Annotated in this window: 47 protein-coding genes and 2 tRNA genes (2 of these 49 cut by a window edge); 20 read left to right on the top strand and 29 right to left on the bottom strand. The window is 57.1% G+C overall.

All coding sequences use genetic code 11. The features are described from left to right. The 9 genes from KR51_RS20965 to KR51_RS09180 form a co-directional block, all read right to left on the bottom strand. Window positions 1-109, bottom strand: partial view of a hypothetical protein gene (locus KR51_RS20965; RefSeq protein WP_269634905.1) — the 5' portion only. It extends 14 nt beyond the left edge of the window; 109 of the gene's 123 nt are visible here — the first part of the coding sequence; it begins with the start codon at window positions 107-109; its stop codon lies beyond the left edge, outside the window. A 39-nt stretch (window positions 110-148) separates the two neighbouring features. After that, complete coding sequence (ureA, locus tag KR51_RS09220) at window positions 149-451, bottom strand: urease subunit gamma (RefSeq protein WP_022607055.1); 303 nt, start codon at window positions 449-451, stop codon at window positions 149-151. 113 nt (window positions 452-564) lie between these two features. Further along, the gene (gene nuoK, locus KR51_RS09215) at window positions 565-891 is read right to left on the bottom strand and encodes an NADH-quinone oxidoreductase subunit NuoK (protein WP_022607053.1); all 327 of its coding nucleotides are present in this window, start codon (window positions 889-891) and stop codon (window positions 565-567) included. Window positions 892-968: 77 nt separating this feature from the next. Then, entirely contained in the window at window positions 969-1,586 is a 618-nt protein-coding gene (locus tag KR51_RS09210) for an NADH-quinone oxidoreductase subunit J (RefSeq protein WP_022607051.1), read from the bottom strand. Between the two features lie 124 nt (window positions 1,587-1,710). Next, a complete protein-coding gene (ndhI, locus tag KR51_RS09205; RefSeq protein WP_022607049.1) occupies window positions 1,711-2,352 on the bottom strand; it encodes an NAD(P)H-quinone oxidoreductase subunit I in 642 nt (213 codons plus the stop codon). A 73-nt stretch (window positions 2,353-2,425) separates the two neighbouring features. Beyond that, window positions 2,426-3,544, bottom strand: a complete 1,119-nt coding sequence (gene nuoH / locus KR51_RS09200; RefSeq protein WP_022607047.1) for an NADH-quinone oxidoreductase subunit NuoH — start codon at window positions 3,542-3,544, stop codon at window positions 2,426-2,428. A 257-nt stretch (window positions 3,545-3,801) separates the two neighbouring features. Beyond that, complete coding sequence (locus KR51_RS09190) at window positions 3,802-4,944, bottom strand: citrate synthase (protein WP_040655773.1); 1,143 nt, start codon at window positions 4,942-4,944, stop codon at window positions 3,802-3,804. Between the two features lie 146 nt (window positions 4,945-5,090). Then, entirely contained in the window at window positions 5,091-5,624 is a 534-nt protein-coding gene (sixA, locus tag KR51_RS09185) for a phosphohistidine phosphatase SixA (protein ID WP_022607044.1), read from the bottom strand. A gap of 230 nt (window positions 5,625-5,854) precedes the next feature. Beyond that, a complete protein-coding gene (locus KR51_RS09180) occupies window positions 5,855-6,124 on the bottom strand; it encodes a hypothetical protein (RefSeq protein WP_022607041.1) in 270 nt (89 codons plus the stop codon). A gap of 273 nt (window positions 6,125-6,397) precedes the next feature. Between KR51_RS09180 and KR51_RS09175 the strand changes: the two genes are divergently transcribed. Both KR51_RS09175 and KR51_RS09170 read left to right on the top strand, forming a co-directional pair. Further along, window positions 6,398-6,994 carry a PAP/fibrillin family protein gene (locus KR51_RS09175; protein WP_040655771.1) on the top strand — a complete coding sequence of 199 codons (597 nt, stop codon included), beginning with the start codon at window positions 6,398-6,400 and terminating at the stop codon, window positions 6,992-6,994. A gap of 96 nt (window positions 6,995-7,090) precedes the next feature. Then, the gene (locus KR51_RS09170) at window positions 7,091-7,891 is read left to right on the top strand and encodes a PD-(D/E)XK nuclease family protein (protein WP_022607039.1); all 801 of its coding nucleotides are present in this window, start codon (window positions 7,091-7,093) and stop codon (window positions 7,889-7,891) included. Between the two features lie 13 nt (window positions 7,892-7,904). On the opposite strand, the gene KR51_RS19610 is transcribed toward KR51_RS09170, so the two are convergent. From KR51_RS19610 to KR51_RS09155, 3 genes are all read right to left on the bottom strand, one after another. Next, window positions 7,905-8,174, bottom strand: coding sequence for a hypothetical protein (locus KR51_RS19610; RefSeq protein WP_156915054.1), 270 nt, complete (start codon window positions 8,172-8,174; stop codon window positions 7,905-7,907). Between the two features lie 175 nt (window positions 8,175-8,349). Further along, window positions 8,350-9,594 carry an energy transducer TonB gene (locus tag KR51_RS09160; RefSeq protein WP_040655704.1) on the bottom strand — a complete coding sequence of 415 codons (1,245 nt, stop codon included), beginning with the start codon at window positions 9,592-9,594 and terminating at the stop codon, window positions 8,350-8,352. 157 nt (window positions 9,595-9,751) lie between these two features. After that, entirely contained in the window at window positions 9,752-11,410 is a 1,659-nt protein-coding gene (locus KR51_RS09155) for a DUF2079 domain-containing protein (RefSeq protein ID WP_022607037.1), read from the bottom strand. Window positions 11,411-11,949: 539 nt separating this feature from the next. Between KR51_RS09155 and trxA the strand changes: the two genes are divergently transcribed. The 3 genes from trxA (at window position 11,950) to cax (ending at window position 14,940) form a co-directional block, all read left to right on the top strand. Further along, window positions 11,950-12,273 carry a thioredoxin gene (trxA, locus tag KR51_RS09150; RefSeq protein ID WP_022607036.1) on the top strand — a complete coding sequence of 108 codons (324 nt, stop codon included), beginning with the start codon at window positions 11,950-11,952 and terminating at the stop codon, window positions 12,271-12,273. A gap of 223 nt (window positions 12,274-12,496) precedes the next feature. After that, window positions 12,497-13,561 carry an LOG family protein gene (locus tag KR51_RS09145; protein WP_022607035.1) on the top strand — a complete coding sequence of 355 codons (1,065 nt, stop codon included), beginning with the start codon at window positions 12,497-12,499 and terminating at the stop codon, window positions 13,559-13,561. A 284-nt stretch (window positions 13,562-13,845) separates the two neighbouring features. Further along, window positions 13,846-14,940, top strand: coding sequence for a calcium/proton exchanger (gene cax / locus KR51_RS09140; RefSeq protein ID WP_022607034.1), 1,095 nt, complete (start codon window positions 13,846-13,848; stop codon window positions 14,938-14,940). A 47-nt stretch (window positions 14,941-14,987) separates the two neighbouring features. Here cax and uvrC read toward each other — a convergent pair whose 3' ends face one another. Further along, window positions 14,988-16,883, bottom strand: coding sequence for an excinuclease ABC subunit UvrC (gene uvrC, locus KR51_RS09135; RefSeq protein ID WP_022607033.1), 1,896 nt, complete (start codon window positions 16,881-16,883; stop codon window positions 14,988-14,990). Between the two features lie 376 nt (window positions 16,884-17,259). Continuing rightward, window positions 17,260-18,573 (bottom strand): ankyrin repeat domain-containing protein, encoded by a 1,314-nt coding sequence (locus KR51_RS09130; RefSeq protein ID WP_022607032.1) that lies wholly within the window; start codon window positions 18,571-18,573, stop codon window positions 17,260-17,262. A 441-nt stretch (window positions 18,574-19,014) separates the two neighbouring features. Here KR51_RS09130 and KR51_RS19605 point away from each other — a divergent pair, with 441 nt between their 5' ends. Further along, a complete protein-coding gene (locus KR51_RS19605) occupies window positions 19,015-19,308 on the top strand; it encodes a hypothetical protein (RefSeq protein WP_232214577.1) in 294 nt (97 codons plus the stop codon). Here KR51_RS19605 and KR51_RS09125 read toward each other — a convergent pair. The 4 genes from KR51_RS09125 to trmB form a co-directional block, all read right to left on the bottom strand. Then, complete coding sequence (locus KR51_RS09125) at window positions 19,245-20,852, bottom strand: bifunctional pantoate--beta-alanine ligase/(d)CMP kinase (protein ID WP_022607031.1); 1,608 nt, start codon at window positions 20,850-20,852, stop codon at window positions 19,245-19,247. The genes KR51_RS19605 and KR51_RS09125 overlap by 64 nt on opposite strands. Before the next feature lie 99 nt (window positions 20,853-20,951). Further along, complete coding sequence (gene crtB / locus KR51_RS09120) at window positions 20,952-21,875, bottom strand: 15-cis-phytoene synthase CrtB (protein ID WP_022607030.1); 924 nt, start codon at window positions 21,873-21,875, stop codon at window positions 20,952-20,954. 189 nt (window positions 21,876-22,064) lie between these two features. Next, window positions 22,065-23,492, bottom strand: a complete 1,428-nt coding sequence (gene pds, locus KR51_RS09115; protein ID WP_022607029.1) for a 15-cis-phytoene desaturase — start codon at window positions 23,490-23,492, stop codon at window positions 22,065-22,067. Window positions 23,493-23,623: 131 nt separating this feature from the next. Next, entirely contained in the window at window positions 23,624-24,295 is a 672-nt protein-coding gene (trmB, locus tag KR51_RS09110) for a tRNA (guanosine(46)-N7)-methyltransferase TrmB (protein WP_022607028.1), read from the bottom strand. A gap of 10 nt (window positions 24,296-24,305) precedes the next feature. Between trmB and KR51_RS20960 the strand changes: the two genes are divergently transcribed. After that, a complete protein-coding gene (locus tag KR51_RS20960; RefSeq protein WP_269634904.1) occupies window positions 24,306-24,437 on the top strand; it encodes a hypothetical protein in 132 nt (43 codons plus the stop codon). A gap of 71 nt (window positions 24,438-24,508) precedes the next feature. On the opposite strand, the gene KR51_RS09105 is transcribed toward KR51_RS20960, so the two are convergent. After that, window positions 24,509-27,130 (bottom strand): TIGR03960 family B12-binding radical SAM protein, encoded by a 2,622-nt coding sequence (locus KR51_RS09105; RefSeq protein WP_022607026.1) that lies wholly within the window; start codon window positions 27,128-27,130, stop codon window positions 24,509-24,511. Between the two features lie 462 nt (window positions 27,131-27,592). On the opposite strand from KR51_RS09105, the gene KR51_RS09100 reads away from it, so the two are divergent. Further along, window positions 27,593-27,787 carry a hypothetical protein gene (locus KR51_RS09100; RefSeq protein ID WP_022607024.1) on the top strand — a complete coding sequence of 65 codons (195 nt, stop codon included), beginning with the start codon at window positions 27,593-27,595 and terminating at the stop codon, window positions 27,785-27,787. A gap of 1,172 nt (window positions 27,788-28,959) precedes the next feature. Here the strand turns inward: KR51_RS09100 and KR51_RS09095 are convergent. Next, a tRNA-Leu gene (locus KR51_RS09095) sits at window positions 28,960-29,041 on the bottom strand. An 85-nt stretch (window positions 29,042-29,126) separates the two neighbouring features. Continuing rightward, on the bottom strand, window positions 29,127-29,870 hold the full coding sequence (locus tag KR51_RS09090) for a Crp/Fnr family transcriptional regulator (RefSeq protein WP_232214576.1): 744 nt from the start codon (window positions 29,868-29,870) through the stop codon (window positions 29,127-29,129). A gap of 241 nt (window positions 29,871-30,111) precedes the next feature. Between KR51_RS09090 and KR51_RS09085 the strand changes: the two genes are divergently transcribed. The 7 genes from KR51_RS09085 (at window position 30,112) to KR51_RS09055 (ending at window position 41,516) form a co-directional block, all read left to right on the top strand. Continuing rightward, window positions 30,112-30,954, top strand: coding sequence for a hypothetical protein (locus KR51_RS09085; RefSeq protein WP_022607018.1), 843 nt, complete (start codon window positions 30,112-30,114; stop codon window positions 30,952-30,954). 599 nt (window positions 30,955-31,553) lie between these two features. Next, entirely contained in the window at window positions 31,554-33,635 is a 2,082-nt protein-coding gene (locus tag KR51_RS09080; protein ID WP_022607016.1) for a thioredoxin domain-containing protein, read from the top strand. A 53-nt stretch (window positions 33,636-33,688) separates the two neighbouring features. After that, window positions 33,689-34,345, top strand: coding sequence for a DUF2301 domain-containing membrane protein (locus tag KR51_RS09075; protein WP_022607014.1), 657 nt, complete (start codon window positions 33,689-33,691; stop codon window positions 34,343-34,345). Window positions 34,346-34,425: 80 nt separating this feature from the next. After that, window positions 34,426-35,469, top strand: coding sequence for a hypothetical protein (locus KR51_RS09070; RefSeq protein WP_022607012.1), 1,044 nt, complete (start codon window positions 34,426-34,428; stop codon window positions 35,467-35,469). A 35-nt stretch (window positions 35,470-35,504) separates the two neighbouring features. Continuing rightward, window positions 35,505-37,256, top strand: coding sequence for an ATP-binding protein (locus KR51_RS09065; protein WP_022607010.1), 1,752 nt, complete (start codon window positions 35,505-35,507; stop codon window positions 37,254-37,256). 71 nt (window positions 37,257-37,327) lie between these two features. Continuing rightward, entirely contained in the window at window positions 37,328-38,515 is a 1,188-nt protein-coding gene (locus tag KR51_RS09060; RefSeq protein WP_022607008.1) for an exonuclease SbcCD subunit D, read from the top strand. Beyond that, window positions 38,502-41,516 (top strand): AAA family ATPase, encoded by a 3,015-nt coding sequence (locus KR51_RS09055; RefSeq protein WP_022607006.1) that lies wholly within the window; start codon window positions 38,502-38,504, stop codon window positions 41,514-41,516. The genes KR51_RS09060 and KR51_RS09055 overlap by 14 nt, the downstream gene beginning before the upstream one ends. A 48-nt stretch (window positions 41,517-41,564) precedes the next feature. Here KR51_RS09055 and KR51_RS09050 read toward each other — a convergent pair whose 3' ends face one another. Both KR51_RS09050 and KR51_RS09045 read right to left on the bottom strand, forming a co-directional pair. After that, a complete protein-coding gene (locus KR51_RS09050; RefSeq protein WP_022607004.1) occupies window positions 41,565-43,430 on the bottom strand; it encodes an alpha-amylase family glycosyl hydrolase in 1,866 nt (621 codons plus the stop codon). Between the two features lie 533 nt (window positions 43,431-43,963). Continuing rightward, window positions 43,964-44,887, bottom strand: a complete 924-nt coding sequence (locus KR51_RS09045) for an alpha/beta fold hydrolase (protein ID WP_022607003.1) — start codon at window positions 44,885-44,887, stop codon at window positions 43,964-43,966. Between the two features lie 152 nt (window positions 44,888-45,039). Between KR51_RS09045 and KR51_RS09040 the strand changes: the two genes are divergently transcribed. Together KR51_RS09040 and KR51_RS09035 are read left to right on the top strand one after the other, a co-directional pair. Then, on the top strand, window positions 45,040-45,156 hold the full coding sequence (locus KR51_RS09040) for a photosystem II reaction center protein I (RefSeq protein WP_022607001.1): 117 nt from the start codon (window positions 45,040-45,042) through the stop codon (window positions 45,154-45,156). A gap of 125 nt (window positions 45,157-45,281) precedes the next feature. After that, the gene (locus KR51_RS09035; RefSeq protein ID WP_022606999.1) at window positions 45,282-47,768 is read left to right on the top strand and encodes a DUF3769 domain-containing protein; all 2,487 of its coding nucleotides are present in this window, start codon (window positions 45,282-45,284) and stop codon (window positions 47,766-47,768) included. 339 nt (window positions 47,769-48,107) lie between these two features. On the opposite strand, the gene KR51_RS09030 is transcribed toward KR51_RS09035, so the two are convergent. The 6 genes from KR51_RS09030 to KR51_RS09005 all read right to left on the bottom strand — a co-directional run bounded on the left by KR51_RS09030 (window position 48,108) and on the right by KR51_RS09005 (window position 53,134). Then, window positions 48,108-48,725 (bottom strand): chorismate lyase, encoded by a 618-nt coding sequence (locus KR51_RS09030; protein ID WP_022606998.1) that lies wholly within the window; start codon window positions 48,723-48,725, stop codon window positions 48,108-48,110. Between the two features lie 207 nt (window positions 48,726-48,932). After that, window positions 48,933-49,014, bottom strand: a tRNA-Leu gene (locus KR51_RS09025). A 107-nt stretch (window positions 49,015-49,121) separates the two neighbouring features. Then, window positions 49,122-49,619 (bottom strand): YajQ family cyclic di-GMP-binding protein, encoded by a 498-nt coding sequence (locus KR51_RS09020; RefSeq protein ID WP_022606997.1) that lies wholly within the window; start codon window positions 49,617-49,619, stop codon window positions 49,122-49,124. Window positions 49,620-49,755: 136 nt separating this feature from the next. Beyond that, window positions 49,756-51,351 (bottom strand): alanine/glycine:cation symporter family protein, encoded by a 1,596-nt coding sequence (locus KR51_RS09015; RefSeq protein ID WP_232214575.1) that lies wholly within the window; start codon window positions 51,349-51,351, stop codon window positions 49,756-49,758. Window positions 51,352-51,453: 102 nt separating this feature from the next. After that, window positions 51,454-52,323: a fructosamine kinase family protein gene (locus KR51_RS09010; protein ID WP_022606995.1), complete on the bottom strand. Its 870-nt coding sequence runs from the start codon at window positions 52,321-52,323 to the stop codon at window positions 51,454-51,456. Between the two features lie 493 nt (window positions 52,324-52,816). Then, a complete protein-coding gene (locus KR51_RS09005; protein ID WP_232214579.1) occupies window positions 52,817-53,134 on the bottom strand; it encodes an ArsR/SmtB family transcription factor in 318 nt (105 codons plus the stop codon). Window positions 53,135-53,629: 495 nt separating this feature from the next. Between KR51_RS09005 and KR51_RS21265 the strand changes: the two genes are divergently transcribed. The 3 genes from KR51_RS21265 to KR51_RS08990 all read left to right on the top strand — a co-directional run. Continuing rightward, window positions 53,630-53,884, top strand: a complete 255-nt coding sequence (locus tag KR51_RS21265) for a DUF1830 domain-containing protein (protein ID WP_022606993.1) — start codon at window positions 53,630-53,632, stop codon at window positions 53,882-53,884. A gap of 222 nt (window positions 53,885-54,106) precedes the next feature. Beyond that, complete coding sequence (locus KR51_RS08995; RefSeq protein WP_022606992.1) at window positions 54,107-54,466, top strand: hypothetical protein; 360 nt, start codon at window positions 54,107-54,109, stop codon at window positions 54,464-54,466. A 2,276-nt stretch (window positions 54,467-56,742) separates the two neighbouring features. Continuing rightward, window positions 56,743-57,671 carry the 5' portion of an RnfABCDGE type electron transport complex subunit D gene (locus KR51_RS08990; protein WP_022606990.1) on the top strand. 58 nt of this gene lie beyond the right edge of the window, so 929 of the gene's 987 nt are visible here — the first part of the coding sequence; it begins with the start codon at window positions 56,743-56,745; its stop codon lies beyond the right edge, outside the window.

Here is a 57,671-nt window from a genome sequence, read left to right as displayed (position 1 = left end):
GTGCCTCCACGGCTGCGATCGCGTCTGGAGGTTCGGGTTGCCAACCGCAATCGCTCAGCAGCCGAGCGCCATGCGCTCGCGTCGACTCCAAGGGCTTCCAATCCGACACGATGTTTTCCGCGCCCCTGCTGGGTTGTTGGGAATCGAGCTACTGAATTGGATTGTGAACGGTTACAAGTTTCGTTCCGTCGGGAAATGTCGCCTCGACTTGCACGTCCTCGACCATCTCGGCAACGCCATCCATGACGTCTGCTCGCGTTAGTAGTGTCGTGCCATAGCTCATCAGCTCGGCAACCGTCTGTCCGTCGCGCGCGCCTTCTAAAATCGCTGCCGTTACGTACGCAACTGCTTCGGGGTGATTGAGCTTCAAGCCCCGCGCTTTTCGCCGCTCTGCCAATAACGCGGCGGTAAAAATCATCAACTTGTCCTTCTCTTGCGGGGAAAGTTGCATCGCGACCTCATGCTCCGAGCTGACCCGTTCAGTTTAGCCCCAGCCAGCGATCGCGCGAAATTGCGAAAGCTGCTTGGCTGGAGATGCAGCCAGCAACCGCTGACTAGGCGGCGCTACCACTTTAGTAAGTTGAACTGTTCCATATCAACCGTGTTGCGGTTGCGATATATTGCCAGCACGATCGCCAGCCCGACTGCTGCCTCTGCGGCTGCCACCGTAATCACGAACACGGCAAAGACCTGCCCCCTGATACCAACAGGATCGATGAAGTTCGAAAACCCCATCAAGTTGATGTTGACAGCATTGAGCAACAGTTCGACCGACATCAAAACCCGTACGACGTTTCGGCTGGTTACGAGTCCGTAGATGCCGATGCAGAACAGCGCTGCTGCCAGCAATAGGAAGTATTCCAGGTGAAGGATGCCTTCGATATTTTGCATGATGCTTGTGGAATGGTGCTTTCTATTGGCAAATTCAACGTAGCTGCTGCAGTTAGCGCGATCGGAATACGGAATAGTTATTCTTCGGGAACGGACGGCGTATTATTACCAACCCCGATCAACTCGCGCGGGCGTTCCTGTAGCGTGAAAGCTTTTGGCTGCATGCCCTCAGCCGGCACATCTGGGATCAAGTCGCGGCGAGCGAGAACGATCGCGCCAACCATTGCCATCAACAGCAACACCGACGCCAACTCAAAAGGCAGTAAGTAATCGCTGAAGAAGTGCTGCCCAATGGCGACGATCGAACCCTCGGCAGCAAAACCGCCTGCTGTCGACCACGGTGTCGTCAGGATCATCGCGCTCAGCAACGCAAACAGTCCAGCACAGACCAATGCGGTCGCTCCGCGTCGAACCCAGCTGCGCGTCGTAGCTGGAAATTCTTCGCGCTTGTTCACGAGCATGATCGCAAACAAAATTAGGACGTTCACTGCCCCGACGTAGATCAAAATCTGCGCTGCCGCAACGAAGTCTGCGTTCAAGAGCAGGTACAACCCGGAGATGCTGACGAATACGCCGCCGAGCAAAAATGCAGAATAGACAATGTTCTGCAGCAATACTACGCCCATAGCCGTGACGACCATCAGCACTGCCAAGATAAAGAACGTTACGAGTTGGACGCCTTCTGCTAAGTTCACTGCCTTGCCTTTTCCTCCGGATCGAGTTTGTCGGTAGTTGTCCCCACGCTCATCTGAGTTTAAGCGCTCGGAACGCGATCGGTACGACATCGCAAGCAAGAACGCTTGCAATGCCGCGTGGAGATTACTCCTTGTTGTTGGGTGCCTCTGGTGTTTCGGGTCCCGACGGTGAAGTAGCCGGCTGCGCCTTCAGTTCGGCAACGAGATCCTGTGGGTGCCGACCCGCTCGCTGGCTGCCAGCTGGCAAGTCGTGGGGGTCGACAACCCCAGCCGGCAGGTATGCAAATTCGCGCAGTGGCGTTACGGCAGGGTCTTGAGTGACCTTGTATGGGAGACGACTGAGCGCGACATTATCGTAGTTCAACTCGTGGCGATCGTACGCAGCCAGCTCGTACTCTTCAGTCATCGAGAGGCAGTTGGTCGGGCAGTACTCGACGCAGTTACCGCAGAAGATACAAACGCCAAAGTCAATGCTGTAGTGATCGAGCTTCTTCTTTTTAGATTGCTTATCGAAAACCCAATCGACGACGGGTAAGTTGATCGGGCAGACGCGAACGCAGACCTCGCAGGCAATGCACTTATCGAACTCGAAGTGAATGCGCCCGCGATAGCGCTCGGATGGAATTAACTTTTCGTACGGATACTGCACTGTTACCGGACGGCGGCTCATGTGGTCGAAGGTGACCGCAAGCCCCTGACCGATGTACTTGGCGGCTTGAAACGTGCCTTTAGCGTAGTCGCCGACTTGCTTGAGCAGGTTAAACATGATTGTCAGGTGTCCGTAAGCCGATGGTGTGGGCGCAGGTGAGTGCAGGTTGGTAGAGATGGCGAATGCGTCGCTAGCCGCCAAAATATGCTGGGAATGATAGCTTGAGCGCTGCCGTCAGCAGTAGGTTGACGAGCGAGACCGGCAAAAGGAATTTCCAACCCAAGTCCAGCAACTGGTCGATGCGGACGCGGGGTACGGTCCAACGCAGTAACACGGCCAGGAAAATCAGCAGGTAAGCCTTGAACAGCGTCATCAGGATGCCCAATGCTGCCGTTACAAACTGGATGAAGGAGGTCTCCGGGCTAACGCCAAACCAGTCGGCGAATCGGTCCAGCGGTAAAGGAAATTCCCAGCCACCCAGATAGAGAACCGCGAACAGCAGGGCAGAGAGGACCAGGTTTACGTAGGAGCCGAGATAGAACAGGGCGAAGCGAATGCCCGAATATTCGGTTTGATAACCGGCGACCAACTCTTCTTCAGCTTCTGGCAGGTCGAACGGCAAGCGTTCGCACTCGGCAAGGGCAGCGATCCAAAAAATGAGGAAGCCGATCGGCTGCCGCCAAATATTCCAACCGAGGATGCCGACACCGGCTTGCTGCTGGACGATATCAACAGTGCTGAGACTGTTGGACATCAGCGCGATCGCCAACACGGCTAGTGCCAGGGGAATCTCGTAGCTGATCGACTGCGCTGCTGCCCGCAATCCCCCAAGTAATGCGTACTTGTTGTTCGAGGCATAGCCTGACATCAGCAGGCCAATGGGTGCGAGGCTAGAGAGGGACACCCATACGAAGATACCGATGGTTAGGTTGGTGACAACCAAGTTCTGACCAAAGGGCACGATCGCATACACGAAGAAAACCGGTACGACCACCAAGACGGGCCCGAGGGTGAACAGCCATGGGTCGGCTTTCGCCGGAACGATGTCTTCTTTGAAGACGAGTTTGATGCCGTCGGCAACGGGTTGCAGAACTCCCAGCGGACCGGCGTACTCCGGACCGATACGCTGTTGCACGGCGGCAGAAATCTTGCGCTCCAGCCAAACCACCACCAGTACGCCCACGATCGCGATCACGATCGCCAAGGCCATTGGCAGTGGCATCCACAGAGCCTTAGCAGCCCCTGGTGGCAGTCCGACTGCCCGCAACGAGTCGATAAAGCTTCCTTGAAGGTCGATTCCAGAAGTCATAAACGTTCCGCTTGCTGTTCGCGCTCGCGATGGATACTCAAATTCGCGGTAGTCAATCAAACGGCGGCACCGATATCGCCGCAGCTGGCGCCGCGTCGGGTGCGCGCAGCAACCCGCTACAGTTAGGGCGCGTAATGTTTCTTTACCGACCGCACCAGGTTAAGTATATCGTCCTCTGTTCCCGCAGCGACGCGCCTGCCGGGGTTTCTGTTAATTGACAGAATAGAGTGACTTCAACAGTTGCGCCGCGCGATTGTCTAGCGTTCTGTGACGGGCACGTAGGGCAACCCGTGCTGGCCGATATACTGCTGGGTCGGGCGGAATATACGGTTAACGGCCAGTTGCTCTTTCCAGTGCGCCAACCAACCGGCGACGCGCGCGATCGCGAAGATCGGCGTGAAGAGATCGGTGGGGATGCCCAGCCGTCGATAAACCAGACCGGAGTAAAAATCAACGTTGGCGTAAATGCCCTTATGTCCGAGCTTCTCTTCGACGACATGCTCCATCTCGACGGCGATGTCATAAAGGCGATCGTGACCGATTTTATTGAAGAGTTGTTCGGCAAGACCTTGCAAAATACTAGCGCGTGGGTCTTTGACCTTGTAAACGCGGTGCCCGAAGCCCATAATGCGTTTCTTTTCTGCCAAGCAGCGATCGATGTAGGGGCGAATGTTTTCTGGCGAACCCATGTCTTCAAGCATGGCAATTACTTCTTCGTTGGCACCACCGTGCAGGGGACCAGCCAAGGTGCCGACGGCAGATGCAACAACAGCATAGGGATCGGTAAGGGTTGATGCAGTTACCATTGCCGAGAACGTAGAGGCGTTAATCGTATGTTCGGCGTGCAGAGTCAAGCAGATATCAAAGATGCGAGCGGCAAGCGGATCGGGGATGCGCTCGGTCAGCATGTAGAGAAAATTAGTGGAGTAATCGAGATCGTCGTTAGGCTGGATGGGGTCGTTGCCTTCGCGGATAAGTTGAAACGCCGCTACCATCGTTGGGATTTTAGCTAATAAGCGCACGACCGCCTGACGGATGTACTGCGGATCGTCAAGGGCACGGCGTGAATAGAACAATCCCAGGGCAGCCGCGGAAGCTTGCAATGCGTCCATCGGGTGTCCCGATTCCGGGAAGCATTTCATCATGTCCCGGATGCGGTATTTGACGCGGCGGTGGTAGCGAATGTCAGATTCGAATTCGTGGAGTTCGACGCGAGTGGGTAGCTTGCCCCAAATCAGTAAATAAGCGGTCTCGAGGAACGTCGTAGAAGGTGCTTTGGCAATTTCTTCGACAGGGATGCCGCGGTATTCCAAGATGCCTTGCTTGCCATCAACAAAGCTGATTTTAGATCGCGCGGCCGGAATGCCTTCCAAACCGGGCATGTACTCGCAGGCGTTGATGGAGCTGACAGTCATGGGCGCGTCCCAGATTGATGGCAGTGATGAAAATGTGGGTTTGAAGACAACTTACAGCATAACGTTGCGGCCGTTGTCGTTAAGACATACCGCGCGACGGGTAGTTGTGGACTTCAGAGTAGTTGCGCGCTTCAGAGCGGGCTGGGCAGTATCCACTTCGGACCAACTGCCAAGAGCAATTCACCGCGGCCACGCGGGTCGGCTGCCGCCGGAATGCGGATGCAAACGATGCCAGCTTTCTTAATCGGCAGCTTCCCGCACGCGGTACCCCAAACCATTGTCTCGGCCCACTCCCCGAGGTCCGGTTGGTGACCGACGAGAGCGATCGCCGGAGCAGCAGTATTCGAGCCAGACGGCCGCTGCTCCCACCAGGTCAGCCAGTCGGCGATCGCGCCGCCGGGAGCCAGGGCGGGATGGATTTCGACGGTCGTGCCCAACCCGAGGTCCTTTAAGATGTCGGCAGTTTGTCGGGCGCGGACGAGCGGGCTGGTCAGCAGGCGATCGAAGTGGATGTCAAGCTCCAAGAGGCGACTAGCAACGCGCGTCGTGCGCTCGCGACCGCGATTGGTTAAGGGGCGGTCGGCATCGCGAGTGTAGTCGGCACGATCGGCAGCGATTCCGTGGCGAATGAAATAAAGGTCGACGGGTTGGGCACGGTCGGGCATGGTTGGTTGGGACAAGCGAGTGCGGTCGGTGCGCGATCGCGGTCGGGCGAGACCGAGTGCGAGGCGATCGCGTTTGCTCCGGCAGTTGACTGCTACTACCTGCAGATAATACCTGCAGAGCTATTACCTGCGGATCGATGTGCGGTTCGTCAAGGGTGTGGGTCTTGCTGAGGTTGCAGTTCCTGCACAACAGCGTTCGTGTCCCCCAAGCACTCGCGCAACTGCTCCAGTTACCGTTGCACGTCTTCAAGATCTGCGCGCGTGACCCCCGCGTTGCTGGGTTGGCCGACCCGTTCTTCCAACCATTGCAGGCAAGCATCTAAGCCAGCAGCAAATTCGGCGCGTGTGAGGGCACGATCCTCGCGGACACTGCCGTCTGGATCGTCGACGAGGCAGTCGGGGCTGACCGCCTCGCTCGCTGCCGGGGTCGCGCGAGCGAACGTTTCGCTGGCCATGACAGCCCAAAGGATAAAGGCCGGGAGAACTTTGAAAGTTTGCATGCCAGTCTCTGCCAGACGTTGGTAGCACGTTCGATCCAATGCGATCGGCACGTCCGGGACTTTAGAAAACTTATCCCACAAGGTTCGGGCGAACGTGCCAACTTAGAAAAAGTTCGACTGCTTGTATCGACTGCTTGTTCAGTCCGAACTGCATTGGCCCGATCGCACTCAGAATCGATATCGATGTTGCAGAAAGTTGTTTCTTGCCGCATCGCTGTTATGGCTCAATTGTTCCCATTTCGTTGTTAATCCATGCCCGAATCTGCTCCAGCTATCTCGAAGAAAGCGGAATTGCTTGGCGCCCTTGCAGGGAAAAATCGCGGCTTGCTTGCGAATGAGCTTGAGAAAGTGGCGCTTCTTGCGTCGATCGCGCAGCTCGAAGATCTCAATCCGACGCCGCAACCACTGGCGCGGCCTGATTTGCTCGCAGGGAACTGGCGCTTGCTCTACACCACAAGTAAAGACTTGCTGGGGTTCGATCGCCTGCCGCTGCTGCAGCCGGGACAGATTTACCAATGCATTCATAGCAACAACGCGCGCATTTATAACATTGCAGAAATTGTCGGCGTACCGTTTTTAGAAAGTCTGGTGACCGTGGTAGCAACGTACTCGCCCTTATCAGAGCGACGCGTCAACGTGAAGTTTCAACGCTCGATAGTCGGACTGCAACGGCTCGTCAGCTACCGCAACCCACAGGAATTCGTCCGGCAGTTAGAGACAGGTAAGCACTTTCCGCCGTTCGACTTTCCGATCGAGGATCGCGATCGCCAAGGTTGGCTGGAAATTACCTACCTCGACGAGGACTTGCGGATCGGGCGCGGCAACAACGGCAGTCTCTTCGTGTTAACCAAAGAAAAGGAAAAGCGCTGAGTTGTTTGAGTTGGCGTCGCCAGCATCGCGCTCGCTCGGGATTGGCGCGGTTAGATGCGGCGATCGCTTATTTGCCCGCTCGCTGTGGTTTAGGTCGTGTCTGAAGTAGTGCTCCCGCGTTTGTCGCAAGGTCATTTGAACTTGCTGGCAGCTTGCCCGCGCAAGTTCCAACATGCCTACCTCGATCGTTTGCAAGCCCCGGCAAACTTAGTTCAGAGCGATCGCCTGGCCTGGGGCAAACGGTTTCACCTGCTGATGCAACAGCGCGAGTTGGGCTTGCCGATCGCGTCGGTGCTACCAGAGGACGACGAGTTCGGGGCAGCAATTGCAGCCTTGACCGAGTCCGCCTCGGAGCTGCTGTCGACCCAGTCGGGAACGTGGCGGGCAGCAGAGCACTTGCGAACGCTGGAGTTTGCCGGATATTTACTGACGGTCGTGTTTGACTTATTGCTTGCCAGCCGCGAGCGCGCGCGAATACTGGACTGGAAAACTTACTTGCAACCGCCGAGCAGTCGGCGGCAACAGCTCGTTGAAAGTTGGCAAACACGGCTATACCTGTTCGTGTTGGCGGAAACCTGCGAATATGCTCCGGAGCAAATCGAGTTTGTTTATTGGTTTGTCAAGCCACCAGCAACGCCGCAACAGTTCGCGATCGCCTACAACCGCGAGCAGCACGCCACCACCCAGCGGGAATTAACCGAGCTGTTAACCAATTTGACGCAATGGCAGCAAGCCTACGACAGCCACGGGACATTGTTTCCGCAGGTGCCGGAGTCGAGCAGCCTTTGTGCCACCTGCGCCTTCGCCAGCCGCTGCCAACGCCAGTCGCCCGCAGTGTCGGAGCTGGCGTCGGACTGGCGCGAGGCGCTCGCCCGGGTCGATGAAGTGGCGCTGTAGCGATCGCGCCCAGCTAGTTCTCTCTGGGTGGATCGGCAGCGATCGTCAGACTCACTCCGGGTAACTGACGCAACCAATCCATTGCTGCCCCCACGTAGTCGTGGATGGTCTCAGTATCAGCTTGCGCGATTGTCCCCTGCTGCATTGTCCGCAGCAATCGCCGCCCCAAGTTGGCTTGCAGGCTATCGCGGTCGAGGGTTGGAAATTGATAGCGACAATATTGCGCGCCATCGCTTGATGGCGCCGGCGATTCGCACCGAAAAGAGCGCGCGCTCGCAGACAAAATGCACGAGAGCTAAGCAGCTCAAGCACTGCCCACAGTGACCTTACCGCCGTTAGTTCACAATCTGTTCGGCGCGCCAATTGTCTTTAGGGACTATCCGTATTCGTTGCCTGTAGAGAGTTGCCATTACTTGCCGAGTCCGACTAAGGATCGCGCTCGCCCAACATCATGATTATTACGACGGTCCCAATCGTAAAGAGGGCCGGTCGTTTTCCGTGATGTGAATGTTGAAACTAAAGTTAACATTCAACGCTTCCTGGTGAAACCCGCTAGGTAGCGGTGGAAAGGGTGCCGCCCGCTCAATCGCTTCCAGGGTTTCGCGATCGACAATCGGCGATCCCGAGGTTTGAACGACCCGCAGGTTGCGGATCTGTCCGTTCCGAGCGATTTGAAATTGGATCAGCGTTTGGCGATCGCGTCGGGGACTGCTCGGCTGCCAATTCCGCCGCACGCGCCGCTGCAGTTCGCTTAGATAGGGGCCGAGGTCGATATCTTGGCGAGCGGCCGTGCTTTGAGGCGTCTCGGCGGCGCGATCGCTCCCGGCGGGCGGATTAAAAAACTCGCTAGTGCCCTCTTCGTCGAGGCTGCGTGCGATCGGTCCGCCCAGCAATCCATTCGAGCTCTCGGGAGTTTCAGCGAGAGGTGTAGCGGGCGACTCGGTCGCGGGTGATGTTGCTGCTGGCGCTTCCCTTACCAGCGGCTGAGGTGTGAGTGCCGCCGCTGGTAATTCGGTTGCGGGTGCTGTGGGTACGGGCGGGCGGGCGATCTGAGGTGCGGGTCGTTCCGGTGCGGGCTGCGGTTGTTGCCGGGACGGCTCGGGCACTGGTGTCGGAACTGCCGGTCGCGCGGACGGCAACGGCTCGGGGCGAACAGTCGGGCGCGACCGCAACGGCGGTTGTGGCTCGAGCGCTGGTTCGGGTGTTGGTTCGGGCTGCGGTTGCGTTACGCGCTCGGGTTGCCGGAGGGTTGCGGGCACTCCTGCGACAGGCGGGGAGGTGGGTTCCGGACGTTGGCGCGTCGATGGTTGCGGTTCGGGACGGGAGGTCCGCTCGACTGGCAGTGGCGTTGGTGCTGGTGGCTCTGGCGGTGGAGGACTCACCGGCGGGGCACTCGAGGACGATGGTGACGACGCGCTGACCTGGGGTGCTGGCGCCGTTGGTGCCACGGCGGCAGCGGTTGGGGGCAACGGTTCCCGCTCGGTGCGGCCGCTCTCCACGGCATTTGCTGCGGCGATGCGCTCGGTGTCTGGCGGCGGGTCTGTTGTTGTGTTCGGTACGGTTACGAACTCGATCGGCTCGAACTCCGGTGGCGCGATCGCCTCGCTCGATCGGTGTTTTTCCTGCCACTCCCACGTCCAAAACGCGATCGCGTGCAGCAGGATCGACGCTCCCAAAAACAACAGCCACTGTCCCGGACGCAAATGACGGTTCTTCCGAGGTAAACCCCGAGAGGGTAGCCGTCCCGATGGCAGTCGCGCAGACTCTGGCCTAGACCGATGGGGAATCATAAGGCGATCGCGCCAACCTACGCGAACGAACGTCTGACGATCGAAGCCGTTCCCAACCTAGCCGATCGCGCTAGGCTGCGGTCAAAGTTGGCGCGATCTGCTGTCGATAGGCTTGCCAATTCGCAACAGCCTCTGCATCCGAGGCAACGCCCCGTTGCAGCAGCACCACGCCATCGATGCAGCGCACGATGCCGTACTCGTCGCTAGCCGTCCGCTCGTCGATTGTTGCCACTGCGGAACGCAGGAGGGCACGATCGTGCTTAAACGCCACCTGGTAGCGCTCCAGCCGCCATAAATCGGCAATCGCGTACTCGACGCGCTGTACTGTTCCACTATCATCGAGCAACTCCAATGTCGGAAAGCGAACGATCTCGCGCCGGCCTGATAGATGGGGGATGAAATAAGTTGTTGCCGCGACGCTTGCCTCTGAAGGGATCTCGGCCAGCAGTGCGTGCATCTGGCGCGATCGCGGCCATTGTTCTGCCAGCGAAATGTGCACCCACGGTTCGATCGAGTCCGGTACTAGGAAGTACAGCGTCCGGTTGGGATTTGCCACCACCGTGAGCAATAGCGACAGGCAGATGCAACCAACCCACGCGCGGCGCAAACGTGGCGTTAGCACGCGCGGTCGACAGCGTTCCAGGGACTGTCCGAACGTCCGCCAGCCTTGACCTGCCCACCACAAAATTACCCCATAACACAATCCCGGCACCACGTTCATCGCGTAGCGAATTGAAATCGCCAATACGGAATCGCCCCGACCCAACAGCAACTTCAGCAGCGGAAATCCCGCGATCGCCCAGGCACCCGGCGATGCGATCGGAACGAACGCAAAGGGCAAGAGCTGACCGAACAGGTACGACAACGTCCGACCCACCGGCGTGACCAGCTCCGCTACAAGCAACCAGGGCTGCGTCAGCATCGCCCGGATGACATCAAGGGTCGTGGCTTCATCGCCGTCCACGTACTGCCCGAAACGCTCCAACATGAACCGCTTGGAGATGTCGTCGGAAAACAGCGGCATGATCGCATTGGTCAAGGCCACCATGTAAATGAAGCTCGCACAGCACGTTGCCAGTCCGATGCGCGGAAACCGCCGGCTCAAAACCATGTAGGCGCCCACCCCAAACAGGGCAATGCCGCTATCTTCGCGCACGGCGAGCGTTAGCACAGCCAACACCCCAAACCACCCCCACCAACGTTTCTCCATCGACAGCAGCAGCCCGAATATGAAAAGCGGCATCTGGCAGACGTCATGGAAATTAGCCAGTGTCGGTCCCAAGATGGCATTGGCGCTGTAGTAGCTGAGGACAATTAGTCCGGCTACCCTTGGTTCCACGTACAGCCTTGCCAGGGCGTACAGCACGAAACCCGCTGCCGTCACCAATCCCACCATCAACACCGACAGCGTTGCCGGATGCGGTACCAGCGCGTAGAGGGGATGCCATAACAATAGAGCGGGCGTGAAGTGTTGCCCCAAGCGGTGATAGTTGACGGCCGGCACCTCGCCCGCATGCACCACATTCGTTGAAAGCTGTGAGGACAAGGAACTCTGGAAAAATCGCCCGTGGATCCCATTCCAGAACACCTGATTGAAAATGCCCTGGTCGTAAGACGAGTAAAACGTGAAATGCCGGTGCAGGACTAACGCCAGCGCGATCGCCCCAAACACGATCGCGCCGCCGATAGCCAACCGCAGGCCCGCCCGTTCCTCGAACTTTTGTAACATTTATCGTTTGTTTCTCTTCCCGTAAATGCGCCCTGCGCGCCGACGGCGATCGGCAGCGGCATTATTGCCGATCTGCATACCCGTTGAGCGACAGGGGGTATTTAGACAGCATTGATACTTGTAATGTTATTAGGATGGTGGACGCTTTTTTCCAACATTCGACCGAACGTACGTACGAGTAAAATCCACCCGAGTCGGGCGCGCTTACCTAGACTAGAATGGAATGTGACGGAAAGTAAGATTTCCGTTCACTCCTCACACCACACCCCGCCTGAAGTTTCTTTAGGCGGTTTTTTCATGGAATCCTGGGGGGATTCCGCGCGATCGCGACTTGCAGTTGCCTAACATATCGATAATATTTCGAAAGATATCTACATCTGTTGACTACGACGGAGCAACAGTCCGAAAGTGGCGATCGCGGGCTGGCAGCTCGGTGGTAGACTGCTCAGCTACGGCGAAAGCTGTGCGCGGAGGGCATTCGGCGGCTGTGGTAAAATCGCCTAGTATATTAAGACCCCGACGAGTAAGGAATTCTGGGCATGGCAGCAGCTGCAGAGGTTACGGATTCGACCTTCGACACCGAGGTCATTCAAAGTGGCGTTCCCGTCTTAGTTGATTTTTGGGCGCCGTGGTGCGGTCCTTGCCGGATGGTCGCGCCGGTTGTCGAGGAGATTGCGGACCAGTTCGCAGAGCAAGTAAAAGTTGTCAAAGTTAATACTGATGACAATCCCAGTATTGCGAGCAAGTACGGCATTCGCAGCATCCCGACCCTGATGATCTTCAAGGACGGACAGCGAGTAGATATGGTAGTCGGTGCCGTTCCCAAAGCCACTTTGGTCAACACTCTCGAGAAGTATCTCTAAGTTCCGCTTAAAAGGTTTAGAGTTGCCCTGGCGCTGGCGTCTTGAATTTATGGGCGAGAAGCACCGGGCCCGCTCCTGTTATGTCTAGTACCCCGTTCGTCGGGGTGCTTTTTTGACAGGAATTTCTCAGTCATTCCAATTACGGGCACCCTGTCGCGATAGGATCGCTCCAGGGCTCCCTTTGCAAGCACGGTTGGCGGCGAGCCTTGCAGCGAGGTGCTATATGGGTTCATTTCACGCCGAGGACCGCCGCTATTCGCTTCAAGAGCGGCTGGGCAACCTCATTGAGCGAGCGCCAACCAAGCAGAACGGCGACCTCATCCAACGCGCGTTCGACCTGCTGGTAGGCATTGCTGGGGAAGATTTAGAGCGCCTTGATTGGAAGATCCTCACAGGTGCCCTACAGGACATGCAGCTCGGTTTCCGAGTTTTTCGCACCCACACCCACACGCGCAAAGTCGCAATCTTTGGCTCGGCCCGCATTGCGACCGATACGCCGGAATATGCAATGGCGCGAGACTTCGCGCGCTGTCTGGTTCAGCAGGGATTTGCCGTGATGACCGGCGGCGGCGGGGGGATCATGCAAGCTGGCAACGAGGGAGCTGGAGCCGAGCGCTCCTTCGGGCTGAATATTCAGCTACCGTTCGAGCAAGATTCAAATCCTTACATTGCCGGCGATCCCAAAGCTATTGACTTTAAGTATTTTTTCACGCGCAAGCTGTTTTTTCTTAAAGAGAGCGACGCAATTGCCCTGTTCCCCGGTGGTTACGGTACCCAGGATGAAGCATTCGAATGTCTGACTCTTTGCCAAACCGGACGTCACGGACCCGTACCGCTAGTGTTGGTGGACAAACCCGGTGGCAATTATTGGCGCGCGTGGCACGAATACGTGTGCGAGCACCTTATTGGCAACGGGCTGGTCAGCCCCGAGGATGCAGAAATCTACACCTTGACCGACGACTTGGACGTAGCGTGTGCGGCGATTCAGAAGTTTTACCGCCTCTATCACTCCAGCCGCTATGCGGGTCGGTGGTTCGTGATGCGCTTGAATGCGGCGATCTCGCAACTGCAACTCAGGCAGCTCAATGAGGAGTTCGGCGATATCTTGCGCGGTGGCGCGATTCTCCAGCGCGACGCCTTGCCCGAAGAAAACGGGGAGTTGGCCGGATTACCTCGTTTGGTGTTCGATTTCAACCAGCGCGACCTCGGTCGGCTCTATCAACTCATCCGCCATCTCAACGATCTCGATATCCACCATACTGCCGAGCAGCACCCCGAGTGGAAGTAAAACAAATTTCTAGTCCGGCTAGCCCGGCTGCAACCCGCGCGCACCGCACTGCCCGCGCCCGCACGCTGCGCTAGATTCATACGGGTACTCGCGTCGGACTCATTGGCGATCGCCTGGGTGCAGCAGCCGTCTGCGGCCGCACTAGCACGAGCGCTGCTGGTGCGATGGGGTAGGCTCGGGACTGGCGGCGCGCTCGTCATACCTCGCGTTTCAGCTGCGGATGTGCGACGGTTGCCTTCAACGAACAGTCGGGTAATCTGGGGGCGTGAGGTATTTGCAACGCGATGAGCAATAAGAACAAGTTTTTTCTCATAATGCTGCTGTTCGTACCGATGTCTCTAGCTGCCGAGTTTCTCGATTGGGGTGCGGCAACGGTTTTTATCCTGTCGGCGTTGGCGATCGTGCCGCTGGCAGCCTTCATGGGCACGGCAACTGAGGAGATCGCGATCGTGGCAGGTCCGACGCTGGGGGGATTGATGAACGCCACGTTCGGCAACGCAACGGAGCTGATCATCGCGCTCCTGGCACTGCGGAGCGGACTCGTGAGCGTGGTTAAGGCCTCAATTACCGGCTCGATTGTCGGCAACTTGCTGCTGGTATCGGGGTTTGCGATGTTGCTCGGCGGCATTCGATTTAAGGAACAGGTGTTTCAGCCGGAGATTGCGCGCGTCAATGCTTCGGCGATGAACCTGGCCGTGATCGCAATTTTGCTGCCGACGGCGTTGAACCTTAACTCAAGCGGCATCAGCGAGCTGCGGCTGCAGCGATTGTCGGTGGCAGTATCCGTCGTGGCGATCGTCGTATATGGGTTGACCCTGTTCTTCTCCATGAAGACGCATGCCTATCTCCACGACGTGGGCAAAGCACAGGTGGATCCCGAAGGCGATCGCGAGCCGCCCGAGGACGTCAACCTGACGCTTTGGATCGTCGTGTTGTTGGTAGTGACGGTGGTTGTGGGGGTCGAATCAGAATTTCTCGTGACATCGCTGGAAGAAGCGACTGCCACGTTGGGGTTGTCGGCGCTGTTTACGGGGGTGATCTTGCTGCCCATTATCGGTAACTCCGCGGAGCACGTGACGGCAGTGACGGTGGCGATGAAGAACAAGATGGACTTATCGGTGTCGGTCACGGTCGGTTCGACGCTGCAGATTGCCCTATTTGTAGGTCCGATCCTCGTCATCGTCGGGTGGATCATCGGTCAGCCAATGGATTTGAATTTCAGCCCCTTCGAACTCGTGGCGGTGGCGGTGGCAGTGCTGATTGCTAATTCTATTAGCTCCGATGGCAAGTCGAACTGGTTGGAAGGCTGCTTATTATTGGCAACTTACGCGACGCTCGCGCTCGCCTTCTTTTTCTATCCTGAGGTGACGGGGGTCTAGAATTGAGTCAAATATCCCCAAAAAAATCATCTTGGGTAGCGTCGCGGTTACGCCGGGTGGAAGTAGTTGTAGATCTGCCGAGCCAAGCGGGGACCGATGCCCGGGACTTCGGCAATCTGCTCGGGCGAGGCTTCGCGGATGTAGTCGATGGAGCGGAAGTGGGCGAGTAGTTCCTTTTGGCGGTGGTGACCCAAACCGGGAATGTCGTTGAGGCGCGATCGCCGCTGTTGGTTTGTCCGCTGGCGGCGGTGAAAATTGATGGCAAAGCGGTGGGCTTCGTCGCGCAAGCGCCGCAACACCTGCACGCCCGGCTGCTCGGGGTTCGTGGGTAGCGGTTGCGACTCGCCGGGCAAGAAAATCTCTTCGCGCCGTTTGGCCAAACCGATCGCTGCAACGTCTTGCAGGAGGTTCATGGTCTGCAGTACGGCTACCACCGATGACAGCTGACCTTTCCCACCGTCGATGACGACTAGATCGGGGAAGTCGGGATTGCCTTGCCGATCTAGGTCTGGGTTTTCGGCGAACTTACGGAAGCGGCGTCGAACGATCTCTGCAAGGCTGGCAAAGTCATCCGATCGCCCGGAACGAACGGCGGGATTTTTGATCTTGTAGTGGCGGTAATGCTGCTTGGCGGGGATGCCGTCTACAAACACCACTTGCGAGCCAACGGCATTGGCACCTTGGATGTGGGAGATGTCATAGCCTTCGATGCGTTTGGGCGGCTCGGGCAAATCCAAGATCGTGGCGAGGTCCTGCAGGGCTTGGGCATTGCGATCGGCAACGCGCTGTGTGCGTTCGAGTTCATAGCGGGCGTTACGCTCTACCATCTCGATCAGTTCGGCTTTGGCTTGGCGCTGCGGCACAACGATCGAAACCTTGCGCCCGCGCAATCCGCTCAACCAATCGGCAACGAATTCGCGATCGGGCAAGTCGTGCTGGACAATGACTTCGCTGGGAATTTCGATCGGGTCGGCACGCGCATAGTGTTCTTCCAGGACCCGCTGTAGAATCGCGCCGGGATCGTTGCCCGCGCGGTGGACGGCAATGTCGGCGAAGAAGCCCAATCGCCCGACGAGTTTGCCGGCGCGAGTTTGAAACAACTGGATGCAGGCGTGTTGTGCGTCGGCCACGAGAGCGATCGCGTCGCGCGAAACCGTGTCGTCTGGCAGCGAGACTTTTTGATCGGCAGTGAGGGCGTTTAGCGCTGCGATTCGATCGCGCAGGCGAGCGGCCAGCTCGAAGTTAAGTTCCTCGGCGGCAACTTCCATGCGCTGTGCCAAAGCCTTTGCCAGCTCGACCGATCGCCCTTCAAACACCATGGCTATTTTCTGAATGGTCTTGCGATAGTCTTCCGAGGAAATCATTCCCTGGCAGACACCGGGGCAGCGACCGAGGTGGTAGTTGATGCAGGGCCGATCTTTGAACAGGGGGCGGGGGCGCTGGCGCTGGGGAAAAATCCGCCGCACGAGCCGTAAGGTCATGCGCAGCGCGCGCGCGTCGACGTAGGGACCGTAGTATTTATCTTTTTGGCGCCCGAGCCGGCGGCGGCGGGTGATAAAGATACGCGGGTATTCTTCGGACCAAGTGATGCAGAGGTAGGGATAGCGCTTGTCGTCTTTGAGCAGCACGTTGAAGTGAGGTTGGTGCTGCTTGACGAGATTGGCTTCGAGAGCGAGGGCTTCAGCTTCGGTGTCGGTGACGACAAATTCGATGTCGACCACTTGACGCAACATCAGTTGCTTCGATTCGCTGAGGTCGCCGGACTTGCGGAAGTACGAACGCACCCGCGATCGCAGCTTCTTGGACTTGCCGATATAGAGGATATGCCCGGTTTTATCGCGCATCAGGTAAATGCCCGGTTGCAGGGGGATTTCCCGCAAGCGTTCTTCGAGGCGATCGCGATCTTGCAAAAGCGGCTTAGCTTCAGCAGGCGTGGATACCATTACAGCGGGGAATTGGGGACGCCTATCATGCTAACGAGTCATGCTAGCGAGGTTGTCGGGGGCATTGACAACTGATGTAAGTTCGATAGAACCGACTGCTGAAACCCTTGCCAAGAGGGGATCGAATATCAAAGTAGTCGTAGTTTAGTCGCAGCAAACTCTTTAGTTGAGAATAGGGGTAGCATTTCGCATGCAATAGAAACTATTGAGAAAAAGCAATCACATTGCGATCTCGAAAAGCCTTTTCCAGTAGGGATCCCGCCATCACGCACTGTCGAACTCACGTCAACTGAACTCGTTGTGTTTGCAGCGGGGAGCGTAACGCTATGGGCGTGGCGACGGCGGTAGTGCAATCGCTCCGCCACGCCCCTAATATTCAGTTCCGCGTCAGTTCTTGCCGCATAAGGTTACCGCTTGGGTGGAGTTTGAGAGTGCCTGTCCAGCAGTTGCAAGACTGCACTTGCCCGTAACGCTGGGCATGGCAGCGAGCAGTCCAGCCTTCCTCATCGCGACGGTTGGGGTCTGCGCCTGCTTCGAGGAGGGCGATCGCGACTTCGACTGCGCCCAGCTGAGCTGCACTCATCAACAATGTCATGCCCATTCCGAGTGGCATTTTGGGGTCGTCTCCGTTGGGGTCGGCTCCGGCTGCCAGCAACATGCGGACCAGAGGGGCGCAATCACCAACAACAGCGGCGTACAGAGCACTGCGGCCGGCTCCAAGCTCTGCTCCGGCGGCAAGCAAGCGCGCAACAATGGCTTCGTGCCCGCCTCTAGCCGCACATTCTAGGGGAGATGCTAGGGGTCTCTGTGGTTGAAGACTCCAGGGATCGTACTCAAAGTTGATTTGGGCTCCGCTTGCCAGTAGTAGATCGACGAGTTCGAGATGACCTTCTCCAGCCGCGATCGCTAGCAAAGTTGCCGATTGCTCCCAGTTGGTGGTCTCGACATTCGCTCCTGCAGCTAGCTGCGATCGTACCCGAGCGACATTTCCCGATCGGACAGCTTCGACGAGCGGGGACTCATTGGGAAGCTGCCCGCCTGGAGCCGGCGACAATCCCCGCTGCTGTTGAACTGCGAGCAGATACTGTTCGCCAACACTAGAGAGACCTGCCGGGAGTGCACGACCCCCTGACGACTCAATCTCACCAACGGCGAGGAGGTCACTCGCCACGAGCCCCACTTCATCAAATTCCCCATCCGCGATGGAAGTGTAGTCCAGATCCGCAAAGGCACGCGGAATACCCAGAAGTTCGGCCAGGTCGCCCCAGCAATCCTCCGCAAACTCGTATTGGCGACGGCAAACGGCAGCGAAGTCTTCGAACGATGCCCCGGTGCTACTGCAATGTTGCAATGCCGTGCAAAGAGCTTTGCTGTCGTGTGACTTGTGGGAGGGTTCCAGAACGTAATGGAGCTGTTGGCGATCGCGGCCGTAGATCCATAGCAAAATCGAGTCGCTATCGCTAACAACAACTCCAATTGCGATGGACTCAAGTTGAGCCGAGAGCTGTCGGGTAAACTGCTCGACCCCACTCTCGTCAAACTGCTCTTCCACAGCTTGGTCGAAGATGGAAACCCAACCCTGTCGAGCTGTCGAGAGGTATGCCCCCGCCTCAGAGAGGGTTTGCACGGCCTGCTCCACGGGCTCGCGGCGATCGCTTCTCACGTGGTGGTTGACAAAGGTCGCACCCATAAGTCTTCATCCGAGCAACCAAGCCGAGCATTTAATCGATCGAGCCGCAAAGCATGCTACCACAACCATTTAACTTGCCTTTTTGTCTTCCCCCATCCCGAGTGGGCTGTGCGACTCGAGCCGCCGCGAAGAGCGCGGTTTCACTTCACGGTCGGCGACCTGCACGATCCAGAGACTGGACACATTTCCGGCTGTACGCTCGCCCGCAATCCGACTATTGCAGGTAACCAGCGTGCCGGGCATCTTCGCCTTCGGCGTCGTCCGACACGGATCGGTCAAGCGAGCGGCCTCGTGCGCCGGTGAAAGCAGCGTTTGCGTGCAATTCGTCCACTGCTATTCGAGCAATCTGAACGCAGACAAACTGCTTGCAGTTGGTTGGAGCCTTTAGGTACTCCGTCAGCTACGGCATCGATCGCGCCCTTGACCGAAGATCGATTCCCCATGTGCCAGCTTACCGCCGACCGACGCAAACGCCTCAGTCCGGTATTTTCATCGGATCGCAAGATCGCCCAGCTCCTGGGACGCGGGCTAGGTTGGAGTGCGTCGCTAGCAAGTCTGACGGTGGCAGCGGCGATCGCGCTTCGGCCGCGCGACTGGAGCAAGTCGGTCGCGATCGCCTGTTCTCTATTTCCGTACGCGCGTTCGGAGGCGCTTTGGCAGAGCGAGGGACTCTATTCCCGATATCGGTGCGAACGCTGCTCGGACGAACTTGGCGGTACGAGGTGCTGGCGGTAGAGTTGGGCAATGCGATCGACGACGGCCACCAGGCTGAGGTTGTCGGTCAGCAATTCGATCGCGTCGTCGGCTTTGGTCAGGGGTGCCACGGCGCGGGAGCGATCGTAGTCGTCGCGGCGGGCGATCTCGCCTTCGAGTTGGGCGAGGTCGACCGGCGCGCGACCCTGCTGCTCTAGATCCCGGGCACGACGGCGGGCGCGCTCTGGCAGGGAGGCTGTCAGGAAAATTTTCAGCTCGGCATCCGGGAACACGTGGGTACCGATGTCGCGCCCCTCGGCAACGATCCCGCCCCGATCGCCGTAGCGCTGCTGCCGCGCCACCAGCATGCGCCTTACGGCCGGCAGCGCCGACACCTGCGACACGTGCTGAGTCACGTGCGTCGTGCGAATCGCCTCGGTGACGTCCTTGCCGTTGATGTAAGTGCGGGCGGGCTCGTCGGGCGTCGCGGCCGGAACTAGTTCGATGGCTGCTGGAGCGATCGTTTCGACAACCCGCGCTTCATCGTCGAGGGCGACACCAGTTTCGAGTACCAACCACGTTACCGCACGGTACATCGCCCCCGTATCCAAATGCAGCAAGCCCAACTTGCTCGCCACTCGCCGCGTCACGGTGGATTTCCCCGCGCCGGCCGGACCGTCGATCGCCACCACCGGACGGCGCTGCCGCAGCAATACGTTGTCGATCAAGCGCGTATCCCCTAAATACACGGCCGTTGCCAACAAGCCGCGATCGGCGATCTCCGCCAGGGGCGCAAGCGTCTGCGGGTGGACCAGCTCCACATATTCCACGCGCAACTCTGGAACCGTGGCGAGTTCGCGCTTGACGAGGGACGCGAGGACATTACTGTTGCGTTCCCCAGCTCCGAAGGCATGGCAGGCTTTATTGAGACTGTAGGCGATCGCCGCCGCCGCCGCCCGCTGTCCCGACGTTAAGTAACGATTGCGCGAGCTACATGCCAGCCCCGACGGTTCGCGCACCGTCTCGACCGAGCGGATATCTACCGGTACTTTTAAATCCGATGCCAACAACCGCACAATTGCTAGCTGCTGAGCATCCTTTTCGCCAAAATACGCTGTGTCTGGTTGCACGATGTTTAAGAGCCGAATAACTGCATCAGCAACGCCTTCAAAGTGCCCCGGTCGATAGGGCGCGCATAGCACGCGTAACATCTCTGGTGGAGGCAGCACGCGAGTCGGATTGCGAGTTGCCCCCCCTGCCTCGCAACCGAAGCCGTCGGCATTGTTCCCGTAAAGTTCTCCGGCCTCCGGCGCGAAGATAATGCGCGCGCCCAAGTGCTCGCAATGACAACAGTCGGCGACCAAATCGCGCGGATAGCGTTCGAAATCCGAACCGGGCTCAAATTGCAACGGATTGACAAAAATACTAACGACAGTGCAATCCGTTTCGGCGATCGCGCGCTCGATGAGGCAATCGTGGCCAGCGTGAAGCGCACCCATCGTCGGTACGAATCCGACTGTATCTCCTTGTTGCCGCACGCGCGCCAATTCGCAGCGCAGCCCGGCAACGGTTTTAAACAAGCGCACCGTTTCCCTCCCACGCAACTGCTGCTCGCAAGCCCGCCCGATTCTCTCACACTCTAGCGAACGCACTCTCACCGAGCACCGTGCCAGAGCTGCCCCAAGTTACAGAGCTTGCGCTCGCAACCAGGCGATCGGCAAATATAAGAATTTCTTCGACTGCGCCACGTAAGCCCGCTGCGAGAACACGTCGTAATTGTTACGCTCGATCACGCCCAAAATACCCTGATATAGCATCAGCGCCGCCCACACCGGCCAGCGAGCGTCGGCACTGAGCTTGCTAATCCCTCTCTGGGCTTCAGCGTAAAACTTCCGCGCTCGCCGGATCTGGAATTGCATCAACCCTTGCCAACGTTCGTCATTGATACCGGTCAAGAGGTCGCCTTCGCTATAGTCAAACAGCGCTAGGTCTTCAAGGGGCAGATAAATGCGCCCGCGTTGCGCGTCCTCGCCCACGTCGCGCAGGATGTTTGTCAGCTGATTGGCAATTCCCAGCGCGATCGCCTCGTCGGTTGGCTCTGGTGTTGCTGTTGCCCATGGTGCGGTGCGCAGGCAATCGTCGAAACCCAGCACGGCATTGGACATCAGCCCAACTGTACCTGCCACGCGATAGCAGTACAGGCGCAGTTCTTCGAAGGTTTCGTAGCGGCTGCGGTAGAGATCCATCCGCTGGCCGTCGATCATGTCGCGAAACGGCTGGATCTCGATCGGGAACCGTTCGAGCGCGTCTACGAGAGCGACGTCCGGAGCGTCAATCGGACGGCCGGCAAAAATCGAGTTGAGATGCTCTTCCCAGCAGTCGAGCGTTTCCGGCGTCGTCTGGCTAGCATTGGGGCCGTCAACTAACTCATCCGTCCGCCGACACCATACGTATATAGCCCAAATGGCCCGACGCTTTTCCGGCGGCATTAGCATGGTGCCGAGGTAAAACGTTTTTGAGTACTCCGCCGTGACCCGACGACAGTATTCGTAGGCATCAGAAGTAGAGGCTAGCGATCGGGGCGGCTGGAGTCTTGTCAATTGCAGCATTCATCGCGGGCGGTTGAGGGACGAGCAGCTACACCATAGCTAGATGCCTTCAGAAAGCCACTCAAAGATTCTCCCATTATTTCGACGCTTAGCGACGTCCGAGGTAAGGTCCGAGCGTAATTTTTCGAACAAACATCGGGGCCTTCGAGTCGAGCAGGGGCGACTTGCGAGGCAGGATCGGGTGCTCGCTCAAGCGCTTGTGGTTGCCAGGGCTTTATCTGTTGCTGCCGATACGGAACCGGCTTGGAGGTCGGAGACAATTTGTTGCGCCGCGAGCTTGCCCGAGAGAATAGCACCTTCCATACTCGCGAGGTAGCGTTGCATTGTAAAGTCACCAGCAAGGTAGAAGTTGGCGAGCGGAGTTTTTTGGCTGGGACGGCAGTCTTGACGGCCAGGCGTAGCCTTGTAGACCGAGCGCGGGGTTTTGACAACGCGGTACTTGCGCAATTGTGCCGGACAATCGCCCGTGAAATGCTGCGGAAATAGTTGCTCGAGCTCGACCATTGTCGCCGCCACAATATCTTCATCCGACCGCCCAATCCAATCCTTAGCTGGGGCAAGTACCAGTTCGAGCATCGAGCGCTCGGGATCGGCGTACTCCTTGCAGGTGTTGCTCATGTCGGCATATACGCTGAGCAAATCGGAGCGGGAGAACAGCAGGTGATCGATGTCAGTGAGCTTGCGATCGAACCACAGGTGCAGATTGATCACTGGCACGCCTTCAAGACCATCGAGCTGCTGGAAATACGGCATCTGCCGCCAGGGTGCGGGCAGCAGCAGTTTAAGTGGATCGACCGGCATTGCCGAAACGTAAAGATCGGCTGCCAATACCTCATCCTCGGCACCGTCGAGACCGCGCAAGAGGAACCCGCGCACGCTCCCATCGGCATTCAGCAGGAATTCTTTGAGCGGGGCGCGCAAGCGAACGTCACCGCCGCGATCGCGGACATAATCGACGATCGGCTGACAGAGACGCTCGGTCGGAGAGCCGTCGAGGAACGCCATTTTCGAACCGTTTTTTTCCTGCAGAAAACGGTTGAGTGCTGTCAGTAAAATCGTGGCGGAGATTTCGTCGGGGTTAATGAAATTCAAGGCCTTGGACATGGCGATGAACACTTCTTTCTCGATGCGCTTTGGCAAGCCGTGCTTGGCCATCCACTCAGACCAAGAGTACTTGTCCATTTCTTCAACATAAGATTGACCGCGCAGGATTGCCGGGATCAGCGCAATCCCAAAACGAATCTTTTCCGGCCAGGTGAGCATGTCGTTGTTGCGGAGAATGGCAACGATGCCGTTGACCGGAGCGGGAATATCTGGAAAGTCGAAGCGCGAGTAGGTACCGGGCTGCTCCGGCTGATTGAAGATCATCGAATGCTCTTTCCACTGCAGCCGATCTTCAATATTTAGCTCGCGAAATAGCTTCAACATGTTCGGGTATGCGCCAAACACGATGTGCAAACCCGTTTCGTACCAGTCGCCGTCCTCGTCTTTCCAAGCGGCAACTTTACCGCCTAAAACGTCCCGCGCTTCTAAAACAATGGGTTCGTGTCCGGCATCTGCCAAATACTTCGCACAAGACAGTCCGGCCAAACCCGCGCCGGCGATCGCTACTTGCATCCCTTACCACCCATGAGCCACAACCGCAATTTATTATACTTTGCATTCCGTTACACAAGCCGGACAACCCTCCGGCAAGCGACGGGTTCGGTCGCGATCGCTAGCCGAGCGTTAGGCGATTGTTGAAAGGGCTAGGCCGATCCCGGCACCCCAATACGACATTTACGCAGCAGCAGGCGGTAAATCGGCAAACAGCGATCCTGGCAAGAGCGCTCGCGCTCGGTGACAATTTCTAACGGATTTTCCGGCAGCCAGCTAGCACTGGTCGGCTGAAAGTGAGGACTGGCTGCAAAGCGATCGCGCATCTCTTCGGCAACGCAGCGCACGTCGGATTGTAAGAAAACAGTTCCGCCGTCGCTCATATACATGGCCAGGGAAGTAACGAGGTCGGGTTGCACGACTCGGCGCTTCGCGTGGCGGTTCTTGAACCAGGGATCGGGAAACTGAATCGCAACGTAGTTCAACGCACCCGGCGGGAGCGATGCCAACAGAGCGGGCAGAGCGATGTTAGCGTTGCAAAACAAATAATGCAGATTGCTCGACTCGAGGTTAGTCTTGCGGCGGTTGGCTTCATCAACCAGGGGTTGGCGAATCTCTAAACCGAGGTAGTTCCAGTCGGGCGATCGCTGCGCCATCTCCAACAGAAACCATCCCCGAGCGCTGCCGATGTCGAGAAACAGCGGTTGGTGACTGGCTGGATAGATTGCACTCCAGTCAGGCGGTTCGAAAGACGTTTGGTACTTTTGAGCGAGCGGGTTCACGTGCTGGCGCACGCGCAGCTTTTTATCGCGGCTGTAGATCAAAGATCTCTCCTTGGAACTGGCGACCGAATCTGATTGGCTCGTACATCACAATCGCATTGTGCCAACCGGGGCGGCGAAGTGCGAAGTGGAGGTCGCGATCGCCGCCACCCTCGGACACCACGCCCGTTCTCTCTCTACCTGATGATGGTTGCAGTCCTGCTCGAGCCAACCGAACCCAATGCGGGCACTTGCCAGCAGGTTCATAAGAGATCTCTAGGAATCTGTTGACGGCTCTTCCGAATCGGCTCGCAAAAACAGCTGGTGGCGGTGGGCGTGTTGGAGCTGGAACTCGCGATCGCCGACGCGCTCAAACATAATCGTCAGGTGGTCCGGCTGCAGCAAGGTGCCGTCATTGCGACAGCTGCCAATGTAACGCAGCGTCGCGACGCCTTCTACGACTGACAACAATTCGAGGTCGTAGAGGCGATCGCGTAAATTAACCTCCCTGACTTTGCCTGACTTAGCGGTTTTCTCCCAGGGAATGTCCGCTCGCTCGACGATCGCGCGCACCCACGCTAGCCATTGTTCGGCAGCAGCAGATTGCTTGACGTCAGCTGCCGCGATCGCGACCTGGTATTCGGCGCGCTCCAGCAAACTCGTGGCCGATGCCTTGAGACTGACTTCCTCAATGTTGTGGAGTGGAATTTCGGGCGGAAGCTGTGCGGCCAGCTGCTGGCGGAATTGCTCGGGCTCCATTCGGTTTTTTAGGTCGAAGTCGACGATCTCGCCGCTCCCCGTTGCTCCCAACGACAGCGCATTGGCAATGGAAATGCGCGGCCCTGGATGGTAGCCGTTGGTAAACGCGATCGGCAAACTTGCCCGCCGCACCGCCCGATCGAACAGGCGCACCAAGTCCAGATGACTGATCAGCCGCATCGCACCGACTTTGCCAAACCGCATCCGCAACCGCTGCACGCGCGGGCAGTCCGATCGAGAGTGTCCGGCAAATGTCGGGATCGGCGGCGGCTCAACGACGATGTTGTGCCCGAAGTCCAGCCCACAAACCCCGCATTGGGAGCAGCCTTCGTATGAACAATCCGGCACCGTAGCGGCCTCCAAGGCTCTCTGCAAATCGGCTTTGAGCCAGCCTTTGTCTACGCCCGAGTCGATGTGGTCCCACGGCAGCGGGGCATCCAACAGCCGCTCGCGATCGCCGTCCGCTGCCAGCGCGGCTGTAACGTCCCACTCGCCTGCATCTACTTGGCGGTATTTCCAGTCCAAGCCCGCTTCGCCAATTGCCTGCTCCCAGGCTCCGAAGGCTTTGTCCAAGCTTTCCCACCAGGAATCCATACCGGCTCCCAGCTCCCACGCGCGCCGTACCACCGGTGCCAAGCGGCGATCGCCACGACCGACAAAATCTTCCATTGCCGAAATGCGGACGTCGGTGAAATTGACCTTGACACCCCGCATCATTTGGAACTCAGCGCGCAGCAACGCTTGTTTGCGCAGAAATTCCGCCGTTGAAACCGAGTGCCACTGGAACGGCGTATGCGGTTTGGGAGTGAAATTTGAAATCGTGACGTTGAAATCTAGGCGGCGGCGCTTGGGGGCGCGACACTCGCGACGCAACCAGCGAATGGTCTCGGCAATGCCAATCACATCTGCATCTGTCTCACCCGGCAACCCGATCATGAAATAGAGTTTGACTTTATCCCAACCCTGCTCGACGGCCGTCTTGATGCCGCGCAATAACTCTTCATTGGTCAACCCTTTGTTGATTACGTCTCGCATCCGCTGCGTTCCCGCTTCCGGCGCGAAGGTCAGACCGCTTTTACGGATGCCCCCGATGATGTGAGCGATATTCTCATCGAAGCGATCGACCCGCTGGCTGGGTAAGGACAGGGAAATATTTTCGTCCTTAAGGCGGTTTTTGATGTCCATCCCTACTGCCGGCAGCGCTAAGTAATCCGAGCAGCTCAGCGACAGCAGTGAAAACTCGTTATATCCAGTTGCCCGCATCCCGCGCTCGATCGCGTCGACCACTTGCTCGGGTTCCACATCGTGTGCCGGTCGCGTCAGCATTCCCGGCTGGCAGAAGCGACAGCCCCGCGTGCACCCCCGCCGGATCTCCACCGTCAGGCGATCGTGGACCGTCTCCACAAAGGGCACCAATCCGGTCGAATAGGCAGGGAGCGGTCGAGCTACTCGCCGCAGGACCCGTGGTGGGACATCCGATCGCGTCGGGTGCACGGCGCCGTCATCGGATACGGCATAGAACCGCGGCACATAAACGCCCGGCACCTGAGCCAGATCCAATAAAAGTGCCTCTCGCGACAGTCCGGCTGCTTTGCCATCTGACAAAATCAATCCAATCTCTGGCAGCAGTTCCTCGCCGTCGCCGAGAGCGAGGAAATCGAAGAAGTCAGCATAGGGCTCGGGGTTTGAAGTTGCTGTCTGACCGCCGGCAAATATCAGAGGGGCCTCTTCAGCGCGCTCCTGCCAGACCAATGCAATGCCTGCTAAGTCCAGCATCTCGAGAACGTTCGTCGCGCCCAGCTCGTAGCTGAGGCTAAAGCCTAGAATGTCGAATTCCGTCAGCGATCGCCGCGACTCCAAGGCAAATAGCGGCGTCTCCGTCGCCCGAAGTTTTGCCGCTAAGTCTGGTGCAGGTAGGTACGCACGATCGCACAGTTGGTGCGGCTGAGCGTTTAGGACGTTATAGAGAATGATGTGTCCCAGATTGGACGCACCGACCTCGTAAACCTCGGGATAGGTCAGCACCCAGCGCACATCGGCGCTCTCCCAAGGCTTGTGTCGCGCACCCAACTCGTTACCGAGATAGCGGGCGGGTTTCGTAATCTCGGGCGTTAGTAACGAATGAATCGTGGCAGTCATTGCGGGCGTTTGTGAAGCAGTCCTGCTGTTAAATCGTGCGAGATTTCCCGGACGTTCTGCTCCTAGGCTACCGCAGGGCAGTTGCAGACAGCGCAGTGCAACCTTTCTCGAGGACCGATTGATGCGTTCGCCTCAAAAACTGGCACAAGGCTCTGAAAAACAATGGGAATTTCCGAATGGAAGCATCGGTTTTCCTGAATCAGGAAACACAATTTTCCTAAACAAACAAGAGCAGAAGTGGTGTTTAATAAGAATAGTTGGAGTTTAAATGCAGCGTATTCTTGCACGGGTGTGCAAGTTCATGAAATGGAGATTTCAGCTCCGCATCGTGCGGAAGTCGGAAACTTAGTTAAAAGAATCTATATTTTTTTCATGGTTTTCCCCAGATCTGCTTAGTGGAGTTTCAGTTTTCGTTGCGAAAATGCCGGTCGATTCGGACCGGTAAGAGGTGGGAGTTCGAAAGTGTATAGCACGCACGCAATCCGCAAGTTAGTCGAGAAAGCTCTCTACGTCCGCAAGCTGACGCCGGAGATCGAGTTTGGCATTAATGCCGAGCTGACGCGTCTAGGTCATATACCAGAGACTGACTTTGAAGCACTCGAGTTGCTGATGTCGGAGATGGATGCCGGTCGCATCCAATCCGTTCCACTCCAATAATTGCCGCTTTTTCCTGGAACTGGCGCTAGCCCTATTGACTGGAAATCCGGTTCGATTAGCATTCTCGATTGTTGACCGGCGTTTCGACCCTTTAGCTCTGCTCCTCAGCGCTGTGAGATTGCTCTCGCTGCGCGTTCCTCTCAGTCGCTCCATCTGGCAGGCTGCCCTTGCGATCGCCGATTGTTGCTTCGGTTGCACCTGAAACCACTTGCGGTGCCCGAGTGGCGGCAATTGCGGTATCTCAATGGGAAACCGACCGCGATTGCGACAGGTTAGCGGTTGGTATGGGGCGGGTGCGTTTATAGAGCAGTTTCATGGCCGCTAAGGTGTTTGAGTTGACTCCAGTAGCGCTAGAGAGGCAGATATGACAATTCGTTAGTTGCGTACTAAGCGAAAAGCCTACTCAGCACTCATGGCAAACTCTTGCTAAATTTCTACTTCACGAATGGACAAGTGTGTCAGCGATCTGGAGCACTAGAACTGGCTTTACGTTGTTCGACGAACTCAAATCTATCCGCACTTGTGGGGAAAATTGAGCCGAGTTTCCGATGAAGCGTAAGCCCTGCCCCGCACTAGCAAAGGAGCCGAGACCGTTGCATCACAAAGTAGAATGAATAAATTCGATAAGCATTACCAATCTTAAGAATATCTATAGGGGTCGTTGTCGGCAGCTCAACCGAATGGTGGGACAAGACTGCGGGCGATCGCGTTACGAAGCTCGACGCGTTGATATGGCTCGACAGCTGCCTAGAAAAACGACGTTGGGAACCCTCCACGTGAACGTGCTTCACGCATGTTCGGGTTGACTGTCTTTATGGTTCGCGAACAGGTACGCTCTTTGGCATATGGAAAATCTGTTCCAACGTGCCAAGACAAAGACATGAGCTTACTAGGAGTATCGACGCTGCCGGTCGTTTGTCCTCGCCGACATTCATCCGAACATTGGTTGCTGGGGGCGACACAATCGATCCAGGCTAGAAATCATCTCGATCTCGGCAAAGTTCGATTATTCTGCGCGATCGCCACACCGTCCGATTAAAGTACCGTCCAATTGCGTCATTGTCTGCTTCACGAGCTTTAGAGCTGGAGCTGTACGTGTAGTCCAAACGCATCTGCCAGATTGGGCATTTCACAGACCAGAGTCTCAAATCATTAATTTCTTTCGCTGAAAATGCGGACGGAGAGACTCGAACTCTCACGCCTTGCGACACTAGAACCTAAATCTAGCGCGTCTACCAATTCCGCCACGTCCGCAAAAGCGCCGCCCAGAAGCGCTTAACTATAGTAGCAACTAGATTGCAACTGAGTTAAAACAGGCAAAACTGAGTCCTCGATTTACCTAACTGTCGACATCCCTGTCGACATCTGCATCACTATCTAAATCTGCTAAATCTGCATCGTCGTCCGGGTCATCTTCCGAGAGCAATTGGAGCTCGGCAACCGACGAGCGCAGTTGACCGTTAGGGGTTGGCAAGCAAATAAGATTGTCGCCGACAATGGAAATTTCGCCGCGCTGGCGGAGCTTGCCCATCAAGCGCGTGACCGTAACGCGGGTCGAGCCGATCGCGCTACCAATTTGGGCGTGGGTCAGCGGGAACGGCAGATAGTAGCCGCCCTCAGAGGGTTCGCCATGCTCTTCAACTAACAGCGTGATAAATCCTAACAAGCGATCGATTGTCTGGCGCTGCCCGAGCGTGCTCAGCCAAATCAGTTTGCGCTGGTGCTGTCTCCGGAAGGCATCGAGAATTTCCCAGCGAAAGTGCGGCCAGTTATCCAAATCGTGCCAGTACATCCATACAACAGATGTCTGCTCGACATGAGCAAAAGCTTGAAGCGTAAACGGAGACTGCGCCACGATCTCGAACGGCTGACCGGCACCCACAAACCCTAAAAAGGTCTCCTCGTTGCCATCTGGCAGTGAAGCGGGAGACGCTGCCGATTCCCGGGCCGAGCCGACCAAACGTACGGCTCCACGGTGTAATAGATACAGCAGCCCGGGTCGCGCTGGAATGCGCTCGTCCTTGGTAAAGGTGCGCTCGCGGTAATGTGTCTGTGCCCAATCGAGAATACGCTGCCAAGTCACGAAAGGTCGCGAGGCTTCGTTCGTAGAAGTCGTTGTTGAGCCGTACATAGGCGCGATTGCAGCAGAGCAGCGGGGTCGACAAGTCGCATCGCCCGATTGAAGGGTTAGTGCAATCGCTCGATATCGACTAAGATAATCTTACATTGGATGCTAAGTAGCAAAATATACATACGTTAAAGCAATTTCGTCAAGCGAACTACAAACTCCGACATCTTTTCTGGTCGGCTTCCAGCAAGCGCTTTTGGCAACAGCTTGGGAGTTCATACAAAATTGTCTGCAGGTACAAGTAGCCACTGTCGAACTTGCCCCTAAGCGAATCTCCTTACGTCGTTGCCGCCACGACACGTCGATTATTTACCGCACGGCGATCGCCCACGTCCTCGCCGCCCAAACGGGGTACCCAGCTTCAGAGATTGCGCGAGCGCTGACCGCATCCGTACTATCCCGACCCGAATGGCCGGTCGATTGCTACGCCTCCGCGCTCCCAACGGCCGAGATCGTCTGCTCGCCTAGCGATCGGGCGATCTCAACGTGGTTGCAAAGGTGTTTGCGTGCTCCTGTCCTGGTAGGGGTGCCGGTGCCGTCCCAGTCTCTCGACGTAACGCTCGCTTCTCCACAAGCCGCGGTGGACTTACCAAGGAGTATCGTTGCCACGCAATACGCGCGCGATCGGTGCCGTTCGCTGCTTGAGATGGGCGCGCGCGCGGGTGCAATTGCTCTGAAATGGGATGCAGCTGGTAACTTGCACTGGCAGCAACCGCATCCAATGCCGTGGTTGATAGTGGGGAGCGAGCCAGCCCGGTTGAACTTGCATGCCCCGGCCGAGCGGCAGTTGCTCGGTCAGCTGCTGGACGCAATCGATGCATTGGAGTCGGCAGAGTTCGCAAATTGGGAGCAATTGGCGCTGACACTGGGGACGGCCGCCCTGAACTTGCACCGGTATTGCCGCATGTGGGGTGACGTCGAATTGGCGCACGCGCGTATTCGCTTGGGATGCCTCGCGATCGCCTACCAACTGCTAAATGCTCTCCTTTGGCGTCCGGATGAAGCTGGGAAACTGCTCCCAGGCAGACAATCGGCGTGACTTTTTCACGCAATTGAATTCGGATCTGTCAAGTGTCTGAAATAAATATTTGGGAGTTGTGCAGTGGAGAAAATGCGTGTAATATTAAATTCGTGTGGGGAGCGAACAAGTTAGGGGGTCGAGACGAAACACGGCAAGTCGTCGGCCCCCTTTCTGCTGAAGTTTATCTCTGCTGGATTTTCTTGCGCCTTAGATGATTGCTCGGCAGCCGCATCGCCTCGCTGGCTATTCGACCTAAATCTTTCAACGGCTATCCTGCAGATGCTTTGCCAGCCCTGAATTTCGCACCTATTTGGACATCACGACTCGCGATCGCTGGATTTTTTTGCTTTGGTTGTTTGGTTCCGAGCGGGCAACTAGGACTGGTGCAGTACCAACAAGCATTAACACGAAAGGGCGATAGGTCTCATTACGCGGAGTAATTTGACAGCCGCAGTCGATGCTCAACTCTATAGGGGCTTGGAAGATCGTCCCATCGATTCCAGCCGCACCCGACTTTCGGGCTGAATCGAAATAAGCGCGATCGCGCGCGGATTGCTCGTGGAAAGGGCGCGATAGACTGTCAGCAAATTCCCGCGCGACACCCGACTCTTGCCACCATGCCCAATCGCCTTGCCTCTGCTCAAAGCCTTTACCTTCGCAAGCACGCCGACAACCCCGTCGATTGGTGGCCTTGGTGCGATGAAGCTCTCGAGAAAGCTGCAGCTGAGGATAAGCCGATTTTCCTATCTGTGGGTTACTCGAGCTGCCACTGGTGCACGGTCATGGAAGGCGAGGCCTTTTCTAATGCTGCGATCGCAGAGTATCTCAACGCGCACTTCGTGCCAGTGAAAATCGATCGCGAGGAGCGCCCCGACCTCGACAGCATCTACATGCAAGCGCTGCAGCTCATGACTGGACGCGGCGGCTGGCCGCTCAACATCTTCCTGACCCCCGGCGATCGCGTCCCGTTCTACGGGGGCACTTACTTCCCGATTGTGGCGCGCTTCGGACAACCGCCATTTCTGGACGTGTTGCAATCTGTACGTGTGTTCTACGATCGAAAAAAAAGTAAGCTCCAGGAAATGAAGACCGAGATGATGGGCATGCTGCAGCAATCCGTCGTCCTCCCACAGATCGACCAGCCTCTACCGGAAACCTTGCTATCGGATGGGTTAAACGCTGCAGTTGGTATTGCCAGTTCCCATGGCGCGCCGAGTTTTCCGATGATGCCCTATGCCGAAGCGGCTTTGCGCGCGACGCGCCGCCAATCCGATGACTCGCCTTACGATGCGTTAAAAGTTTGCACCCAACGCGGTCTCGATCTAGCACTCGGCGGAATTAACGACCATGCGGGTGGCGGCTTCCATCGTTACACGGTCGATGCCACTTGGACGGTGCCGCACTTCGAGAAAATGCTCTACGACAACGGGCAAATCCTCGAATTCCTGGCAAATTTGTGGAGCGCGGGCATCCGGGAGCCGTCGTTCCGGCAGGCGATCGCGGGGACGGTGCAGTGGCTGCAGCGCGAGATGACGGCACCGGAAGGCTATTTTTATGCTGCCCAAGATGCCGACAGTTTCAGCGGCACCGACGATACCGAACCCGAGGAAGGTGCGTTTTACGTTTGGAGCTATACCGACCTTCAGAAGCTGCTTGCGGCTGAGGAACTGCATGCACTGGAAACCGAGTTTACGGTATCGCCGACAGGCAACTTCGAGGGACGCAACGTCCTCCAGCGCCGTCCGGCTGACGAGCTGCTCGGCGAGATGGGGAAAACCGCCGAACTGTCTGCAGCGGCCGAAGCGGCCTTGCAGAAACTCTTCACCGCTCGTTACGGGACGCCGGCCGCCGACCTAGCGATTTTCCCGCCCGCTCGCGACAATCGGGACGCCAAAACGGAGGCTTGGCCCGGACGCATTCCACCCGTCACCGATACGAAGGCGATCGTGGCGTGGAATAGCCTTGCTATCTCGGGTTTGGCACGCGCATATGCTGTCTTTGGCGAGGAAACTTATGGGAATTGTGCTGTGCGGGCTGCAACATTTTTGTTGGAGAATCAGTGGGTTGGCGATCGCTTCCACCGCCTGAACTATGACGGGCGAGCAGCCGTTCCCGCCCAATCCGAGGATTACGCGCTGTTTGTAAAAGCATTGCTCGACCTCCACGCCTGTTATCCGGAGCAAACTCAGTGGCTGCAACAAGCCGTGCGCGTCCAGTCCGAATTCGACGCGCACCTGTGGAGTTCTGAACCCGGGGGTTACTTTAATGCAGCCGACGACGCCAGCAGCGAGCTGTTGTTGCGCGAGCGGAGTTACACCGACAACGCAACACCAGCTGCCAACGGAATTGCTGCGGCGAATTTGGTGCGACTGTATTTGCTGACAGAAGACCTAACGTATTTCGATCGCGCCGAGCACCTGTTAACCGCCTTCGGTGCCATCATGCAAAAAGCTGCGGGCATGTGCCCGAGCCTGTTCTCCGCACTCGACTGGTTCCGCAATGCCACGCTCGTGCGATCGCGCTCCAATCAATTGCAAGAACTCATGCCGCATTACGCGCCGACCTGCGTCTATCGCCTCGATACAGAGATTCCTGAGGACGTCGTCGGACTTGTCTGTCGCGGGTTGAGCTGCTTGAAACCCGCGCGCGATCGCAACCAACTGCGCGCTCAAATCCAGCAAACTCAAGCCCGTAGTTGAAGCAACCCGTAGTTGAAGCAACCTTACATGCAGATCGATTGGGAGGAACGACCGTGAACGCATCGAAGGCAGAAACCGCAATCTATCAGGGTCAGTTCGGCGAATTTACCATTACGGCAACCGATCGCCGCGGGGTTGTCGTTTACCGTGCCGGATTGACGATCGCGGCAGCCAGTTTCGCGATCGCGACGTCTGCCGTGCTCTATCTCGGTGCGACCCCGTCCGTGTTGGCGTGGCTGACGGTGCTTTATGCACTGTTCTCACTCGGATTGGGGGTCAGCTTGCTGACCATTCATATCTACTTAGTTCCGCTGCACCGCTTGCTGCAAGTGTTTTGGGCAATCGGGACGATCGCAGCGATCGCGGTGAGCTGGCGCAGCGATTTACCGCTTTTGCAGGCTGCTTACGAACGGCCGATCGCACTAATCGGACTCGGGTTTGCGTTTGCCGCTCTAACTGGAATCTTCTTCAAAGAAGCCTTCTGTTTCGATCGCTTCGAGACCAAGTTTTTGACACCGCTGGTCCCGTTACTGCTACTCGGACACGTGAGCGGGCTGTTGCCGCTTGCTGCTGAGCGCGGATTGCTCGTAGCCTGGAGCGTACTTTTTTTAATTTTTGCTCTGCGTAAATGCGTGCAGCCAATTCCATCGGATATCGGCGATAAATCCGTCTTCGCTTATCTAAAACAACGCGCCGGTAAGGCAGCATAGCCGGTGCGAACGCGCGATCGCTGTTGGAGAATTGAGCTTGCAAATTGGGTTGGGGAAAGGCAATCGCGTGGGAGGCGGTCTTGCCAGATCCAGGTCCATCGGATATTTTAGTACGCATGAACTTCTGGCAAGCCAATAGCATCCAATTCAGTCCTTGGGGTGCGGATTACGACTTGCCCGTCGCGATGGGCGAGCCGGATGCAGCCGGTAACGACGCGATCGACTTCCACGCGGAAGCGCGTGCTTGGGAACCGTATTGCCCGCAAATCCGACCCGCGTTGCCCGATCGCATTATCCTGATCGACGGACGCTTGCGCGTTGACGCGCCGTTTGTCGGACGGCAGGGGAACGTGCCGGTTTATGGGGCCTTTGCCACGATCGCGATCGGAGCCGTGGCGATCGATCGAACCCGTGGAGCCGCCGTTTATCCCGAACCCCCGATCGTCCGCCGCGCGATCGCCTTTTGCGGGGAGAAACCGCCCGTAACGCGGCTGCCTGCCTTGCCAGGAATGCACAACCCCGTGGTGTACGACCTGCGTTTGAGCGATCGCCAACACAACGACCCCGACCGACCGCAAAAGCTCGTTTTGAACGCGATGCGGACGTTGGAAATCGAGTTAGCCGGGCGGTGGGCCCGGGAGCCCGATACATTAGCGATCCAGGACGGTAACTTAGTCTCCATGCAGCAGTCCCAGGCGATTCTCGGCTATGTTAAAACGCTGCACAAAGCCTATCTGGCCGGCGAGCGTGCGGAGATTTTGTGGCAGCTGCAGTCGGGCGAGCGCACCCCTGTCTTTGCACTCGGTCGCGACACGTCGCCCAATCGACGCTGGAGCTGGTATTTGCGCTCGGGTGACGTTTTTGCCGGTCGCGCCTACCGGGGGTTGCACGGGGTCGTGCGGCTGGAATTGTTGGCAACCAATGTGGCTCGCGAGCGCGCGATCGAGATTGCCGATTGGAGTTGCGAGTTGATTCCGCGTTATGCCTCGCAGCCGTTGCGCGACCCGCGCGCGCCGCAAAACCTCATGCCGATCGGCGCGCTGGAGAAACATTTGGGGCGTTCGATGGGCGATCGCAAGCTGGTGCGGCGCTGCATCCAAGCGTTTTTAGCCGCTCGGTCTTAGCTGCTGCGGCAGATGGTTGAAGAGGAGTGTGGACGATGGAAGATCGCGCGATCGGATGCGTGTTGGGAACTAAGGAAGCAACCCCGCTAGAGTTTTGGGTTGCCGTAGCCGACGAGCAAGTCGTGCGCCTGGATGACGTGCTGCGGGTCGAGACGCGGAAACCCGACGGCAGCGGAAGCGTGCAGTTTTATGGCGTCGTCGATCGCGTCCGAACGTTGCACGAAGGCACGGAGTTCGACACGGATACGTTTCTGGTCCGCGATGGCAATTTTCCGGTCAGTTTGTCCTACGCGGCCCACGTCCAAGTCACGCGGTTGGAACCGGAAGAATACTTGCCACCGCTCCCGGGAGATGCCGTTTATCGAGCCGCAGAAGACAGTCTCAAGCGCGCCTTGCATTTCGATACGATGGACAGTCGTATCCCGGCGGGGTTGATGCGTAATGGCAGCCCGGCTTATTTAAATTATTCGTTTATCAATGGCGAGAAAGGCGCGCACGTCAATATCTCCGGTATTTCAGGCGTAGCGACGAAGACATCCTACGCGCTGTTTTTGTTGCACGCGATCTTCCATTCCACCACGGATTCGGGCAGCGCTAACACAAAAAAGGCTGTGATCTTTAATGTCAAAGGCGAGGATTTGTTCTTCCTCGACAAATCCAATCTCAAACGCCCCGAGTACGAAGCAAAGCTCGGGAACAATCCGGGCGATCGCCTCGATACGCTCGGGCTTCCAGCGATGCCTTTTACCGACGTCAAATTCTGCGCGCCTGCCAAGAAAAATCTGCTGCCGGATGTGGTGCCGAACATCGACCAGCGCACTGAAGGCGTGACGGCATACATGTGGAGTTTGCGCGAACTGTGTCGCGATCGCTTGTTTCGGTTCCTATTTGTCGGAGAAGACCTCGAACGCGGCAATTTGGTTTATCTTGTTGCCAATGTTGAGGATCGCCTAGCACGACTGGCTGTAGACAACGACAAGCAGAATCCGAAGCAAAGCTATCTTCACGTTGACGAGCCCTACGGTGAAGATCGCAAGCTGCAAATCCGCACTTTCACCGATCTGATTCAGTTTCTTGAAGACAAGCTGATTGGCGAAGAACCCGATCAACGTTGGCTCGTGCGCAACCAACCCGGTACGGCGATGGCGCTGATCCGGCGCTTGTGGGGCGTCCGCGAGGAAGTCGCGCATTTGATTCGCGGCGATCTGACAGAACGCGAAGTCGAGCAATATCGCCTCGAGCCGATCGCCCAAGATCGCCTGCTGACTGTAGCCGACATCAACCGCCTCGGGGCAAAAGCGCAAATGTTTGTCGTCGGCGTCACTTTGCGGAAGCTGTTTTTGGAGAAGGAAAAACGCGGTCAATACCCAACAGTCTTCATCGTGCTCGACGAACTCAACAAATACGCACCGCGCGACGGACGCAGCCCAATTGCGGATTTGCTCGTGGAAATTGCCGAACGCGGGCGATCGCTGGGCATTATTTTGATCGGGGCCCAGCAGACGGCGTCGGAAGTGGAACGGCGCGTGGTCGGCCAAGCTGCGATTCGCGTCGTCGGGCGTCTGGATGCCGCAGAAGCCGAACGTCCGGAATATAATTTCTTGAGCGCGTCGTGCAAGCAACGTGCCTTGTTTGTGAAATCGGGAACGATGTTCGTGCAACAACCGGAAGTTCCCGCTCCGCTGATGGTTAGTTTTCCGTTTCCACCCTATGCAACGCGACGCTCGGAAGTGGACTATTCTCAAACCGAGGAAGCGGCGATCGCTGCCGACTTCGACTTATTCTGAGAAATCGGCTTCGAACCACAGCATTCGAACCACAGCAAGCGATTATTATTCGACCTGTTTTGAGACGCGCGATGCGAATTATCCACACGGCAGATTGGCATCTCGGTCGCAAGTTGAAAGGACGCGATCGTACGCCAGAAATCGAGTTGCAACTGCAGGCACTAACCGCATACGCGATCGGTCACGAAGTCGATGCCGTCCTGGTGGCGGGTGACATTTTCGATCACGCCAATCCGTCCACCGAGGCCGAACGCGTAGCGTACCAGTTCTTCGCCAGCCTGCAGCACGCAAACATTCCGGCCGTCGCGATCGCGGGCAACCACGACTCGGCCTTTCGCATCGATAGCGTCGCGCATATTCTGTCGTTGGCAAATGTCACCGCATTGGGAAAACCACGCCGACCGGACGATGGGGGTATCGTTCGCGTTGAGACCGCGAGCGGGAATCTTTGCGTGGCAGCCATGCCATTTGCCTCCGAGCGGCGCTTCCTATCGGACGAGTATTTGTGGGAGAAAACCGGTGGCGAGCGCTTGCAGAATTATCGCGATCGCGTCAGCAAATTGTTAGGTTTGTTGGCTAAGGAGTTTCGCGCGGGTAGCGTCAACATCTTGATGGCGCATCTGGCGATCGCAGGGGCCCAGTTATCTCATTCCGAGCGCGAATTCGAGACAACGGGAGCCTATTCGCTCTCGGAACAAACGCTGCCTGACGCTCAATACATTGCGCTTGGGCACATCCACAAGCAGCAAAAGATCGCCAACGCTGTCGCCCCGACTTATTATTCCGGATCGCTCATCCAAGTCGATTTTGGCGAATGCAATGAAGACAAAGGGTTTAACCTGGTGACGGTCGAGCCGGGCAAACTGGCCAAGGTTGAATTTGTAACGCTGCCCTGCCCGAAACCGCTGCGGGAAATTCGCTGTAAGGCGGACGATCTCGATAGCGAACTCGAAGCACATCGCAACCATCCGGGCTGGTTGAAAGTTATTGTCGAGTTGGACGAGCCCCGATCGCATCTCGCCGAACGCGTCAAGCAAGTTTGCCCGCAAACGCTCCACGTGGAAGCCCGCTATCGGCGGTCGGATAAAGCCCAACAGCGTGTAGAACCGCAGCAGTTGCGATCGGTTGAAGGGGCACGCGATCGCTTCCGGAGTTACTACCGCGATCGCAAAGGGGGGACGGAGCCATCCCCGGCGGTGCTGGCGATCTTCGAAGACTTGTATCGGGAAGTGCAGGAGGAACGGCGTGCGCCCGATTAAGTTGATTTTGGAAGGATTCACGAGCTTTCGCACGCGACAGGAAATCGACTTCGATGCGTTAGACAACCTGTTCGTGATTACAGGTCCAACGGGTGCCGGCAAAACATCGCTGCTCGATGCAATTACGTTTGCCCTATATGGGAAAGTCGCACGCAAACTCAACCCTGCCGATTTGGTCACGCAAGGTGCAAAGCAACTCAAGGTCGAGCTGCATTTCACGTCGCGCGGGGAAACGTATCGTGCGGTGCGGACGTACGACTTCTCGCGCAAAACCGCGACGAATGCGATCGTGCTGGATCGCTTCGATGGTGCCAAGTGGGAGCGCGAAAAAGAGCAGCAGCGGGATGTAGATGGCGCGATCGCCTCAATTCTGGGCATCGACTACGACACTTTCACGCGCGTCATTCTGTTACCGCAAGGCGAGTTCGATCGCTTCTTGAAAGGCACACCGCGCCATCGCCGCGAGATCCTGCGCCAGCTTATTCCCGAGCTGCAAGTCTTCGAGCTGATGCGTCAAAAAGCCGTCGAGCGCGAAAAGCTGGCAGCGGGCGAACTCAACGCGATCGCCACACAGCTTGCCGAGCGCTCTTTGCCGACAACAGAAGAGATTGCTGCAGCAGAACTTCAAAAACGAGAGGTTTGCTCCCGGATTGCCACTACCACAGGGCACATCGAGCAGCTGCAGCAGGAACTCAACGACACCGAGCGTTTGCTCGAACGGCAGCAACAACTAACCCGAGCGCGGGCGGAATTGACCGATTTGCTCGCTCGAGAAAACGTTATTCAAGACATAACTGCCAAACTGGCGCAGGCGCAAATTGCCGCCCAGCTTGAAGGAGATTGGCGGCTCGTGGAAGACGCGCGATCGCGCCTGCAGGCAGCAACGGAACGGAGTGAATCTGAAGATGCTGCCTTCGTTGCAGCCCGCGCGATCGCCGAACGCAGCGAAGTTGCTTTTACCGCAGCAATCGATCGCGAGCGCGAACTACAAGGGCGCGAGGCGGTGTTGCAAGCTGCTGCAAGTTTTGAAACGACTCGCGCTCGCTGTGCTGAGGAGGTCGAGCGTGCCCGCAACTTGCAGCGCCAGCGTCAAGACGCTTACGAACGCGCGGCATCCGAACTTGCGGTTGCACATACCGGGCTGCAGCAGGCTGAAACCGAAGAGAGTCAGGCAAAGGCAGTTGTTGAAAATTCCGCACCCACCGGCGATCGCCTGCAGGTGTTACGGCAAGTGTTGCCTTTGCTCGAACCTTGGGAACGGGCGCACGCTCGCCGTCACCAAGCTGCTATGAACCTCGAAACTGCGACGTCAGCCACCTCTGCAACGGCAGCTGCCGAGCGCCAGGCCAGTGCAGCGCTTGCAGAAGCCGAAACCGTCTTGCAAGCCGTTACCAACCGACTCCAGCAGGCCCGCGACGACAATGCGATTGCTATGTTGCGCGAGCGGCTGCACGACGGTGAAACTTGTCCGGTCTGTAACAGTCCGTATCCGGGGACAACGGCCGTGCCGGATTTGCCCGACTCTAAGGTCGAGCTCTGGGAAGCCCAGCACGCGGAGGCATGCGGCGAGTCCGAGCGCGCCCGCCAGGACTTCAATGACGCGCGGCTGGAAGGCGCGCGCCAGCAACAGCAAGCCGACAATGCCCGCCAGCTGCTTGCCGATCGCGAGGGCGATTTAAGCGAACGTTCTCGGCAATTGCGCGACTTGCTCGGCCATTGCGAATGGGATTCGGCAGCCTTGCAAACAGAATTGCAAACCCTTGAAGACCGCGATCGTCGCTACCAGGAAGCACGAGCGCAACTCGACGCCATTCGCGACCGGTGCATTCGCACGCGCTCCCAGCTGCAGGCCGCCGAACAGGCGTGCGCCGCTGCCAACCGGGAACGCGACCGCGCGGTTGACGACAGCGATCGCCGCCAGACGCAGCTCCAAAACGCCGAAACCGACCTGACAGAAGCCCTCAAACGCCTCTACACCGAACTCGGCAAGCAGCCCTATGCCGACCTCGCCCGCATCCTGAAGCAGCAGCGAGACGATTGCGATCGTGCCGTCCAAACCGCCACCAGCGCCCGCGACACCGGCGCCGCCGAGCTCATTCGTGCCGAAACTGCGGCCGAGAGTGCCGCGCGGGAACTGACAACCGCCCACACGCTTCAGCAAGAGCGCGATCGCTCCTGGACTGTTGCTTGTCAGGATCTCGGCTGCACCGAGGCGGAGTTTTTGACCGCCCGCGCGACGCCACAACAGCAACAAGCCTGGCACGAGCAGAAACAAACCTACGAAAAACAGCACCTCGAGCTGACCGTGCGCGTGGCGAACTTGCAAACAGAAATCGGCGGTCGCGCTGCCGATGCCGAGGCGATCGTAGCGTTGGAGCAAGCGCTAGATAACGCACGCGATCGCGGCGACGAGCTGCAGTCCGAACGCGAGCGCATTACCGTCTGGCTGAGCGAGCAGCAGCGTCTGGCCCGAGACGTCGCGAAACTTCAAGCCAAACACGACGAACTGCAAAAACAAGTCGATGCCTTGCACGCGATCGCGCAGCAACTCCAGTCAAACCAATTCCAGGGCTATATTCTCGAGGCTTTCGAGCAAGACCTGGCCTTACAAGGCAGCCGTTACCTGCAAGATCTCACGCGACGTTACACGCTCGCCCTCGACGGCGACAAATACGTCGTCGAAGATGGCTGGAATGGCGGCGAAACGCGACCGGTGCAGACCCTCTCGGGTGGGGAAACGTTCGTGGCATCCCTCTCGGTCGGACTCGCACTGTCGGAACTGCTGGCTGGCTCTGCAGAAGTCGGCAGCCTCTTCTTGGATGAAGGCTTCGGTACGCTCGATCCGGAAACCCTCGAAAGCGCGATCCAAGCCCTAGAAACCCTACGGCGATCGCACCGCATTGTTGGATTGATCACCCATGTTCGCGAGCTCGCCGATCGCCTGCCCGCTCAGATCGAAGTCACCAAGTCTCCCGACGGTTCGCGAGTGCGGGTGCTTTGACGATCGCGCGCGATCGCGCGCTACGACCGATCAAACTGCCGAGATCGGTCAACTTGCAATCAACATTCCCGAGGGAGGCAATTCGGCGCGAATGATGGCGCGACCGGCCGCGGTCTCGACCGTTAACGTTTCCGATGCGATCGGATTGCGCAACCGAGTGTCACTCCAGTCGCCGCGATACAGAACCGTCAGGTCGCTACCGACTGGATGCAGAGTGCTATCAACCGTGACAGCTGCACCTCGGGATTCGAGCCCGTGGGTGTTCAGGACGACGATGACTTCGATGTCGAACAAAATCTGCGACCAGGCCAGTAGTTCGCCAGCACCGGGAATACCGAAGGGGTATCCGGCAAATGAGGTTTCGCGCAGATAGTGATGCCCGCGCCGCAACGCCTTGCCCACGCGATCGTCGCCGTTGCGCAGCTTGGCGATCGCGGCAATGCGCAGATAAGTCGGATGGTCCGGGTTGAAGAAATGACAGCCTTCCGTGCCAAACGCCCCGAACTCGCTGCCGAACATGGACTCTCGGATATAGCGATCGATATAGGCATGTTCGGGTTCGATGCTGTAATCGTGATAGTCTTCCGAGCCGTCGAATGCTTGTTCCGTGCCGTAATAGAGCGAGGGGATACCGGGCATGGTGAGCTGCACCCCCACAGCGTGTGCAACTTGTTGATACCGGTTGGGCAGGCTATCGCCGTGGGCGGCAAAGCGATCTTTGCGCGGGCGGGACGACATGTCGTGATCGTCCAAAACGGAGACATGATAAAAGCCGATCTGACGGTAGGTTCCTCCCCGTTTGGTGGCATCGAATAAATCGAAAAATGAAGAGGGATGGTCCAGTCCCTTGACCGTACTCGTCAGTGCATTGGGAGCGACGATAATATCCAGGACTGCATCTAGGTTGCGCCCGAACATATCCATGTAGCCAGCTACCATGCTTAGATCGGTGATTTCACCAGTCAGCAAAAAATTATCTTTGCCAATGTATTGAGCGTACTCGTGGATTGCCAAACAAAACCGATAGGAATCTTGTGGAGAGACGTGCTTGACTGCATCGACGCGGAACCCATCGCAGTCGCTGACTGCAATCCAGTATTGATAGACCTCGATCAGCCCGGCGATCGCCTCGGGATTTTCTAGGTTGAGGTCCCGCAGTTCGAAGAAATCACCCCGTCGGTATTCTGCCATTGGAGACATCGGGTCTTCCCAGCCCGGACGGTCCCAGTTGACGATTTGCCCGGCGCGAGTATACCAATCGGGGTTTTGAAACTCTTCGGGCCAAACTCCATCGTCGAGGTTGACGGGTTGGGCAATACTCTTGCCTTCGGTAGTGCGATAGCCGTGAATGGCATAGGGCGGCCAGCCCCGATACGGCAACATCGTGCAAGGTTCGCCAGTAGACTCATCGCGATAAAACCAGTTGCTGCCGCTGTGGTTGTAGATGACGTCCAGGATGACGTACATACCGCGATCGTGGGCCGCGTCTACTAAATTTCTCAGGTCTTGACGCGTACCAAAGCGAGGATCGATATCGAGGAAGTTTTGGATGCCGTAGCCGTGATAGGTTTTTTGCTCGGCTCGTTGCCGCCATGGTGGATTGAGCCACAAAGCCGTCACTCCGAGGTTTTGCAGGTAGTCCAACTTGCTCTGAATGCCTCGGATGGTGCCGCCCATAAATTGCCGGCCGGCATTCATCCAGCGTGTCTTGTCACGCGTGCGATGGATCTCCGGACGATCGCTATCGTATAGTGGTCGGCTGGATTCGCGCCCGTCACTAAAGCGATCGGGTAGCAGTTGATAGAGAAACTGGTCGCGCCAGCTCTGGGGACTGGGATGGACCCGTCCGCGCGGAGTCAAGTCTACGTCTGCCAGGCGGAGCGGGAACTTCTCTTCGATCCTAGTAACCACCATCGCACGACCCCCATGCAACCGCCCCGATTATCCGCGCGATCGCCGACCTCGATGCATCGACTTTTCCAGAGCGCAATAAAACTGCACGGTCGGTAACAGATCGTCAAGGCGCAACTGCGCGGCAGGGAAACGCAGCTTGCTGGAACGAGCGCGACTCATTATCAATGGGTTGGATCCACACATCTTTCCGCAAACCAACAGACTCTCAAAGGGGCAGCATTGCCAAAACTATCAATTATTTCGTAGTCGCTGCGCTTCATTATTTCAAGCGAGAACGCTGCCACGGCAAACCTTATACCAAATCTAGGAACTGCTGCGACAGATGGCGGATCGGGATTGTTTACCTCATCTGTCGTAGACCTTATACAAATTGGTATTACCCCGCCGCCAAACCCGAGCATGCCCACTGGACTCGCCGCGTAATTTTGATAGGCAAGATGGCCGGCAACGCCCCCACGAGCGTTACCAAACCGGCTCAAGACCTTGCAAGCAAACCAGCGGTTGCGGAAGTCAGAGGTCCAGCCACGGGTAGGTCAAATTGTTGCCGACGATTGCGTCCAGACTGCAGAGCGCACCCACGTGCAGAGACGATCGTTCACCGCTTCAGGTTTTTCGTCGTGGGCGCAGTGACCGGCTTCGCCAATGGCGTAGAACTCTACGTCTTCGCGATCGCGGCTGAGGTCTTGATAGACGGTCGCGCCGCTAATGGGCGTCCAAGGATCCTTTTCCCCCCAAAGCACCAACAGCGGACAGCACACGTGCGGCAACAGCTCCGACGGACGCGGTCCTGGCGGTGCGTTCAAGACGCGAGCGAACACCTTTTGCGCGCCACGATCGCGCGCGGGTTGGTGAATTAGATCGACCAACTCATCCGTCACCGCTGCAGCATCGCAGTAGACCTGGCGGAGCGTACGGCGAATCTGCCCGCGTTGGCTGACGCGGTTGAAGAGCAGCGGACCGACGATTGGCGCGCCGGCCAGGCGTGCGAAGCTGGCGAGGATCGCGCCCAGCGGCCAAACCAGCTCTTCCGGTCGGTGATTGAGCCCGCCCGCGCTGTTTATCAGCACGCATCCGGCAGCTAGTTCGGGATGGTGCGCGCAGACTGCCAGGCTCAGCAACCCGCCGATGGAGTTGCCCACGAAAACTGCCGGTTCGCCAACGCAATCGCGCCAGAAATCGACCAGCAACTGCTCCCACAACTCCACCGAGTAATCCGCGCGATCGGGTTTTTCCGATGCACCAAAGCCCAAAAGGTCGATCGCCAATACGCGGTAGCCTGCCGCTGTCAGTGCAGGTACGTTCTTGCGCCAGTGCCCTGACGACGCGCCAAAGCCGTGGATCAATACGAGCGGCCGGCCGCTCCCGGCATCGAAATAGGCAATGCGTTCGCCTTGCCAAGTCCATTCGTGCGACGCGATCGCCCTGGCAGGGTGGTGGGGTGTGAGTGATGCGGTCACGGTTTATCAGGAATTCGTTGTAAAACTTTAGGAAGCTAAAGCTCTCTACATCTTAAAGCGTGCGGATCGAGCAAGCGATCGGGAGCAGCAGCGATCCCCACGAAGCGATATGATTTTCTGAGTCACTTAGAGCACTAGCGTCCGAGCGCATTATGGCTACCCTCAAAATTGCGGTTTACATCGTCGTTACCTTTTTTATCGCCCTGTTCGTGTTCGGCTTCCTGTCTAACGACCCGTCTCGGAACCCGAACCGCCGCGATCTCGACTAACGGCTGCAAGGTCGCTGACGCAACTGCGGGGCGAGTGCGCACTCGCCCCACTCCGTTTTTGACCTGCCCAAATGTTCATCCCTACCGCTCGCGGTTTTTGCGTGTTGTGGTAAGGTTCTCCAGCGATGACGGCAGCAGGTGGCAGCGATCGCATCCCTAGGGATTGCCGGTTGCAGCTGATTTGCTGTCGCGAGCCCGACCCTGCTTCACCGGGTAACTGCTGCCCGAGCACCATTTTTGCTGCGATGACCCTGCCTTACGTTCCGCCGCCTGCACCCCCTGCTGCGCCGATTGTTTCGGCTGCTTCCGATGTTGCCCCTCGCCAATCGCCATCTCCACCAGCAGCGATCGCGCCGGTGGCAGATGGGGCAGTAGAGTTTGTGCGAGCGAGTCCACCGCTGACTAATGACGATCTCGCCCCCGTTATTACAACTCGCGAACTCGCTCGGTCTGCCAGTACGGATGCTGCGCTGTTGGGTACTCCGCATGCCAGCGATAACGCGATCGCGGACGCATCGTATGGTCAAGCAAAGGACAGCGAAAAGGACGGCGAAAAAGGCAGCGAAAAAGTATCGGAATCATCTAAGACCGCTCGCATTCAATTGCGAGAACGCAATGGGTCTGCCCCACCAGTCTTGCTCGTGGTGCCTGGGACGCTTGCACAAGCAGCCGACGGGGAAACCTCTCCTGTCAGAGAGCCAACGCTCACCGAGCCAGCTCCCGACCCTGATACATCTGCCGAACTCACCGTCCGCATTCTCGAAGTGACGGCCGATCGCCAAGAATACGATCGCGAGGCCAATGTTGCCACGGCTGTGGGGAACGTTGTCGTCCGCTTCACGAACGGCGTCATGGAAGCCGATCGCTTGCAGATTAACGTCGGCGATCGGATTGCCGTTGCCGAAGGGAACGTGTCTTTGCAACGGGGCGAGCAGGTTTTGCGTGGGGAGCGCTTTGTTTACTACTTCGTCCGCAATAGCGGGACGATCTACAACGCTAACGGGGTGGTATACCAGCCGACCACGGGACGCGACCTCACCTTGTCGAGTAGCTTGCCGAACGATGCAAGCGCGCCGACAGCTTCAGAGAGCCCGCTTCAAGATGTTATTCAGACCGGCAATGTCGGTTTTGGACTGGAAGTCAGAGGTCTGGGCATTGGCGGTGATGACGATGACGACGATGGAATCAACTTAGCCGGGGGCTTTAGCGGCGAACGGGCCGGCACGATCGGTCGCATTCGCTTCAGCGCCGATCGCGTAGATTTTGATGCCGACGGTTGGCAGGCAAGGGAGGTGCGTCTGACCAACGATCCGTTCTCGCCACCCGAGCTAGAGCTGCGCGCGGATACCGCCATTTTCCGGAGTATCGATCCCGAGCGCGACGAAGTCCTAACGACGCGATCGCGCATTGTTTTTGACGATGGTATTGCCATACCGACGTTTCGCAACCGCGTCGTCCTCGACCGCCGCGACCGCGATCCGGGTTTGTTCAACATCGGCTTCGATGACGGCGATCGCGGCGGCGTCTTTATCGAACGTCCCTTCGACGCGATCGACCGACCAAGATTCAATCTGGAAATCTCGCCGCAATACAACGTCCAGCGTGCGTTTACCGAGGTTGGAGCTCTCAACGGCGCGGCTTTTGGGGTGAGATCCCGATTGGGCTGGTCTGCCGGACCGCGAACGAGTCTTATCGGTCGCGCCATTTTTAATAGTTTGGATACCGAGGACATTCCCGAGGAAGTCCGAGCTAATTTGCGTCTGCAGCAGAGTATTGGCCCGTTGACACGACCGCACAACCTCAATTTACAGGCAAGTTTCCGCGATCGGCTGTTCAACGGATCGCTGGGACTGAAGACAGTGCGGTCGAGTTTCGGGGCGGTGTTATCATCGCCAGTATTTGTATTTGGCAACACCGGTCTGCGTCTTAGCTACCAAGGTGGCGTTCAGCGGGTTAATGCCGATACCGATCGCGACGATCTGCTCGATGACGACCGCGAAAACGATCGCATCACGCTCACCCGCTATCAAGCTGCGACATCCTTAAGTTGGTCGTATTCGCTTTGGCGCGGACAAGGACTACCGCCCACCCCGGATGCCGGTTTGCGCTTTACGTCCACACCGATAGTGCCTTATGTCAAGTTCGTCATCGGTACGACAGGTGTTTTAACCGGTTATAGTAACGGCGACTCACAAAACTCGCTGAGCGGCTCGGTCGGACTGCAGGGACAGTTCGGACATTTTTCTCGCTTGCTCCTCGACTACACCGGCATTAGCGTTCGTTACACGAACACAACCCTCGCTGGCGAATCGCCGTTTGAGTTCGACCGCCTCAAGGATCGCCAGCGCCTTGCGTTGGGACTCGTCCAGCAGATTGTCGGTCCGATTCGAGCCAGCGTCCGGACTTCGCTCAATCTCGAAACGGGTGAAGTTATCAGCACGACCTACTCGCTCGAGTACAGCCGCCGAACGTACAACCTCCGAGTCAGTTATAACGCCGAGAAGCGTATCGGCGAGATTAACTTCCGCCTCAATGGATTCAACTGGCGGGGGACGCCGGGCTCGCTTGATGGTGGTGACGTGCGTTCGGTTACTGAAGGTGTCGTTCGCTAGCAGGGATCCTTCAAGCAGCAGTCTGGGACCGAGGCAAATGACTCGCGCGCGTCGAGGTAAGCTTTGAGCCGCGTCTGTGCAGGGCACCTCGATTAATTCGCTCAAGGCTGAAGGTCGGCACGGCAACCACATGGCAAGAAGGTCATTTCAGCTGCCACTACTCGACGCTCCGGCAATTTTTCGAGTTGCCCTTGGAGGTAATCGGAATTCTGGGGCGTACGTTATTCACGTTGAATGCACGTCGAGTGTGCCCATGGGGCTCAAGTCCAGACCCGACCGGACTGGTGCAGAAATTGCATATTTGGTAATTCGATGCCAATACGTTAGATGCCGCCGATACTAACGATGCTGATGGTTGCTGCTCGGCTCGCCAAGGTACTTACGCAGATAGGGCGAGAACACTTCGTAGATTAACGTCAGCGGCTGTCCGTCGTGCCAAAACAGATAGTGTCGTCCCCAAAACGGACCGCGCTCGCGGAATGCTCGCTCTAGCTCGACGGAATGACCGAGATATACGCCCTGAATATCGCGATAGAGCTCTGTGTGCAAGCGCGAGAGATTGTCCCAAATTGGCAGGGTGCGATTCTGTAAGTACTCGTCCACCAAGTTGGCATCCCACCAAGAGGTTGCATATGCTAAGCGCTGTCCGGACGCCGTCCGCAACCAGACCTGTCTCCGCAAATGCGGATGCGGGACCGCCCGAATCTGTGTCGGTGCGCCGTCGTCGCCGTCGGGAATCGGTGACATATCGATCACGTCGACCTCGATCGGCTCCCGAGTCAACAAGCGCAGGTGACGCGTTGGCGAACCGTCCCCGAGCAGCAGAATCTGCCAAGCAGGGGCAAGCTGTTTGTGAGGCAATCCCACCTGAACAACATCCTCACCGGCCTGCCAGAGCGGCGCGAGTGCATGCCAGGATGTCGGCAGCGTGGTGCTAGTTGCACGGTCTTGGAGCATCAATAACTATTGCCGTCAATAACTATTGCCGTTAGTCAGCGTTACAAAACTTAACCTTATTTTCACTATAACGCGGTTTGCCTGGCTTGAGCCCGCGATCCAGGCGAGCGGTGCATCTCAGCCAGCACTGTTGCGTTGAGTTTGCGGGTTGCCGGAGAAGGGTTCTTGTCCTGAAGCGACCTTGGCAAAGGCTGGTAAATGATTGTATGCGGATGGCGAGACTCGAACTCGCAAGGCGTAAGCCACACGCCCCTCAAACGTGCGTGTCTACCAATTCCACCACATCCGCTTTCGTGCCTTTTTGGACACTCAAACTAGCCTATCACAGGGATTCAAGCTTGCCCACGTCCCGCGTCGCGTTGCAATTAGCAGTTCCACGAGGAGGCGATCGGGCAGCTAGCGGTAGTTCTCGAACTGCAGTTCGACCGGATGGTCCTGTTGGCGGAGGTGCTGGATGACAGCTTGCAGGTCATCTTTGGATTTGCTGGTAACGCGGACGGAGTCGCCCTGGATCGAGGCTTGTATTTTCTTGTGCTTAAACTCGTCTTTGATGTCTTTGACGATCTGCTTGGCGAGGTCCTTCTCGATGCCGCGCTTGAGTTTAATTTCTTGGCGCACGCGGCTGCCACTGGCGGACTCGATCGCGCCGTAATCGAAGATTTTCTGGGAGAGCTTGCGCTTAGCGGCTTTCTCGCGCAGGACGCCGTGAACGGCGTCGAGGGTGAATTCGCTATCGGTATTGATGACGATCGCCTCAGCGCTCAGATCCACGGTGGTCTTAGTGTCTTTGAGGTCGTAGCGAGTGGTGATGTCACGTCGCGCTTGGTCGATAGCATTGACCATTTCTTGCTGGTCGAAGTCGCTGACGATATCGAAGGAAGAAGCAGTAGCCATGAACGACGATACGGTACGGGTTACTTGATTGGCTCGCAACCGGACGCACCCGTTGCGATTCAGGAATTACGTCGATTTTACGGTAATTGCCCACGCGCGACCGATGCCGCGCGGAAGTTGGCACGGATGATGCCCCTCAGTCGTGCGTGCTACTGGTGTATTCGCGTTCGGGAGCGATATGCGGGGCGCTGGCGATCGCGCCCGTCTTCTCTAGCGATAGGCGCTGCCAGTAAAGTTGCAGGTCTGCAGCAATGTCCCCGGAGAGTAGAAAGCAGCCCACGAGGTTGGGGATTGCCATGGCCAACAGCATGATGTCGCTGAAGTTCAGAACGGTGTCGAGGTTGAAAATGGTGCCGACGAAAGCCGCCCCGATAAACAACAGTTTGTAGGCAAGCGTGTTGTCTTCTCCGAACAGGTAAACCCAAGCCTGCTCGCCGTAGTAGCTCCAGGAAATCGTCGTCGAAAACGCGAATAACAAGACCGCAATTGTCAGCACAAACGGAAACCAATCGACTACTGTCGCAAACGCTACGGCTGCTAGTTGCACGCCGTCGGCGTCCAATGCCGCCGTGCTTTGGGTTGCGCCTGTCACGACAATGGTCACAGCTGTCAGGTTGCAAATAATAGCCGTATCAATAGCCGGCTCGAGCGTGGCAACAATTCCCTCGCGCACGGGTTCGTCAGTCCGCGCGGCGGCGTGGGCGATCGATGCCGCCCCCAAGCCCGCACCATTTGAAAATGCGCCCCGTCGCAATCCCTGTACAAACGCGCCAACAAAACCGCCGCTGAGGGCCCCCGGCTGGAAGACGCTGCCGTAGATGGTGGCGATCGCGTGGGGCAGTTCGCTCCAATGCAGGCAGAAAATCAATAAGCAACTGCCGGTGTAAACCGCCACCATTGCCGGCACGAGACTGCTTGCTACTGCCCCGATGCGCCCGATGCCCCCGATGATGGTTAGTCCGACGAGCGCTGCCAGGAGCACCCCGTACACCCAGGCGCGCTCGGCAAACCACGGAACCGTACTTGCCAATGCCGCCCACGACTGATTTGCTTGAAACATGTTGCCCCCGCCCATCGCTGCTCCGATGCACAGCACGGCAAAGAACGCTGCGAGGACTCGCCCGAGGCGCGGGAGCGATCGCGCGGCCAGCCCGCGCGAGAGATAGTACATGGGGCCGCCAGCAATCGTGCCGTTTGCGCGCACCTCGCGAAATTGCTGCGCTAGCGTGCACTCGACGAACTTACTAGACATCCCGAGCAAGCCCGACAGCGTCATCCAAACGATCGCGCCCGGTCCGCCTAGTTGCACCGCGATCGCCGCTCCAGCAATGTTGCCCAGCCCGACGGTCCCCGACAGCGCTGTGGACAGGGCCTGGAAATGCGATACCTCTCCTGCGCTGTTGTTGGAGTCATACTTGCCGCGGACGATCGCAATCGCGTGTCTGAAGCCGCGGATGTTGACGAACCCCATGCGGACGGTGAAGAAAATGCCACCCCACAGCAACCAGAGCAGGATCGGCGGTACGCCCGCGATTTCCCAGAAAAAAACCGTTCGGAGGGCATCGATTAGCCGAGCAAAGAGCGTGTCGGCATGGGCGATTGCCCCGAGCGCGCCCTCAAACCACAGGCGATCGAGCGGCACCGCCTGGGGAGCGGTCTGCCCGACCGGCAGCCAACCTGACATCACTGCAGCAGCAAGCGATCGCATCCCAATCGAGCCAGCGCCTGTCAACTCATCACCGCCTGCACGTGCCTACCGTCATCTTGAGCCCGTTCAGTATATCGCAGGCTTTTTCCGCTCCCTGGTAGAACGAGCGCGGCGGTCGCGCCCGCCCTAGGTCTGGAGCAGGCGATCGAGCACGTGTCGGGCTTGGCTACCGTAACTGCCACCGAAAAGGTTGAAATGGTTGAGAAAGTGATAGAGGTTGTAGAGATCTTTGCGCTCGCAATAGCCTCGATCGAGCGGCCACTCTGCGTTATAGCCGCGATAGAACGCTGCTGGAAAGCCACCGAAGAGTTCGGTCATGGCGAGGTCGACTTCGCGATCGCCGTAATGCGTTGCCGGATCGAGGATCGCAGGCTCGCCATCGGTCGTTACTGCCGCGTTGCCGCTCCACAGATCGCCGTGAACTAACGACGGCTGCGGTTGATGCCAGGAGAGCGCCGACCGCACGGCCGCGATCGCGCGGTCGGGGTCGGGGAAGTCGCCACCGTGCTGGCGCGCAAGCTGCAGTTGATAGCCGATGCGGTGTTCGGCAAAAAAGTCCGCCCAGCATTCGGTCCAGGGATTGACCTGCGGCGTCGCACCAATGGTGTTGTCGCGTTCCCATCCGAAGCGATCGCTCGCACCTCGGCGATGCATGGCGGCAAGTTGGCGTCCCATTGTGTCCCAAGCCGCCGCACTAGCTCCGCGCCCAAATGACAGCCATTCCATAACGAAATATGCAGCACCCTCGGCGGCACCCCAACAAATCGGCTCCGGAACCCGAATCGTGTGGGTGTCGAACATCGCTCTGAGCCCAAGTGCTTCGGCCGCAAACACATCCGGATCGACGCCGCGCTGAAACTTACAAAAGAAGGTGCGATCGCCACCCGCAATCGCGTAACTCTGAGCGATCGAGCCACCGCCAACCGGGCGCCGCGATTCGATCTCAAATACCGTACCCGTCGCGCGGGCGATCGCTACTGCGATTTGCATCCACATGGTTGCTGCAGCTGCCGCTTTCTAAACATTCCTTAGCATCTGAACTCTACCAGAGCTCCCCACCAAAGCTTTTCACCGGAGGTCGGCTAAATACCTACATAACTAATCAGTTATATGAGCGAATAGCATAAGTTTAATGAGTACTATTGCTTAATTAATAGCCTAAATGGCATTATTTGCGAGAAATACGCTAATTTCTCCATTGCTCTAAAAGTTCTTTCTGTATTTTATTGACTTTAAAAGAGTGACAAAAAAATTACTACAACTTTCTGATTTTTCATTTAAATTTTGACAATCTAATTCCGCAATAATTGTATATCAACAATACTTAGATCCGATCCGCATGGTGTTCTGAATCCAGGATATTCGAATTTCTGCCTCAACAATTCGGCGCGGATCCAATTTTGAAGCGCGTGCTAGCGAGCGCTAAGAATCCGGCAACTGCCGACCAGCGATGTAGATGGAGGATGAAGCCAGGATCCCTATCAGTTAACTACTCTGACTGTTGAAGGGTGCGGAGACGCTCGAGCTGTTGGTTTTGTTGCGAAACTTGGCTGAGTAGAAAGTCGCGTACGAGATCGCACATGGGAAATACGAGGGGATTGGCAATTTGGTAGTAGACACTATTGCCGCGCTGAGAGCGGGAAACAACCCCAGCCTGAGTGAGATTCTTGAGATGTTTCGAGACGTTTGCCTGCCCAAGACATGTTATTTCAATTATTTGAGATACGTTCTTCTCACCAGCTTGCAAACAGAACGCAATTTGCAAACGGCTGGTCTCAGAAAGTGCCTTGAAAAAGTCTGCCATCATTGCCAAAGCTTCAGGGGGCAGTTCGGTAGCGGGGAGGTGGTTGGCATCTGGGGCTGCAGAGATACCTGGCTCCGTAGGAAGAAGTGACATAGCGAAGAAAAGTAATCAACTAAATCACTATATAGCCAGGTGGTTATCTAGTCTAGGCTTCCCTGCTGGTCGAGTTGCTCGGTTGGTTAGCCACAGCAAACAAAACGGCAGACTGGCGGTATGCCGTAGGGTGGATGAGCGGGCGATCGCAGAATGTTAAGGTCGCTTTAAGCTCTCAACCTCAGTCCGGGCTTGACTTCGACTAAGGCTGCTGACTCTGCAAGAGCGTCATGGATGGGTTTTCCGCAAGTTTGCGGATGCCATATCCGACCGGCTTTAGGTAAAAATGAGGGGGTTTTACCCTTTAGTAAATACTGTTTCCAGGACGGTGATTAGCTCTGTCATGAGTGCAACCGTCCTACCAGCAACGCAAGCGTATACCACAACAAAATTTTGAGCACGGACATGAAGATTGTTACAACTGCTTCTTTGCCCACAGATACTAAGCAACTTTGCTGCTACCGCAATGCATCAGACCGTCTTGCCGTATTGACGGGGGAGGGGGTTGCCGACTGGCAGCTGGAGCGCATCGTCTTCCCGGGCGAGCGTTTCCTGTTTGCAGCCCCACCGCACGCGGTTCTTCGTGTATGCCACCCATCATCCGAGGGTGTCACCAGTGCACGCCTGTCTTGCTCGGAGCTTTACGTTGGCGAGAGCTAACTCACCGGCACGTGGCGGATAGGCTGGTAAATCACCCAGCGGTCGCGAACAGCCAAGTTCGTTAGTGTACGAGGGAGATTGGGACCCAAAGACAGGTCTGGGGAAGTGCTGCGAGGCGCTCTCCAGGCTCTGATATTTTATTGGCATGCGTAGAAATTTTCTACAATGGGAGTATGAGACATATTGCATTGCTTGTAGCTATCTGCTTGCAGGAGGTCAATCATGAGAACTCCAATGCGATGCCTAGGTATCGGCGTGCTAAGTCTCGTTGTAGTTTTTGTGTTCCCGAGTGCGGCGATCGGGCAAGTTGCATCGGCCGCGCCTGGGAGCAGCGAGGCAACTGCTGAATCCAGTCGCGGTATTTCTCCCAGCCAGCGTTTCTTCGATAGCGGGCGGTCGAACTTTGAGTCCGAGATTCGCGTATTACAGGAGAGTCAGCTGAGACTTGAGGACGACCCTTTGACCATTGACGATAGCGTCTATGCGGATCACTGGGTTCCCCCATTGGAGACTTCGGGATTTGAGTCCATCCCTCCTTTGGAACTGGAGCTTGACGTCGAGGTCGTCCCATCTGAGTTGTAGTATTGCGCGACGGGTGTGGTTGCCCCTCGGTCTTGTCCGCTGCACCGGACCGCTAGGTGCGGACTGGGGAATTTGCCGGTTTGAACGAACCGAGATTCAGGACATTCACCCTGGGATTGCGGCACAAATGAGTCGGCTGCCCGAGCTCGGTAAGCAACCCCGCAAAACACCCTGTCAGAGCGCGATCGGTTGGCTTGAAAAGGTTACCTCTAATACCGATAAGGGTAATTATCGGTATTAGAGATAGTAGAAGCCAGACAGGGTAGGGAGTTCGCCTGCTTCCGATTAGAGCGACGGGGATTTGGAGCTTCGTTCGTGTGCCGAGATTGCGCCCTCAACAGGTTGAGGGCGGTCTCTAGATAGGTCCTGCTGAAAAAGGCTGGAATGTTCGCAATGAAAGGATCTCAGCGTTTTCTTTGCCAGAAAAGTGCAAGGTTATAGGCACCAGAACCTCAAAACCCTTGCAATTGGGACGCGAATCCGAGGCAAAAAGCTGGGGCTAGATGGTAAATGCCTGATTCCATAAGCTCTCTGCCTCCTAAATTCGTTCTGTGGACTTTTTCAGCAGAACCTAGATACTGCTGCAAGGTTTCGAGAGGGCGCGGCCCGATCTCTACTGGACGATCCTCAGCGGAACGCCGCGATCGCTCATCAGCGTCTGCGCCGCGGCCCGAAACGATTGGGTTGAGACGCCTTCCAGTGATACTAGCTCTCGCCGCCTCCCGCAAAATCTTTGCACCGCGTGCAAGGCGGTCAGCGGGGTCGTGAACCAAGGTGGTGTCGGACAGTTTAGAGAAGGCAAAGACAACGATCGAGACTCGTCGCAATCAACTGTCCCCTCTGGACCGCCCCAAAACCCAAAACGAGGATGCATCAACAACGGCCGCAAGCGCTTTAAGTGCATTTGATGCAAGCATACTTTTGTCAGGACCTTCGACGCCCTAAATATTTCGACACCCTATATATTGCCGACTCCAAGTGACGCCCGAGTTCGAATACGCATCCTGAAGCATACGCTGAGGGCACCCGTTTGCTTGGCATCAGCCGCGGCAGTGAGAGCGCTGACGCCACTGTCGATAGCCTCATCCGCGCTACCAGCCAGAAGGCGCAACTCATCTACTCTCAGGAGGTTAGGGACTGAGCAGCGGGCAGATAGCTGCCGATGAAATGCGGTCCTCGATCGAAAAATGTAGAAGCGCTGCCGCTCCCATGATTGCGAACGATGCGACTGCTGGATTGGAATCACTCATACCAAAGGTGGCTGAGTGAAGGTGAGTGGGCGGGTCGGTAAGCACAACAACCTTTTCTGGCGAAGCTGGTGGCGAACCCGGGAGGTAAGACCGACTGTGCGTACTGGTGTACCGATGAGTGCGGTGGGTACGGGCAAGTGCTGAGGACACAGCAGCAGCTCCTGGTCGAGAAGAAGAGCCTACAGCGTTTCGAAGGACAAATGGCATCTTGAGAAGCAAGCAGAACGGTGGCACCGCTGACAGAAGAAGTTTGGCAAGATCTGGGAGGAGACAAAAGTGACGACGCAATCGATCGTCAGCGATTACAACTGGGTCTGGCGGCACAGACGATGGGGAAGCACCGCAGCACAATAAGCTGGACTCACGGACTGAGGCTGGACCTGGGAGGATGTCGCGACCTATCCCACACTTCTCAGAGTCACGACCGACCAGCTTTACATTTATATCGTTGCTTGCCATCGTGATTGAGTCCATATTTGATGTATTTTCGCATTTGTACTCAGAGCAAAGTTACATGTATCGACACGTTTTAGAACTACTTCCATCACTGTACAGCACTACAATAATTGCAACGGGAGCACCGATCCGAGTCTAGCGCAATGCAGCTAAAGGAGCGAAGGTTCTTTGATTTCTTGAGGTGAATACAGGAATCGATTCTAAGGAACTATACTCCGTTTCAACATGACTTGAATCGAGGACTAAAGCAAAACTGGAGTGGGAGAAAACATAAATTCAAGACCAATTTTGACAACGTAAACTTAAAGTGACAGTAAGTCCCTTTACGAGAAATATTATATCCCGGGGCAGGCTATCGCCATGTTCGAGTGCCCGGCACACCTCTTGCTTTGCTGGCAATTCCCATCCCAATGGATTAGGCAACTGCTTCCAGGTTCAGAAGCTCATTCTCGTTCTCGGTAACGATCGCGTTACGCAATTTGCAACGGCGGGCGCGATCGCTGCTAAGGCAGGCATACTGAGAGCCATCGCTCCGGAATCTAGGAGAGTCTCCGGACTGAGGAGAGTATCGTGTTTAAAGATCCATTCAAAGACGTCCGCGACGCTCAGATCGTTATTCTGAGCCTGTTCTTGTTTCTCGGTGTCGGTAACCGCGATTGGACTATTCGCCCGGATTTGGTAGTGGTTATTGTCATCAGCTGCCTTGTCACCCAGTGGCTTGCGGCCGTACTCTTACCGTGGTGTCGCGCGCTTCCGCGTACCTACGGACCCGATCTCGGGGCGCTAATGACGCTCCCATGGCGCAGTGCTGCCATCACATCGCTGGGGTTGTGCTTATTGCTGCGAACCAATCACGTTCCGACGGCAATCCTGGCAGCTTGCTTGGCGATCGCGAGTAAGTTTGCCTTCCGCAACCACGGCAAACATTTCTTTAACCCCGCTAATTTTGGCATCGTAGTTGCCCTGCTTCTAACCTCCGATGCTTGGGTTTCGCCCGGGCAATGGGGAACGGATTGGTGGTACGGGTTGTTGTTTGTTGGTGCGGCCGGTGTCGTACTCGGCAAGGTCGGGAGATGGGATACGTCGGTCGCGTTCCTCGGTACCTTTGCCGGGCTAGAACTCGCCCGCGCCCAGTGGCTCGGCTACGACTGGCACGTCTGGACGCACCAGCTTGGCAGCGGCAGTTTGTTGCTATTTGCGTTCTTTATGCTGACCGATCCGCGCTCGATTCCCGACGCGCGCGTCGGTCGGCTGGCTTGGGCAGCCAGCATCGCCGGCTTAACCTACGTGCTCCAGCATTGGTTCTTCGTGGCAGCGGCACCGTTTTGGGCGCTGTTCGCGATCGCGCCGCTGACGCCGATGTTCGACGAGTTCTGGCCGGCACCGCGCTTCCGCTGGTCTCAACTGTCATCCCCAACTCCGATCCAAGCACCGCTGTCGGAACTGACATTGTCAGACCCGAACAACACTCATTGCTCAGATAATCACCGAAAGGAATC

Origin of the sequence: Rubidibacter lacunae KORDI 51-2, from assembly GCF_000473895.1 — a bacterium.
In the GTDB taxonomy this organism is placed as follows: Bacteria; Cyanobacteriota; Cyanobacteriia; order Cyanobacteriales; family Rubidibacteraceae; genus Rubidibacter; species Rubidibacter lacunae.
The sequence above is the reverse complement of the archived record's forward strand: the minus strand, read 5'-3'. Positions and strand labels throughout refer to the sequence as shown.

What these genes read in the sequence shown, in the direction of transcription:
- ureA (WP_022607055.1), bottom strand. Translation starts at nt 451, where the DNA reads ATGCAACTTTCCCCGCAAGAGAAGGACAAGTTGATGATTTTTACCGCC.
- ndhI (WP_022607049.1), bottom strand. Translation starts at nt 2,352, where the DNA reads ATGTTTAACCTGCTCAAGCAAGTCGGCGACTACGCTAAAGGCACGTTT.
- KR51_RS09155 (WP_022607037.1), bottom strand. Translation starts at nt 11,410, where the DNA reads ATGTTACAAAAGTTCGAGGAACGGGCGGGCCTGCGGTTGGCTATCGGC.
- KR51_RS19605 (WP_232214577.1), top strand. Translation starts at nt 19,015, where the DNA reads ATGTGCCAGCTTACCGCCGACCGACGCAAACGCCTCAGTCCGGTATTT.
- nuoH (WP_022607047.1), bottom strand. Translation starts at nt 3,544, where the DNA reads ATGACTTCTGGAATCGACCTTCAAGGAAGCTTTATCGACTCGTTGCGG.
- trxA (WP_022607036.1), top strand. Translation starts at nt 11,950, where the DNA reads ATGGCAGCAGCTGCAGAGGTTACGGATTCGACCTTCGACACCGAGGTC.
- KR51_RS09035 (WP_022606999.1), top strand. Translation starts at nt 45,282, where the DNA reads ATGACGGCAGCAGGTGGCAGCGATCGCATCCCTAGGGATTGCCGGTTG.
- KR51_RS09130 (WP_022607032.1), bottom strand. Translation starts at nt 18,573, where the DNA reads ATGGGTGCGACCTTTGTCAACCACCACGTGAGAAGCGATCGCCGCGAG.
- KR51_RS09030 (WP_022606998.1), bottom strand. Translation starts at nt 48,725, where the DNA reads ATGCTCCAAGACCGTGCAACTAGCACCACGCTGCCGACATCCTGGCAT.
- KR51_RS21265 (WP_022606993.1), top strand. Translation starts at nt 53,630, where the DNA reads ATGAAGATTGTTACAACTGCTTCTTTGCCCACAGATACTAAGCAACTT.
- KR51_RS09020 (WP_022606997.1), bottom strand. Translation starts at nt 49,619, where the DNA reads ATGGCTACTGCTTCTTCCTTCGATATCGTCAGCGACTTCGACCAGCAA.
- KR51_RS09105 (WP_022607026.1), bottom strand. Translation starts at nt 27,130, where the DNA reads ATGACTGCCACGATTCATTCGTTACTAACGCCCGAGATTACGAAACCC.
- KR51_RS09040 (WP_022607001.1), top strand. Translation starts at nt 45,040, where the DNA reads ATGGCTACCCTCAAAATTGCGGTTTACATCGTCGTTACCTTTTTTATC.
- KR51_RS09180 (WP_022607041.1), bottom strand. Translation starts at nt 6,124, where the DNA reads ATGCAAACTTTCAAAGTTCTCCCGGCCTTTATCCTTTGGGCTGTCATG.
- KR51_RS08995 (WP_022606992.1), top strand. Translation starts at nt 54,107, where the DNA reads ATGAGAACTCCAATGCGATGCCTAGGTATCGGCGTGCTAAGTCTCGTT.
- KR51_RS09080 (WP_022607016.1), top strand. Translation starts at nt 31,554, where the DNA reads ATGCCCAATCGCCTTGCCTCTGCTCAAAGCCTTTACCTTCGCAAGCAC.
- KR51_RS09050 (WP_022607004.1), bottom strand. Translation starts at nt 43,430, where the DNA reads ATGGTGGTTACTAGGATCGAAGAGAAGTTCCCGCTCCGCCTGGCAGAC.
- crtB (WP_022607030.1), bottom strand. Translation starts at nt 21,875, where the DNA reads ATGCTGCAATTGACAAGACTCCAGCCGCCCCGATCGCTAGCCTCTACT.
- KR51_RS09060 (WP_022607008.1), top strand. Translation starts at nt 37,328, where the DNA reads ATGCGAATTATCCACACGGCAGATTGGCATCTCGGTCGCAAGTTGAAA.
- KR51_RS09145 (WP_022607035.1), top strand. Translation starts at nt 12,497, where the DNA reads ATGGGTTCATTTCACGCCGAGGACCGCCGCTATTCGCTTCAAGAGCGG.
- KR51_RS09010 (WP_022606995.1), bottom strand. Translation starts at nt 52,323, where the DNA reads ATGTGGATGCAAATCGCAGTAGCGATCGCCCGCGCGACGGGTACGGTA.
- KR51_RS09005 (WP_232214579.1), bottom strand. Translation starts at nt 53,134, where the DNA reads ATGATGGCAGACTTTTTCAAGGCACTTTCTGAGACCAGCCGTTTGCAA.
- sixA (WP_022607044.1), bottom strand. Translation starts at nt 5,624, where the DNA reads ATGCCCGACCGTGCCCAACCCGTCGACCTTTATTTCATTCGCCACGGA.
- KR51_RS09065 (WP_022607010.1), top strand. Translation starts at nt 35,505, where the DNA reads ATGGAAGATCGCGCGATCGGATGCGTGTTGGGAACTAAGGAAGCAACC.
- pds (WP_022607029.1), bottom strand. Translation starts at nt 23,492, where the DNA reads ATGCAAGTAGCGATCGCCGGCGCGGGTTTGGCCGGACTGTCTTGTGCG.
- cax (WP_022607034.1), top strand. Translation starts at nt 13,846, where the DNA reads ATGAGCAATAAGAACAAGTTTTTTCTCATAATGCTGCTGTTCGTACCG.
- uvrC (WP_022607033.1), bottom strand. Translation starts at nt 16,883, where the DNA reads ATGGTATCCACGCCTGCTGAAGCTAAGCCGCTTTTGCAAGATCGCGAT.
- nuoK (WP_022607053.1), bottom strand. Translation starts at nt 891, where the DNA reads ATGCAAAATATCGAAGGCATCCTTCACCTGGAATACTTCCTATTGCTG.